The 57,671-nt window shown below is 45.8% G+C and carries 53 protein-coding genes and 1 tRNA gene (1 of these 54 running past the window's edge); 23 read left to right on the top strand and 31 right to left on the bottom strand.

The features are described 5' to 3' along the window. The 14 genes from ACO0KV_RS13985 to fliF form a co-directional block, all read right to left on the bottom strand. Positions 1–1,128 carry the 5' portion of an NAD(P)H-hydrate dehydratase gene (locus ACO0KV_RS13985; protein ID WP_423043150.1) on the bottom strand. 414 nt of this gene lie to the left of the window's left edge, so 1,128 of the gene's 1,542 nt are visible here — the first part of the coding sequence; it begins with the start codon at positions 1,126–1,128; the stop codon falls past the left edge of the window. Between the two features lie 10 nt (positions 1,129–1,138). Then, the gene (gene fliR, locus ACO0KV_RS13980) at positions 1,139–1,957 is read right to left on the bottom strand and encodes a flagellar biosynthetic protein FliR (protein ID WP_423043149.1); all 819 of its coding nucleotides are present in this window, start codon (positions 1,955–1,957) and stop codon (positions 1,139–1,141) included. Between the two features lie 18 nt (positions 1,958–1,975). After that, a complete protein-coding gene (gene fliQ / locus ACO0KV_RS13975; RefSeq protein WP_423043148.1) occupies positions 1,976–2,245 on the bottom strand; it encodes a flagellar biosynthesis protein FliQ in 270 nt (89 codons plus the stop codon). A 7-nt stretch (positions 2,246–2,252) separates the two neighbouring features. Then, entirely contained in the window at positions 2,253–3,020 is a 768-nt protein-coding gene (gene fliP, locus ACO0KV_RS13970) for a flagellar type III secretion system pore protein FliP (RefSeq protein ID WP_423043147.1), read from the bottom strand. Between the two features lie 7 nt (positions 3,021–3,027). Further along, positions 3,028–3,390, bottom strand: coding sequence for a flagellar biosynthetic protein FliO (gene fliO, locus ACO0KV_RS13965; protein ID WP_423043146.1), 363 nt, complete (start codon positions 3,388–3,390; stop codon positions 3,028–3,030). A gap of 71 nt (positions 3,391–3,461) precedes the next feature. Continuing rightward, complete coding sequence (gene fliN / locus ACO0KV_RS13960; RefSeq protein WP_423043145.1) at positions 3,462–3,884, bottom strand: flagellar motor switch protein FliN; 423 nt, start codon at positions 3,882–3,884, stop codon at positions 3,462–3,464. Then, positions 3,877–4,878, bottom strand: a complete 1,002-nt coding sequence (gene fliM / locus ACO0KV_RS13955) for a flagellar motor switch protein FliM (protein ID WP_423043144.1) — start codon at positions 4,876–4,878, stop codon at positions 3,877–3,879. The genes fliN and fliM overlap by 8 nt, the downstream gene beginning before the upstream one ends. 4 nt (positions 4,879–4,882) lie before the next feature. Beyond that, positions 4,883–5,392 (bottom strand): flagellar basal body-associated protein FliL, encoded by a 510-nt coding sequence (fliL, locus tag ACO0KV_RS13950; RefSeq protein WP_423043143.1) that lies wholly within the window; start codon positions 5,390–5,392, stop codon positions 4,883–4,885. Between the two features lie 221 nt (positions 5,393–5,613). Further along, entirely contained in the window at positions 5,614–6,912 is a 1,299-nt protein-coding gene (locus tag ACO0KV_RS13945) for a flagellar hook-length control protein FliK (RefSeq protein ID WP_423043142.1), read from the bottom strand. A gap of 29 nt (positions 6,913–6,941) precedes the next feature. Then, positions 6,942–7,382 carry a flagellar export protein FliJ gene (gene fliJ / locus ACO0KV_RS13940; RefSeq protein WP_423043141.1) on the bottom strand — a complete coding sequence of 147 codons (441 nt, stop codon included), beginning with the start codon at positions 7,380–7,382 and terminating at the stop codon, positions 6,942–6,944. 32 nt (positions 7,383–7,414) lie between these two features. Further along, on the bottom strand, positions 7,415–8,797 hold the full coding sequence (gene fliI, locus ACO0KV_RS13935) for a flagellar protein export ATPase FliI (protein WP_423043140.1): 1,383 nt from the start codon (positions 8,795–8,797) through the stop codon (positions 7,415–7,417). 5 nt (positions 8,798–8,802) lie between these two features. After that, entirely contained in the window at positions 8,803–9,492 is a 690-nt protein-coding gene (locus tag ACO0KV_RS13930) for a flagellar assembly protein FliH (protein ID WP_423043139.1), read from the bottom strand. Then, on the bottom strand, positions 9,485–10,480 hold the full coding sequence (fliG, locus tag ACO0KV_RS13925) for a flagellar motor switch protein FliG (RefSeq protein ID WP_423043138.1): 996 nt from the start codon (positions 10,478–10,480) through the stop codon (positions 9,485–9,487). Before fliG ends, ACO0KV_RS13930 begins: the two co-directional genes overlap by 8 nt. After that, positions 10,473–12,209 (bottom strand): flagellar basal-body MS-ring/collar protein FliF, encoded by a 1,737-nt coding sequence (gene fliF, locus ACO0KV_RS13920; protein WP_423043137.1) that lies wholly within the window; start codon positions 12,207–12,209, stop codon positions 10,473–10,475. Before fliF ends, fliG begins: the two co-directional genes overlap by 8 nt. Positions 12,210–12,416: 207 nt before the next feature. Between fliF and fliE the strand changes: the two genes are divergently transcribed. Beyond that, positions 12,417–12,773, top strand: coding sequence for a flagellar hook-basal body complex protein FliE (gene fliE, locus ACO0KV_RS13915; RefSeq protein WP_423043136.1), 357 nt, complete (start codon positions 12,417–12,419; stop codon positions 12,771–12,773). Positions 12,774–12,866: 93 nt separating this feature from the next. On the opposite strand, the gene ACO0KV_RS13910 is transcribed toward fliE, so the two are convergent. The 10 genes from ACO0KV_RS13910 to ACO0KV_RS13865 form a co-directional block, all read right to left on the bottom strand. Continuing rightward, a complete protein-coding gene (locus tag ACO0KV_RS13910; protein WP_423043135.1) occupies positions 12,867–13,625 on the bottom strand; it encodes a flagellar brake protein in 759 nt (252 codons plus the stop codon). An 8-nt stretch (positions 13,626–13,633) separates the two neighbouring features. Then, complete coding sequence (locus ACO0KV_RS13905; RefSeq protein WP_423043134.1) at positions 13,634–13,969, bottom strand: EscU/YscU/HrcU family type III secretion system export apparatus switch protein; 336 nt, start codon at positions 13,967–13,969, stop codon at positions 13,634–13,636. After that, on the bottom strand, positions 13,953–15,014 hold the full coding sequence (locus tag ACO0KV_RS13900; RefSeq protein ID WP_423043133.1) for a flagellar hook-length control protein FliK: 1,062 nt from the start codon (positions 15,012–15,014) through the stop codon (positions 13,953–13,955). The genes ACO0KV_RS13905 and ACO0KV_RS13900 overlap by 17 nt, the downstream gene beginning before the upstream one ends. Before the next feature lie 6 nt (positions 15,015–15,020). Continuing rightward, positions 15,021–15,353: a flagellar protein FliT gene (locus ACO0KV_RS13895; RefSeq protein ID WP_423043132.1), complete on the bottom strand. Its 333-nt coding sequence runs from the start codon at positions 15,351–15,353 to the stop codon at positions 15,021–15,023. 6 nt (positions 15,354–15,359) lie between these two features. Next, positions 15,360–15,845: a flagellar export chaperone FliS gene (gene fliS / locus ACO0KV_RS13890; protein ID WP_423043131.1), complete on the bottom strand. Its 486-nt coding sequence runs from the start codon at positions 15,843–15,845 to the stop codon at positions 15,360–15,362. A gap of 32 nt (positions 15,846–15,877) precedes the next feature. Then, a complete protein-coding gene (fliD, locus tag ACO0KV_RS13885) occupies positions 15,878–17,893 on the bottom strand; it encodes a flagellar filament capping protein FliD (protein ID WP_423043130.1) in 2,016 nt (671 codons plus the stop codon). Between the two features lie 150 nt (positions 17,894–18,043). Further along, positions 18,044–18,421 carry a flagellar protein FlaG gene (locus tag ACO0KV_RS13880; RefSeq protein WP_423043129.1) on the bottom strand — a complete coding sequence of 126 codons (378 nt, stop codon included), beginning with the start codon at positions 18,419–18,421 and terminating at the stop codon, positions 18,044–18,046. Between the two features lie 84 nt (positions 18,422–18,505). After that, on the bottom strand, positions 18,506–20,308 hold the full coding sequence (locus ACO0KV_RS13875; protein ID WP_423043128.1) for a flagellin: 1,803 nt from the start codon (positions 20,306–20,308) through the stop codon (positions 18,506–18,508). 648 nt (positions 20,309–20,956) lie between these two features. Then, positions 20,957–22,633 carry a GGDEF domain-containing protein gene (locus ACO0KV_RS13870; protein ID WP_423043127.1) on the bottom strand — a complete coding sequence of 559 codons (1,677 nt, stop codon included), beginning with the start codon at positions 22,631–22,633 and terminating at the stop codon, positions 20,957–20,959. A 28-nt stretch (positions 22,634–22,661) separates the two neighbouring features. Further along, the gene (locus ACO0KV_RS13865; RefSeq protein WP_423043126.1) at positions 22,662–23,309 is read right to left on the bottom strand and encodes a response regulator; all 648 of its coding nucleotides are present in this window, start codon (positions 23,307–23,309) and stop codon (positions 22,662–22,664) included. Positions 23,310–23,598: 289 nt separating this feature from the next. Here ACO0KV_RS13865 and greB point away from each other — a divergent pair, with 289 nt between their 5' ends. Continuing rightward, positions 23,599–24,147 (top strand): transcription elongation factor GreB, encoded by a 549-nt coding sequence (gene greB / locus ACO0KV_RS13860; protein ID WP_423043125.1) that lies wholly within the window; start codon positions 23,599–23,601, stop codon positions 24,145–24,147. Between the two features lie 129 nt (positions 24,148–24,276). Here the strand turns inward: greB and ACO0KV_RS13855 are convergent, their stop codons facing one another. After that, positions 24,277–24,912, bottom strand: coding sequence for a tetratricopeptide repeat protein (locus ACO0KV_RS13855; protein ID WP_423043124.1), 636 nt, complete (start codon positions 24,910–24,912; stop codon positions 24,277–24,279). A gap of 200 nt (positions 24,913–25,112) precedes the next feature. Further along, complete coding sequence (locus ACO0KV_RS13850) at positions 25,113–27,179, bottom strand: bifunctional 2',3'-cyclic-nucleotide 2'-phosphodiesterase/3'-nucleotidase (RefSeq protein WP_423043123.1); 2,067 nt, start codon at positions 27,177–27,179, stop codon at positions 25,113–25,115. 439 nt (positions 27,180–27,618) lie between these two features. Between ACO0KV_RS13850 and ACO0KV_RS13845 the strand changes: the two genes are divergently transcribed. Further along, positions 27,619–28,530 carry a patatin-like phospholipase family protein gene (locus ACO0KV_RS13845; RefSeq protein WP_423043122.1) on the top strand — a complete coding sequence of 304 codons (912 nt, stop codon included), beginning with the start codon at positions 27,619–27,621 and terminating at the stop codon, positions 28,528–28,530. A gap of 109 nt (positions 28,531–28,639) precedes the next feature. On the opposite strand, the gene ACO0KV_RS13840 is transcribed toward ACO0KV_RS13845, so the two are convergent. Beyond that, on the bottom strand, positions 28,640–29,182 hold the full coding sequence (locus ACO0KV_RS13840) for a C40 family peptidase (RefSeq protein WP_423043121.1): 543 nt from the start codon (positions 29,180–29,182) through the stop codon (positions 28,640–28,642). A 184-nt stretch (positions 29,183–29,366) separates the two neighbouring features. Between ACO0KV_RS13840 and ACO0KV_RS13835 the strand changes: the two genes are divergently transcribed. From ACO0KV_RS13835 to greA, 4 genes are all read left to right on the top strand, one after another. Beyond that, positions 29,367–29,774 carry a GlcG/HbpS family heme-binding protein gene (locus ACO0KV_RS13835; protein WP_423043120.1) on the top strand — a complete coding sequence of 136 codons (408 nt, stop codon included), beginning with the start codon at positions 29,367–29,369 and terminating at the stop codon, positions 29,772–29,774. 249 nt (positions 29,775–30,023) lie between these two features. Continuing rightward, complete coding sequence (gene carA / locus ACO0KV_RS13830; protein ID WP_423043152.1) at positions 30,024–31,190, top strand: glutamine-hydrolyzing carbamoyl-phosphate synthase small subunit; 1,167 nt, start codon at positions 30,024–30,026, stop codon at positions 31,188–31,190. Between the two features lie 5 nt (positions 31,191–31,195). Next, positions 31,196–34,414 carry a carbamoyl-phosphate synthase large subunit gene (carB, locus tag ACO0KV_RS13825; protein ID WP_423043119.1) on the top strand — a complete coding sequence of 1,073 codons (3,219 nt, stop codon included), beginning with the start codon at positions 31,196–31,198 and terminating at the stop codon, positions 34,412–34,414. Between the two features lie 328 nt (positions 34,415–34,742). Further along, entirely contained in the window at positions 34,743–35,219 is a 477-nt protein-coding gene (gene greA, locus ACO0KV_RS13820) for a transcription elongation factor GreA (RefSeq protein ID WP_423043118.1), read from the top strand. 142 nt (positions 35,220–35,361) lie between these two features. Here the strand turns inward: greA and ACO0KV_RS13815 are convergent, their stop codons facing one another. Continuing rightward, positions 35,362–35,838, bottom strand: a complete 477-nt coding sequence (locus tag ACO0KV_RS13815; RefSeq protein ID WP_423043117.1) for a YhbY family RNA-binding protein — start codon at positions 35,836–35,838, stop codon at positions 35,362–35,364. Positions 35,839–35,940: 102 nt separating this feature from the next. On the opposite strand from ACO0KV_RS13815, the gene ACO0KV_RS13810 reads away from it, so the two are divergent. The 12 genes from ACO0KV_RS13810 (at position 35,941) to ACO0KV_RS13755 (ending at position 50,239) form a co-directional block, all read left to right on the top strand. Continuing rightward, positions 35,941–36,585 (top strand): RlmE family RNA methyltransferase, encoded by a 645-nt coding sequence (locus tag ACO0KV_RS13810; protein ID WP_423043116.1) that lies wholly within the window; start codon positions 35,941–35,943, stop codon positions 36,583–36,585. Positions 36,586–36,800: 215 nt separating this feature from the next. Further along, positions 36,801–38,690: an ATP-dependent zinc metalloprotease FtsH gene (gene ftsH / locus ACO0KV_RS13805; RefSeq protein ID WP_423043115.1), complete on the top strand. Its 1,890-nt coding sequence runs from the start codon at positions 36,801–36,803 to the stop codon at positions 38,688–38,690. Positions 38,691–38,752: 62 nt separating this feature from the next. After that, positions 38,753–39,595: a dihydropteroate synthase gene (folP, locus tag ACO0KV_RS13800; protein ID WP_423043114.1), complete on the top strand. Its 843-nt coding sequence runs from the start codon at positions 38,753–38,755 to the stop codon at positions 39,593–39,595. A gap of 22 nt (positions 39,596–39,617) precedes the next feature. Continuing rightward, the gene (gene glmM / locus ACO0KV_RS13795) at positions 39,618–40,961 is read left to right on the top strand and encodes a phosphoglucosamine mutase (RefSeq protein ID WP_423043113.1); all 1,344 of its coding nucleotides are present in this window, start codon (positions 39,618–39,620) and stop codon (positions 40,959–40,961) included. 104 nt (positions 40,962–41,065) lie between these two features. Then, a tRNA-Arg gene (locus ACO0KV_RS13790) sits at positions 41,066–41,142 on the top strand. Positions 41,143–41,620: 478 nt separating this feature from the next. Then, a complete protein-coding gene (locus ACO0KV_RS13785; protein WP_423043112.1) occupies positions 41,621–41,824 on the top strand; it encodes a hypothetical protein in 204 nt (67 codons plus the stop codon). Positions 41,825–42,526: 702 nt separating this feature from the next. After that, entirely contained in the window at positions 42,527–44,188 is a 1,662-nt protein-coding gene (gene pgi / locus ACO0KV_RS13780; protein ID WP_423043111.1) for a glucose-6-phosphate isomerase, read from the top strand. A 1-nt stretch (position 44,189) separates the two neighbouring features. Next, positions 44,190–45,836: an alpha-D-glucose phosphate-specific phosphoglucomutase gene (locus ACO0KV_RS13775; protein ID WP_423043110.1), complete on the top strand. Its 1,647-nt coding sequence runs from the start codon at positions 44,190–44,192 to the stop codon at positions 45,834–45,836. 118 nt (positions 45,837–45,954) lie between these two features. Beyond that, positions 45,955–48,357: a phosphoketolase family protein gene (locus ACO0KV_RS13770; RefSeq protein ID WP_423043109.1), complete on the top strand. Its 2,403-nt coding sequence runs from the start codon at positions 45,955–45,957 to the stop codon at positions 48,355–48,357. Beyond that, the gene (locus ACO0KV_RS13765) at positions 48,350–48,547 is read left to right on the top strand and encodes a hypothetical protein (RefSeq protein WP_423043108.1); all 198 of its coding nucleotides are present in this window, start codon (positions 48,350–48,352) and stop codon (positions 48,545–48,547) included. Before ACO0KV_RS13770 ends, ACO0KV_RS13765 begins: the two co-directional genes overlap by 8 nt. Positions 48,548–48,563: 16 nt before the next feature. Continuing rightward, positions 48,564–49,625 (top strand): class I fructose-bisphosphate aldolase, encoded by a 1,062-nt coding sequence (locus ACO0KV_RS13760; protein WP_423043107.1) that lies wholly within the window; start codon positions 48,564–48,566, stop codon positions 49,623–49,625. Further along, positions 49,622–50,239 (top strand): histidine phosphatase family protein, encoded by a 618-nt coding sequence (locus ACO0KV_RS13755; RefSeq protein ID WP_423043106.1) that lies wholly within the window; start codon positions 49,622–49,624, stop codon positions 50,237–50,239. Before ACO0KV_RS13760 ends, ACO0KV_RS13755 begins: the two co-directional genes overlap by 4 nt. A gap of 61 nt (positions 50,240–50,300) precedes the next feature. On the opposite strand, the gene ACO0KV_RS13750 is transcribed toward ACO0KV_RS13755, so the two are convergent. Together ACO0KV_RS13750 and ACO0KV_RS13745 are read right to left on the bottom strand one after the other, a co-directional pair. Continuing rightward, a complete protein-coding gene (locus tag ACO0KV_RS13750; protein ID WP_423043105.1) occupies positions 50,301–50,570 on the bottom strand; it encodes a hypothetical protein in 270 nt (89 codons plus the stop codon). A 117-nt stretch (positions 50,571–50,687) separates the two neighbouring features. After that, entirely contained in the window at positions 50,688–51,341 is a 654-nt protein-coding gene (locus ACO0KV_RS13745) for a BON domain-containing protein (RefSeq protein WP_423043104.1), read from the bottom strand. 194 nt (positions 51,342–51,535) lie between these two features. On the opposite strand from ACO0KV_RS13745, the gene ACO0KV_RS13740 reads away from it, so the two are divergent. The 3 genes from ACO0KV_RS13740 (at position 51,536) to ACO0KV_RS13730 (ending at position 53,743) form a co-directional block, all read left to right on the top strand. After that, entirely contained in the window at positions 51,536–52,213 is a 678-nt protein-coding gene (locus ACO0KV_RS13740; RefSeq protein ID WP_423043103.1) for a PRC-barrel domain-containing protein, read from the top strand. 70 nt (positions 52,214–52,283) lie between these two features. Beyond that, on the top strand, positions 52,284–53,111 hold the full coding sequence (locus tag ACO0KV_RS13735; protein WP_423043102.1) for a universal stress protein: 828 nt from the start codon (positions 52,284–52,286) through the stop codon (positions 53,109–53,111). Positions 53,112–53,215: 104 nt separating this feature from the next. Further along, on the top strand, positions 53,216–53,743 hold the full coding sequence (locus ACO0KV_RS13730) for a ferritin-like domain-containing protein (protein WP_423043101.1): 528 nt from the start codon (positions 53,216–53,218) through the stop codon (positions 53,741–53,743). Positions 53,744–53,787: 44 nt separating this feature from the next. Here ACO0KV_RS13730 and ACO0KV_RS13725 read toward each other — a convergent pair whose 3' ends face one another. Next, entirely contained in the window at positions 53,788–55,017 is a 1,230-nt protein-coding gene (locus tag ACO0KV_RS13725) for an IS256 family transposase (RefSeq protein WP_423043100.1), read from the bottom strand. 493 nt (positions 55,018–55,510) lie between these two features. Here ACO0KV_RS13725 and ACO0KV_RS13720 point away from each other — a divergent pair. Continuing rightward, positions 55,511–57,671, top strand: a 2,161-nt coding sequence (locus ACO0KV_RS13720) for a type VI secretion system Vgr family protein (RefSeq protein WP_423043099.1), incomplete at its 3' end; no start/stop codon positions are given.

Below are 57,671 nucleotides of genomic sequence, written 5' to 3'. Positions count from 1 at the left end.
CGTCAAAATACTCTGCGCGTTTCTGATTTTGAGATACTCTTGTAATTCCTGATCTGCTGAAATCAAATTAAGTGCATCGGCATCAATAACCAAACGGGAGTCAGATTGCAACATTCTTGTCAGACTATGTCTTGCAGCATCTGTTTTTCCGAGTCCGGGGCCAATAACAATTACTTCACTTCCTAGCTTTATATCGGCAAGATCATGACACATGATTTCAGGATGAAGGGGGTCATAGCTCACAGTCGGTGACAGGAAGCCGAGCGTCGTCTTACCCGCACCTGCATAAAGCGCAGTACGTCCCGCGAGGATGCTCGCACCCACCATGCCCTTTGCGCCTCCAATCACTAGTACTTGACCAAAATCTCCCTTGTGGCTATTTTGCTTTCGTCGTGGAAGCTGAAACGTGAAAGCTGTGGGATCATTCAGTATGATATTGCTATCCGGTCGTTGAGTGGCATCGACGTCTAGATCCGATATGAGCACCTGGCCTGCATAGTCTTTTCCATCGGCTGTATATAAGCCTGGTTTGTTACCAAGAAATGTCAGCGTGCATGTCGCTTCTATGCATGCGCCTTCTTCGGCTTCTGTCGCGATGATAGTGCCAGTGTCAGGGTGCAATCCGCTGGGAATATCAATGGATAGAATCGGTACTTGCCTTATTTTTGCGTACTGATTAATGGTGATAATGACTTCTTTGTTTATGCCATTGATTGGACGTGTTAATCCAATGCCAAACATGCCATCGACAATCAGTGAGAACTCTTGTTTTAAAAGTGATTTTAAGGTGTCGCAGCTCTTAAAAATAACTTTCCGGGAAAGTGCTTTTTCAAAGAATTTTTTGCTATTTTCCGTATATTTATCGGTATCAGCGCAAAGAATTACAATGACCTGAAACCCTTCCTTAGCTAGGTCTGCCGCAGCTGCACATGCGTCGCCCCCATTATTGCCTGGCCCAGCGATCATTAAAATAGGATGACTATTTTTTTTAATAAGTTGTTTTGCCAGTATCGCCGTTGCTCTTCCTGCTTTTTTCATCAGATTTTTGCCTGGGTGTTCAACCGCAACCCTAGCTTCGATATCACGTATTGCTTGTGAATTAAACAGTGTTAAATCAGCCAGCTTCATATAAGTATCATCACGATGGAATAGGTTTAACAACAGGTGGAAGTGGATGTTGAATTACTTTTCCAAGAGATTGCATGGTTTCCACTCCATATTGAAACAAATTTTCTATTGGTAGTGTCAGATAAGGCAGGATCATTCCTAGTATTAAGAACCCAACGCTAATGGTAATCGTAAATCCAATACCAAATACATTTAATTGGGGCGCAGCCCTTGTGAGTATCCCGAGCGCCACGTTAGTAAGCAGTAGTGCCGCAATTAGAGGGAGAGAGAGCTTAAGACCGTAAATAAAAATCTGTTCGCCCCAAATCGCTAATCGGTGGAAATCAAAACCATTTTGTAACGTCATTGAAACAGGTATTGTTTTAAAGCTGTCCATCAGTGCAATCAGCATGGCGTGATGCACGTTGAGTGAAAAAAATAGTACCGTTGCTATCAGGACTAAAAGTTGTGCTAAGGCTGAGGTATTGCCTCTGGACTGAGGGTCGAAAAAAGACGCGAACCCTAAGCCCATTGTCATCCCTATCATGGAGCCTGCTAGTTCAATGGCGGCAAATACGAGACGCATTACAAAGCCCATTCCGAGGCCAATAATGAGCTGCTGCGTCAGTATCATGACGCCGGATAAGGAGACGGGATCTGCGTTGATAAAGGGGGGAATTCCAGGTGTGATGATCAGCGCTAGAACGATTCCAAACGCAATTTTGATGCGGCGAGGGATGCTGCTGTTGCCAAATGGTGGCGCGATTGCAATCAGCCCTAAAATTCTGGTCAGTGGCCAGATAAAGGCCATAATTAGCCCAACCAGTTCTTTGGATGACAATGAAATCATGGGCCGCTGAAATCTAGCTTAACTAGCCATTGTGGCGATGCTGGTAAACATCTGTCTCATATAATCGGTCAGTACACCAATCATCCACGGACCCGCAATAATCAGCGTCGTAAAAATACCGACTAGTTTAGGAATAAAAGAGAGCGTTGATTCGTTGATCTGGGTTGCAGCCTGAAAAATACTAACAAGCAAACCGATAACCAAAGAGACAAGCAATAACGGTGCAGCCAGCATCAAAGTTACTTCTACTGCTTGACGCCCAAGGGTCATTACATATTCTGGAGCCATTTTTACCTCAATAGAAACTTTGTGCCAAGGAGCCAATAATCAATTGCCAGCCATCGACTAATACAAATAACATCAACTTAAATGGTAATGACACAATGGATGGAGACACCATCATCATACCCATCGACATTAATACGCTGGCTACGACCATGTCGATAATCAAGAATGGAACAAAAATAGCAAAACTGATTTGAAACGCTGTCTTGAGTTCGCTTGTAATAAAAGCAGGAATCAAGATGCGGAAAGTAACGTCTTCAGGGCCTTGCAACTTCGGTGAGTTTGACATCTTTACATACAATGCAAGGTCAGACTGCCTGGTTTGCTTCATCATGAATTGCTTCAGCGGTGCGCCACCTTTTTCAAGTGCATCTACCATGCTGATCTTATTTTCCGAAAACGGTACATAAGCATCGGTATATATTTTATCGAATACTGGTCCCATAACGAATAAGGTCAGAAAGAGCGCCAGGCCAATCAATACCTGATTGGGAGGGGAGGATTGGGTTCCGAGTGCCTGTCTTAACATCGATAGAACAATGATGATGCGAGTAAAACTTGTCATCATTAGCAAAACGGATGGCAAGAAACTAATCGCTGACAGAAATAGCAGGGTCTGAATGCTCAGTGAATAATTCTGACCACCGCCGGCAGCCGGAGTCGAGGTAATTGCTTGTAATCCCCCTGTCGATTCGGCAAAGGCAAATACAGGTAAGCATAAGCACAAAAAGCTGAGCAGTCGGAGAAGCACAGAAGGTGAAAGGCGCAGTGTTTTCATGCAGAACTTATTTGATATCGTTGTGCGCATCACTGCGCTTTTCTATAGTGCGTTTTAGCCAATCCTGGAATATGCCATTTCCTGTTTGATTGATAGAAACAGGAACATCTTTCTTCGGCATACTGCCAAGGTTGCTGATATTGTTCGAGGTGACGCCGAGTATTAACCATTGGTCATCTACTTCGACAACTAAAACCCGTTCTCGATTGCCAACACTAACGCCACCGACGACTTTGACAAGTATTTTATTGCCCGAAGCAACTGGTCCGATACGCTTCAATAGCCAAGCTGCTGCAAACATCAGTAATAATACAAAAAGAAGTGCTCCAGCGATTTGTAAAAATCCAATACCTGGGCTGACTGCTTTCATGTCGTCGGCCAATACTTGTTGAGAGAAAAAACAGAGTAATAACCCTACGTAAAATCTACATGGCGCGATCATCATTTGTTGAGCTTACGAATGCGTTCTGCTGGCGTGATAATATCTGTTAAGCGGATACCAAATTTATCGTTGACCACCACCACCTCACCTTGCGCTATCAGGCAGCCGTTGACCAAGACGTCCATTGGCTCACCCGCCATCCCATCAAGCTCTACAACGGATCCTTGTGCCAGTTGTAGTAGATTTTTAATCGCAATTTTTGTGCGGCCTAACTCTACAGTGAGTTGTACGGGGATATCGAGAATGAAGTCGATGTCATTGTGTGTTTCACTCGGGGTACTTTTTGCACTGAAATCATTAAAAATCGCTGCGCTTATAGCTGGTTCAGTTTTCTGACTTGCAGCGGCTTCCGCTTTTTCTTGTTCAGCAATCGCCGCGCCCCAATCATCTTCACTAATCGGGGTATCTGCGTTTTCATCCATGATTTTCTCCTTGTACTACTTCTTGCACGCTGGAATTAAGTAGTTTTTCCACGCGTAATGCATATTGACCGTTAAATACGCCGTATTTACATTCCATAATGGGTGTGCCGTCAACCTTTGCTGATACGATCTCAGGGACGTGAAGCGGGATAATGTCTCCTGCTTTCATATTCAATATATCTTCAAGCGTTACTTTGGTTGTGCCCAGATCAGCCACAATTTCGACTTCAGCGATCTGAATTTGTTGCGTCATTAGTCGCACCCAGCGCTTATCAATCTCGAGGGTTTCACCTTGCAGGCTACTTGTCAGTACATCCCTGATTGGTTCGATCATGGAATAGGGCATACAGAAATGCATTTCACCACTAACAGGGCCAAGTTCGACCGTGAAGGTTGTTGAGACGACGACTTCATTTGGCGTTGCAATATTAGCGAACTGGGTGTTCATCTCTGAACGTATATACTCGAACTCGATGGGGTAAACGGGCTCCCAAGATTTCGCGTAGGTCTCAAAAATAATATCAAGGATACGATGAATGATACGTTGTTCGGTTTGCGTAAAATCCCGTCCTTCAACTCGAGTATGAAACCGCCCATCTCCTCCAAATAAGTTATCGACGAGTAAAAACACCAAGCCTGGATCTAGTACGATCAGTGAGGTGCCTCGTAGTGGCTTCATGTGAACGAGGTTAAGATTGGTTGGAACAACCAAATTACGAATAAATTCGCTATATTTTGATACCCTTACCGTCCCAACGGATACTTCAGCACTACGGCGTAAAAAGTTGAATAAGCCGATCCGTAAAAGACGGGCAAACCTCTCATTGATGATTTCCAGTGTAGGCATACGCCCACGTACAATCCGCTCCTGTGTCGCGAGATTGTAGGTGCGTACCCCAGAAGTATCCTCTTGAGACTGAGAATCATCCTGGTCTCCCGTAACGCCTTTGAGAAGGGCGTCGACTTCTTCTTGGGAGAGGAAGTTATCTGACATGGGTTTACTGAACGACGAAAGAAGTAAAATAAACGCCACTCACCTTTTGCGACTCACCTTTTGACGCAAATGGTTGGCTCACTTTTTCAATAATTTCTTGTACCAATTTTTCCTTGCCGTCGGCAGTAATGATTTCACTTGCATCTTTACTTGAAAGAAGTAAAAGAAGGCGACTACGAACTTGTGGCATGTTCGCTTTAATCAGGTTGGCCTGCTCTTCACCCTCAACCTCTAAGGTCATCGTTACCTGTAGATATTTGTCGCCGGCATCCGACTGAAGGTTGACCGTAAACGGCTCCATAGGAAGAAAAGCAGACACCTTTGGTGCTTCTACTTTCTCTTCTTTTTCTTTCGATCCAGAGTGCTTCTTAGACAGAAAAAATGCTGCACCACCGCCAACGCCAGCAAGCACGAGTACGGCTGCAGCGATAATGATGATGAGTTTTTTCTTCGATTTTCCAGCAGGGGCGGCTTCGCCGTGCGCTGGAGCTGCTTTCGCAGGTGCTTTCGCCATTTTAATCCTCTCGACGTGCTTTATTCGTCACGGTTTTCCATATTATCTACGAAGGAAGGTGGTTTATAAGCGAGGAAAAGAAGGGGTATTCTTCTTTAGTTCAAACTTCTATGCTTCAGTCATGTTAGACGTGTGCAGCCAACGATGCCCAGAATCTCCTCTGCTAACTACCTTCTTTTCTTATTCTACATGGTTGAGTGGAAGTTTTTCCAGTCTGGCATCTAAGCAAAGGTGTCAACTTCACCGATTCTTGATGTAAACACTCTTGATGACGCGTTTGAAACAGCCAATGTCGGATCAATTTGTTGTGTGTTTGAACTTATCGAGCTAGTTTGCCCCCACTCTTGCGAGTTTGGTCGGTACCCGCTCCCTTGTTGCCCCTGATTCGATGCTTGTGTATTAACGGAAAAACTTGATAGCTCAATTCCAGCGTCGCTCATCATTTGGCGTAATTTAGGCATAGAGGATTCCAACGCTTCTCTGACCTCGGGTTGGGAGCACATAAACGATGCGCTGGCGTGCTCGTTAGTTACTTTTAAAACGATTTGTAGCGGCCCTAAGTCAGGTGGGTTCAGGCTTAATTCTGCCGAATGAATACTTTCGCCAACCATCCATAATACTTTTTGACCAACCGCTTTGTCCCAACCAGTACTTCCAAATGGTTGGGTGATTTGTGTATTTGATGTACCTGCGGGTGCAACTGCTGCTGCAATATTAGCAATGACTGCCTGAGAATTGGGTGCCTGTGGTGTTATTGCTGCAGTTAGTTTTTCAAGCTTGTTCTGGAGCGATGCCGTGAGCACCTCTTCGTTATTCGTCGTAGTTAATCCAATTTTCTCGGATGCCGCGAGGTTTGCTGGTAATGCTTTACTTTCGTCTGTTGTTAACGTCTTACTCTCTTCCGCAATGACATCCTTGGCGTCAATTAGTTTTTGAGAGAACGCGCTATTAAACGTGCCGGTAGGTTCATTGAAAGGTGACGCATCGCTCTCAATGGTCGCGGTGAGTGGTAATGAATTCGTGGTCGAAGTTGCAGTCAAGTCGACCGTTGTTGCATTGATGGTTTTGCCACTGTCGTCTGTTGATTTTGCGGTAATGGGTAGATCAATTTTCGGCACGGTGGACATCGCACCAAATAAAAGCATTAGCGGGCTATTGTCATCAAGGTGACTATTATTCTTGTCTTTGTCGTCATTTGTCTCAGTTGATGGTGACGTCGCTGATGTGCCAGTCTCTGGGGCGCTAGTCTGGCTTGATGCACTCTTATTATTTTCTATTGTTGTGCTATCAGTCGCTTTGCTGTTCTGCTCAGCATTTTTTGCATTTTTTGCACTTTTGGCGCTGTTGATGTTGTTATTGCTGTTGCTATTGACCGAAATCTTGTTGTTACTGGTGGTGTTCAGTTCCCGATTAAAATGAGCGCTGAATGAGTTTTCCTCAAGCGACATTGGGTTATTTTTCGGAGCGCTACTTGCCCCATTCTGATTAAGCATCGTATTGACAACATTCGCCGTTTTCATGATATTTACCGCTCATTAGAATTAGAAGGTTATGACTTGTAAAAATATGCCCTGGCTGCAAAATCATCCGTCTGCTTTTGGTCGCGTTTTGTTTCTTTAAGTTGCTGCCCTATCTTCGTTCTTTGATCCAGCGTGTTGTAGGACAGTCGTTTTTTTTCGCACCCTTGCCAATTATTTTTTGCTATTTCTATTCGTCTTGCCGCTTCAGCTACGACCAACTTTTGACCTTCGACAGCGCTATCAAGTTTGTCAAGAAAACTCGTGAAATTTGCGTATTGGCTCGCACTGATCCCTCTTGCTGCGTTGTCACGAAATTTCATATCGTAATCGTCTCGATATTGAGCTAATAAATTTAATTTGGCGATGGTTTCCTCGTGGTACCGAATTGCCTTGCCTAATTTTTTCGCTGCTTCATCTGTATCTTTTTCGGCAATTTCGATGAGAGTAGCGATCGCGGACTGTGTTGCCATAGCTTCCTAAGTATAGGTTATTCTTGCCACGTCTATCCTTGGAATAGAGCACGAAGTTCATCCATGCTCTCGCTTATGCTTACCTTTTGCAAAATATCTTGTTGCAAATATGCGGCGATACGAGGTTGCAGGCGAATTGCCTCATCCAGAAGAGGGTCTGATCCTGGTGCATACGCGCCAACGCTAATGAGATCTCTACTTCGTTCGTAACGTGAATATAACTGTTTGAGTTTTCTGGATAGCTGTTGATGTTCAGGTGTCGTAATGCTATGCATTGCGCGACTGATCGATTGTTCTATATCAATAGCAGGGTAATGGCCGCTCTCAGCCAAAGTACGATTAAGAACAATATGTCCGTCAAGGATAGCCCGCGCAGAATCTGCGATCGGATCTTGCTGATCATCACCTTCTGTTAAGACTGTGTAAAAGGCGGTAATTGAGCCACCGCCTTCTTTGCCATTACCAGCGCGCTCAACCAAGATCGGTAATTTTGCGAAAACGGAAGGAGGGTAACCTTTTGTTGCTGGCGGTTCGCCGATTGCCAAAGCGATCTCGCGTTGCGCCATCGCATATCGTGTCAGTGAGTCCATAATGAGCAAGACACTATGTCCTTGATCGCGGAAATATTCTGCGATAGTTGTTGCGTAAGCTGCGCCCTGTAAGCGCATCAAAGGTGGTGCGTCGGCAGGTGCGGCCACCACTGCTGAACGTGCCAGTCCTTCTTTGCCTAGAATCTGTTCAATAAACTCTTTTACCTCGCGTCCCCGTTCGCCGATGAGGCCGACGACAATCACGTCAGCAGTGGTATATCTTGCCATCATACCTAGGAGTACACTTTTACCAACGCCTGAGCCTGCAAAGAGCCCCAGTCGTTGACCGCGACCAACGCTTAGCATGCTATTAATTGCTCTCACACCGACATCGAGTGTCTCGACAATCGGGGCGCGTTCAAGAGGGTTGTAGATGCGAGCACTGAGTGATGCAGAGGTTGTTGTGTCTAGTGGCCCAAGTGTGTCTAGCGGGCGTCCATTACCGTCGAGTACTCGACCAAGTAGTTGGTATCCGACGGGTAATTTTCGACTACGATCTACACTTCGCCTCGTCTGATTTCCTACTTGCGGGGCGGGTGTTGCTGGGAACACAGCCGCGCCAGGCGTAACGCCTTCTAAGTCACTGTGCGGCATTAAAAACAAACGATCACCGTCAAATCCAACGACTTCGGCATCCACCGTAGCGCCAGTCATTAAATGGATGGTACAGGCGCTTCCAACGGGGAGGCGCAGCCCAACTGCTTCCATCACTAAGCCCGTGACCTTGGTGACTCTGCCTGCGACCAGAGGCTCGCTTGCTCTACTAGCGAGAACTTGGCTCTCACTGAGTAAATTTTTCCATTGATCAGTGATCGTTGATTCCATAGCCGCTAGCTCGTACTTTTCACAGGGGGCTGAATCAATGCTTTGAGCGCGTTCCAACGCGTTTCTATGCTGGCATCAACAATGTTGTAGGCAGTTTCTATTTTGCAGTCGCCCCTCTCCAATTGCGCATCGCTGATAATTTTCCAGCCATCGGAGTTCAATGCTTCTCCCATTATATGTTTGACAGTAGCTGCATCCTCTGGATTGAGCAGAATATTTGCTGGCTGTTGGACGGTGGGAATATGTGCAATAGTTTCTTCTACGATGGGCAGAATAGCACTGACGTCTAACTCAAGTTTAGTTTTTAGAATGTTCTCTGCGAGACTTATTGCCAAGTCCAGTAATTCCTGGCCTGTATTTTTTCCTGCGCGGTCGATTTCGCCAATAAAATTTTTAGCAAGATTTTCCATTGCCTGAATATGTACCTTCATACTTTCTTCAGCGAGTTGCATGCCGGCGGTCTGTCCTTCATGCAATCCCTTTTCGTAAGCTTCCTGATAACCTGCGGAGTAACCTTCGTTGTGCGCGTTGGTTTTAATTTGATCAACTTCTTCAGCGCTGATTGACAGTATGGTTGGTACTTCAGGAATTTCAATGCTAGCAACAGCAATATGGCTAGGCCGAGTTTCGCCAAACGATGCCATTTCCCATCGCTGATACGCTGAAACATCCTTTTGGAGTGTAGCACTAGACATAAGAGTCGTCGCCTTTGGAGCCTAGCATGATCTGGCCTTCGTCAGCCAGACGTCGAACCACTAACAAAATTTGCTTTTGTTGCGCCTCAACTTCAGAAAGCCGAACAGGACCTTTTGATTCTAGATCTTCGCGCATCATCTCAGCTGCCCGTTGAGACATATTTTTGAAGATTTTCTCGCGCATATCTTGATTAGCACCTTTAAGCGCGACAATGAGGGAATCAGATTGCACTTCGCGAAGCAATAATTGAATACCTTTGTCATCAATTTCAAGAATGTTATCGAAGACAAACATTTCATCCATGATTTTTTCTGCCATATCACCATCGTATTTGCGCAGATTGTCCATCACGGATGCTTCATTTTCGCCGCTCATGAAGTTGAGAATTTCTGCCGCAGCACGCACGCCACCGATAGATTTTTTCTTCAGACTTTCATTGCCAGTCAGTAGTTTTGTCAGGACATCATTGAGTTCACGTAACGCTGTTGGCTGAATACCATCCAGAGTCGCGATACGCAGAACTACGTCATTCCGAAGGCGCTCCGTGAAGTTATTTAAAATCTCACAGGCCTGATCACTTTCAAGGTGAACTAGGATGGTTGCGACAATTTGTGGATGCTCATTTTTAATCAGGTCAGCAACGGAGGGGGAATCCATCCACTTGAGACTTTCAATACCGCTGGCGTCCTTGCCACCAAGAATGCGGTTGAGTAAGGATGATGCTTTGTCGTCGCCCAATGCTTTCGTCAATACATTGCGGATGTATTCGTCAGAATCAAGGCCAACCGATGAGTTGACGTCGGCCGCGGCCTTAAAATCTTCCATGACTTTGGCTATGCGTTCATGTGGAATAGCACCGATCGTTGCCATGGCAGCGCCGATTTTTTGTACTTCACGTGGCCCGAGAAACTTCATTACTTCAGCTGCGCCATCTTCGCCCAGAGCTAGTAAAAAAGTCGCTGCCTTTTGTACGCCTTCATCACTCATTATTCACCCATGTTTTAATCACGTTCGCCACGATGCGAGGATCATCTTTTGCCAATGCTCTCGCCATTTCTAAGTTTTGTTCGTAGCTTTGTGTTTGTTTTGCTGCTTGTATTTCTTCTTCACTGGAGAGTTTGACGACTGCGCCATCTTCGTCACCTTCTGCTGCAGCGGCTGCTTCGGCCTCTTGCTCTTCTGCCTCGAGCCTTTCTTTTTCTTCCTGTTCTTTCTTAGCTTTCTCTGCCTTAACATCTTTACCCATGATTTTATACAAGATAGGTTTGAGGTAGCCAAAGAACAGATAGGCTAACACACCGCCGACTAACAGGTACTTACCAATTTCCTTTGCCAGTGCGATCGTTTCAGGCTGTTTCCAAAGCGGGAACTCTTCGATCACTTGTTTCTCTGGGCCGGCGAATGCACTGTTGACAACGTTCAATGTGTCGCCGCGTTCCTTATTGAAACCCATTGCTTCTTTTGCTAGATCGGTAATTTCAGTTTTCTCGACGTCCGTTAATGGCCGAGTAATTACCTTGCCAGATTTATCGGTTTCCGACTTGTAGTTGAGAACAATCGCCACAGAAATACGTTTAACGCCGCCCATATTTTGCTGGGTGTAACGGATGGTTTTATCAACTTCATAGTTAGTTGTTGAATCTTTTTGGAGTATTGCTGCGCTCGATGCTGCCGATTGGGAAGCATTAGCGGCATTAGTGCCATTAGCAACAATAGGTGCTGTTGCTGGTGCAGGCGGTTGGTTGGTTAAAGCACCGGGAATGCCTGAGGCATTGTTGTTTTTGTTGTAGCTTTCGCTGGTCTGTTGACTACGTATGGTCGACGCTTCTGGTGGTGAATTTGGACGGTAGCTCTCTGCTGCTTGCTCACTTCTGGAAAAATCGATATCTGCAGTTGCTTCCGCATGCACGTTATTTTTGCCGACGATCGGACTAATAATCGATTCAACGCGTTTGACGATGTTTTCTTGGAAATCTTGCACGTATTTGATTTGTGCAGGGTCTAAATTATTGCTTCCTGCTTGTTTATTGGGGTCAGACAGCAAATTGCCGTTTTGATCCACAATAGAGACGTTTTTTGTTGATAATTCAGGGACGCTACTGGCCACAAGGTGGAGGATCGCGTTAACTTGAGATTGATCCAGCACACGACCAGGGTAGACGCTGACAAGCACGGATGCGGTCGGACTTTGTTGCTCTCTGACGAAAACAGAGGCCTTGGGCATTGCTAAATGGACGCGTGCTGTCTGAATAGAAGCGACAGACTGAATCGTCCGTGCTAACTCACCTTCGAGAGCGCGTTGGAAATTGACTTGTTCCAAAAATTGTGAAATACCTAATTTTTGATTTTCCATTAATTCAAAACCAACGTTACCTCCCTTGGGTAATCCTTGGGTGGCCAATTTCAGGCGTGCGTCGTGAACTTGGCTTGCAGGTACTAAAATTGCTGTTCCTGAGTCTGAATATTTATAGGGAATATTCATTTGTTGCAGGGATGCAACGATGGCGCCGCCATCTTTGTCATTGAAGTTGGAGAACAAGACGCGATATTCTGGTTGCTGACTCCACAGCCAGACGCCAACCATGATCGCCAGTATCAGCGCAGCACCTGCAGAGAGTAGGGCAGTGCGCACACCGGGAGTCTGAGGTAATCCTAAAAATCTAGGGGCTTCCTCAGTTGGCATGTTTTCGAGAACAGTGTTTTCAGCAGTTGCCATACATCACCTTGTCTGTTGCTGATCTGTGGAATTGTTGTTGCATATATCTAAGCCATCGTGGTTTTTTCCTTGTCCCAATTTTGGGCCTTTTTTGTAAATTCAATCTGTCGATAAAGGCCAGTTTAGTTGTTCTTATCAAGCGAATGCAAAAAATTATCAATGCTAATGTGATGCTTGTGAAAAACTTACACTTGTGCGGAGGATTTTATGGGTATTGCTGGTATAGACCGCAGCCAGATTGATGCGATGGTTGCTCAGTTGCGTGCTGCTGCTGCAAAAATGGAACATTCCTCACCTGTTATAACGAAACCTGGCGCAGCGGCAGAACCAGCGGCCTCTAAGGTCAATTTTGCTGACGCATTCAAAGCTTCGTTAGATCATGTGAACCAGGTTCAGACGGACTCCCAGAAATTGGGCGAGCAATTCGCGATGGGGGACGATAAGGTGAGTTTGGCGGATGTGATGATATCAATGCAGAAGGCGAGTATTTCGTTTCAAACGACAGTGCAGGTCAGAAACAAACTAGTCGCCTCATATAACGACATTATGAATATGCAAGTATAACTTGGGACTAACGCTATCTGGTTATAAAGGCCATCCTTTTGAGATGGCTTGATGTACCAGCGTTAGTCCATTTGGCTGACGAAATTAGCTGAATTAGCCTATGCCCGTCATCTTGGCGTTCCGTTCTCGTTCTAATTTCATGATGTAGCGTTGAATATGAGAGAGAACGGCATTGGACAGATTGATAAATTGGCAGCCGATGCGGCGGTTCGACTTGCCGTTAAGTAAAACCAACTCTTGATGATTTCTGACTTGAAGCACAATTTCAACCAAGCCAACGCCTGGTAAGTCGAGTTTGCAATGCTCGTAGGATTTGCCAATCGTGCAGTCCAAAATCTTTTTCTCATCCAGTATTGCGATACCACCACAACTGATGTCAACGAGGCTTAATTTGAGGACATCAACCTTGCCATCAATTTCAGCTGGGATGCTCGCTTTAATCGGTGTAGATAGCGGTGTATTGATGCGGTAATACTCTCTGCGTTGCAATCGGATCATGTTGATTGGGATGCCAAATTGCAAGGCAGGCCGATCTTCAAAGGTGATCTGCACTACTTCTGAGCTTGAGAATTGGATGCCGATTTTATCGAGCAAACCTTCAAACGAAACGCGCGGGGCTTCAACAATGCGTTGATTAGCCAAGTTTCCTGGCGCGGCATCAACGATGATGTGGTTGTTGGCGTCATCGATATCGAGAATCGAGGTGATAAATACTTCACTACCATTATGTATCACCATGCTGATCAGCTGATTACTGTCGCGCAAGCCTTTAAGCAAGGAAACGATTTCTCTGCGAGAGTCAATCTGATAGGGACTCTGGTTTTCAGTCCCAAGTGTTGGAGATATTTGCATATGTTGTGTTAATTATTTTTGTCAAAATTGTCTGGGGGAATGGTATTTATTGAAGATGTCCCCGCTCCATTCCGTGATTCATCAGCGTCAATATGGTAAAGCCATGCAAGGAGTTCTGCAACTACACGGTAGAGTGTAGGCGGAATTTCTTTGTCTAATTCGACTTTCATTAGTAATGATACCAACTCTTTGGATTCATGCACATGAATACCGTGTTCTTTTGCCCGTGCAATGATGGTTTCTGCAATGAGCCCCTTGCCTTTAGCCACTACTTTTGGGGCGCTTGACCCGCTTTCGTAAGCAATGGCGACTGCATTTTTAGTTATATCATTCTTTGTCGCCATCGTATTTTATGCTGAATTGGTCAAGATCTGTGCCTAAAGAGCTCAGTGTTGTAGTGAATTGATGGGCGTAAGCCCGAAGAACCTGAGCACTCAATTCGTCAGTGGTATGAACGGATACACTTAAATGTGAAGAATGCAAGTTGATTGTAGCTGATACGGTCCCTAGCGTGGGGAGTGTAAAACGCACAATGCTATTCCAATAGTCTCCTGCTTCTTCGGGGTAAGCATTTTTCTTTTTTTCAGATTGCTGCCTGCGGATTTCAAATTCGAGTGGTTGTCCTGGAAGCAGGTTTCCTTGCCATTTCAGGTTGTCATTTTCCAATGTATGTAGCTGCTGTTGAATCAGATGAGTAAGTTCTTTATATCCCGCAACGTCATTGACGTTGGTTGGTATTCCTTTTTCGTCTAAAGAGGGGAGTCTTGCTTGAGGTTCTGATTGAATTGCCTTTAGATCCCTCTTTCCACTTACCCAATCTGCCAGATGTGATTCGTAAAATACGCCACTCTTTGAGAGTTGTTTTTGTAATTCGGTCGCGAGCGTGTGCGTATCACTCATTGCGGAGGTCTCTGTCAAGATCGTAGATGGTGCGACAATAGGCGACTCAGGGCTAGTATCGGCGCGCAGAATAGTATCAATTAATCGACTAAAATCGCTCAACTGTATAACGCTGCTCTGTTGGCCTGATGAATTGAATGAGTCCGCGTCTTGAAGCGGACGCTGCTGTATTTCAGTGGCCTTAAGTAAGTTCGTCGATGACTTTAATTGTGCAGGTACGTTTGTTTCTAGATCGAGACGTTGCTGACTAGAGCCAAGAGCTTTGATGTCAACCGAGATCATGTCCCCGATTTTTGTATCTTGGGGCAAAGAAACGATTATCGTTTTGTTGTTGACGTTGACTGAATAGGTCGTGTCATCTATTTTTGCCAACACTTTAGCTTCAAATACACCGGTATTCTTCGAGCTACTCGATGTAGTTGATGTTGTATTTGAGCTCGCCCCAATAGCGGCAGGTTGTGTTGTTGCACTATCGAGGCGATTGGACATGAATGTTTACACTCGTGCGGCTCCGTAAGCCTGGTTCAACTTGCGAGAAGTGTGGTTGCTATGCATAAGATTGGCCAGTTCGGCCATCCAAGGCTCCGTGATATCACGGATTTCCTTATCATCCGCAAGGATCTTTTTGATCATTTTGATTTTACGCTCCTTTAACTCGGGTGTGAGTGGAACTGGCACTTCATTTTTTTGAATGATGGCAACGGTCGAGCTACAGTTAGATTCTAGTTGACATAGCAACTCCCAATCGCGTTTCCGTGCGGCATCAAGCATTTGGTCTGTAATTACAGCCACGTTTTCATATAATGAGATAAGTTCTATGCTTTCCATGCTTAATCAGGCCTCAAATGCGTGAATTTGTTTTGGTTGTAATGGGTCGTAGCTTGCTGTAGAAGGGACTTTATTCGCAGCGGCTGCCGCAATTCCTGGCGCTGGATTAATTGCCTCCCAAGTTTCTTTTAAGTCACGTAATAATGTTTGCACTTCAATTAGTTTTTCTTCTTTGTTGCCAGCATTGGCGAGTAACAACTCGCGACTCATGTATTCATACAGTGCGTCAAGATTTTTTGCGATATCACCGCCAGCTTCTTTGTCTAAACTGGCACGCAGGCCATTATCAATGATCGAAATTGCATGAGAAATAGATTTCCCTTTGCTGGCAATTTCTTTGTTTTTCATTTGCTGTATGGCATTTCCAATCGCAATTATTGCGCCATCAAACAGCATGACGATCAGTTTGTGCGGATCGGCCGCCATGACACCGGTCTCTTGACCTATTTTGGTGTAGGCATTGGCGCCGTATAGTTTTGATGATCCAAACATATGTAGTCCTTCACGAGTGACTGGTAAATTACTTATTTATTGGTAGTGCCGTTAAGGATGCCAAGTTGTGATGTCAAAAAGCTTGACTGCGATTGCATGCTGGCAACTAGCGTATCAAGCGCACTGTATTGCGCCTGTAAGGCGGCTTGTTTAGCGGTAAGTTGAACATTCAGTGCATCGGTCTGTTTTTGTAGATCTTTTAGCGTGCTGTTAAATCCGGTAATTGCATTGGGGATTAAGCCACCGGTACCGATGATATTGTTAAGAACGCTATTGAGCTTGTAAGCAAAACCTTGAGAGAAATAAACAGTCCCACGGTCGCCAACTGCGCCGCCGTTAACAATCACTTGTAAGCCATCGGAGGGAGATCCACTTGCGCCGGTAAGAATTTGCCCATTGCCGGTTGCTACTACGCCATTAAGTGTTCCTGCAACGTCTTTGCCAACGAAACCCGCAGATGAAGTACCTGTTAATGCTGAAATGCTGGTTCCCGTTCCATTTGTCAGACTAACGATAGATTTGCTACCGTAGTTACCGGAGCTTAAATTGAGAAAGCCGTTAGTGTCGATCGATGCTGCTACGGATAAACCACCCGTCGAAAAAATAGAAGTTCCATTGATCGACGACTGTACTAGAGACGCTAATTGTGTTGCATTATAAGTACCTGCTGGTAAATTCACAGATCCAGTAATGCCATCCAGTGTGACGTTGATCGCTGTATTGGCAGCAATCGTGGTTGAGGCACTGTTGAGGTTAGTATTGCCAACTAACGAACCTTGGGTCGCGACTTGGGTCACATTTAACGCATAATTACCTGCTTGGGTATTTGCTGTGGAGCCCACTTGCCTTGTCAAGCTATCTGTCGATTGACCAACCGCTGCAAACAGGCCACCAACATCTGTAAAGTTATTTGTTAGTGCAGTCTGTAGTTTGGTTGAGTCCGACGCGAGAGAGCCATCTTTTTGAAATGTAATGCCAATTTGCGCCAAGTAGGTGAATTTGCCGCCAAGACCATTGACGGCGTTGCTCAAGGAGCTACGCAATTGATCTTGTACTGTGGTAACAGTTGGGTCTCCCAGCAAGGCGCCCGCAGCTTTGGTGGTTGAGTTATACGAGGTAAGTTGCGAAATGGTGCTGTTAATATTGTTATAGGCGGTCACAAAAGAACTCACCGCAGTGGTGACCGCAGTTGTATTGGCAGCAATACTGACAGACGTGGTACCAACTTTACCTAGTTGTAACGTCACCCCTTGAATGGAGGAACTGAGGTTGTTCGTGTTACTTGTGACGGCGATACCGTTAATAGTCAGATTTGCGCTTTGACCGGTATTGACCTCTTTGAAATTTTGCGTTCCAGACGGGTCGTTCGAGAGCAAATTTTGCAAAGCAGAATCACCGCTAACACTGATTTTCATACTTGATGTTGCACCAGTGCTGGTTGATGCAAGAACCAGATGGTAAGGCGTTGCACTACCATCGCCAATAATGGATGCTTTGACGCCAATACTCGCATTATTAATGGCGTCTCTAATACCTTGCAGAGAATTATTGCTGCTGTCTATCGTAATCGAGCCAGTCGCTTGCGTTGCATCCTGGGTAAAACTGGAGCCCGTATACACCCCATTGCTGGATGTTCCACCGCTGATGGTGCCAAACTGAAAGGTGACTGTGCTGCTTTGGCCGGAGCCGATAGTATTAGTTGCCGACGTCTGACCTGCACTGGAGATGGATTGCCCTTGTGCTAACTGCGTTACGTTGACGCTATATGTGCCCGCTGTGGCGACGCTCGTCGTGGTTGCACTGGCAATGGTGCTATCGCCAGAAGTTGCCGTCAAGTTGTTAAAAGTCGCAGGGTTACTTAAGGTCGTCAGTGAACTTTGAAAAGCACTCATGACACTACTCAATGCGCCATAGGCTGTCACATCAGCATTGTAACTGGTTTGCTTTTGTTTGATCGCGGTAAGAGGTTGACTCTCAATAGCCATTAATTTACTGATAATGCTATCGAGGGGTAACCCTGAGGCGACGCCGATTGATGATACGGACACAATAGTTCTCCTTTGCTAGCCCTAACTGTATCAAATCTGGCGGGGTTCCAATTTGCATGACAGAGGGGTATTTCCCCGCTATTTTAAAAATAAGATTCAAAACACCAGCGCTTATGACGCAACAATGACTTTATCTTACTTTAAACCTTTTCAGGCTTCCTGTTTAATCAATAATCCCTGTAATTTATCCAAAGATTGAGAGATTTCAAGTGCTTGTTCCGTTGGTATCTGGCGTAGCACCTTATCGGTGTTCTGATCGATAATTTTAACAACAACGCGCTTACTACTTTCATCGATGCTAAAACGGACATCTTGTCCGCGGTCTTGCAGCGTTTTATTGATGTCATCAACGGCTTTTTTTAACTGGCTTGGATCAGTGCTTTTTTTTGTCTCAGCGGAGGTTGTGTCTGCTGGAGCGGGACTCTGGACAGCATTGCTGATACTCGTCGTCGTACCTGATGGCATTACATTTTTATCTGGAGGGGGCGACCCAAGAGGCAGTGTGCTTCCGACAGAAGGGATGTCCATGATCTTGTCCTTCAATGTGATATTCCCCCGACCAATTGCTGGTCAGGGGAATGTTCTACGTCAATGGCCTACTTAACCTATTGATTAACGTAACAGAGCGAGAACGCCGTTAGGTTGTTGGTTAGCCTGCGCCAGAATTGCTGTACCAGCTTGTTGCAATACTTGAGCACGTGTCATGTTCGCAGTTTCTGAAGCAAAGTCAGCATCTTGAATACGGCTACGAGAAGAGGCTAAGTTTGTTTGTGAAGTCTGCAAGCTTGTCACAGCGGAAGTAAAGCGGTTTTGGAATGCACCCAACGAAGCGCGTGAGCTATTGACTGAAGCCAGAGCAGCATCAATCGTCGCCAATGCGGAAGTTGCACCTGATGCACTTGTTAAGTCGAGAGATGACAAGCCAGCACCAACTGTTGCTGTTGCATTAACAACAGTTGTACTTAAGCCAACTTGTGTTGCTGCAGTACTAACAGCCGATGTTCCTGTCAATGTGCCAGCTGCGGCTTTAAGGCCAGAGCCTGCTGCGCCGTTAGTATTAACAACGGCATTGATGGTTGCGCCTGTCAAGGAAGTAAGCTTGATTGTTCCAGCTGTCTGTGTTGCTGTTACACCGCTTTTAGATGAGATTTTATTGATTGCGTCAACAACGTTCTGTGCCTGGGCATCTGCTGTCGCTGCACCTTTCACGGCACCAATATCGTAACCGTTGATTGTAACGTCACCTGCAACAAGTGAAGTTGAAACGGTAGCTGCTGCTGCACCAGTCGCTTGTGTCTCCGCGCCGTTCGCAACTTGAATACCATTAGCGTTTGTTGAAGTAAGAGTCAACTTCGCGGCTGTTGTAACAACACCAGCTGCGCCAGCAGTAATGCCGGTGGTGAGGCCTGTATTGGTATCATCTGACGTTGCAGTAGCCGCTTTTTCGACAGTAATATTTCTGCCATCTGCTGCTGCCAAACTGACAGCACCGGTCGTACTGTCGTAGGATGCTGTTACACCTGTTTGTGTGGACTTCGCGTTAATTGCCGCTGCTACGGATGAGCCATGCTCGCCCGCAGTTGTGCCGCCTGCTACTGCACCAATATCAACACCATTAATTTTGATATCGCCAGCAGCAATCGCATTTTGCGTCGTAGCTGTTGTGCCGCCAACAACGTTAGCCTGAGCTGTCGCAGTGACACCAGTGCTGCCACTCGACAAATTGATAGCGGCAGCTTTAGCGATTGCACTACCGGCGCCGTTTTTGTATGAAACACCATCATTGGCAGTAGCACCAATACTGACGCCGTTGAGTACCAACGCGCCTGCACCAACTGCATCTGTTCCAGTTGCTGTGCTAGCCAGGGAGGATGAATAGCTGGAGCCTGATCCAACGCCTAACGCGCTAGATTTTGCACTTGTGATGGCACCAATCGTGATTTGATCGTTGCTAGTACCGTTTGCGCCAACTTGGAATGTTTGGTTTGCGAATGAACCGTCGAGCAAATTAACGCCGTTAAAGTTTGATGTGCTGGCTACGCGGTTAATTTCAGAAATCAATTGGCTAGCTTCATTATTCAACGCCGCACGATCAGATGCGCTGTTGGTGCCGTTGGCTGCTTGTACTGATAAGTCACGGATACGTTGCAAGTTGGAGCCGATTTGAGATAAATCGCCCTCAGCTGTTTGCGCTAACGAGATACCGTCGTTCGCATTACGTGCAGCTTGGTTTTGACCGTCGAGCTGTGCAGTCATACGTTGGGAAATCGCCAAGCCAGCAGCGTCGTCTTTTGCGGAGTTAATACGCAAACCGGAAGACAGACGTTGCATCGAAGTTTGTAACGACGATTGAGACGTTGTCAGGTTGTTTTGCGCAATCATCGACGCGATATTGGTATTGATGAATGAAGACATTTTGATTCTCCTTGCCTAAGTTATTTAAATCGGGGTTTAGCCTCAAACTTTGGTCTGTCCTGATGACTGTTGCACCGCCGTTGTTAAGGGTTACGGTCAACTCTGGAAAAATTTTAGGATATTTCTCTAAATAAATATTAATTTTTTTGCTTAAGTTTTTAAGATTCCTCCGCTTGACGGCAGGTTTCAAAAAATCTTTAACACTAAAAAGAGCAAAGTTTTATTTTTTAAAGTTACTTTTATAGCAATAAAATGTTCAATAGGATGTTTCTTTGTGCCGTTTTAAATGTTTATCAGTTAATTAATTTGTAAATCAAGCACGTTGTCTAAGTGGTCGTTTCTGCTTTCTTATGAGGGACAGCTTAGTTCTTGCTTCAGCTCTTGGGTTGGAGTGGTTTCAGAAACCATGATGGACAGGCCATAAGTACAGGATCAACTGCTTGAATTACGTTTGAAGTAGATTGAATCGATACGACGAGAAGCGTTGATCTGTTGCAGAGCGTGCTCACAAGGTGTGGGAGCTATTCCTCATGATGCCTAATCGGACTCGTCGGCGTAGTTGATGTAGTAAGGGGAGGGCGGATAGCGAGTAATAAAAAAGATCAATAGACCCATCAGATTTTTTGGGCTACATGGTTGATTGATAAGCTAGTCCGCCTTGACTACCCGATTTTTCCCTGCTTTCTTCGCTGTGTACATGGCGTGGTCTGCACGTTTGATCAGTGCCTCTTGTGTTTCCCGGGGTGCGCGCAGAGCGACGCCGGCGCTAAAGGTAATGAATAAACGTTTGTCGTCAGAGGTAAAGAAGTGCTTCGTTAGTTCGCGTTGCACGCGTGTCATTGCCTGGGCGGCCTCTTCGATTTCGGTTTCTGGCATGATGATGACAAATTCTTCACCGCCAAAACGAGCAATGACGTCGATAGAGCGTAACGTCTGCTTGACGATCCGTACCAGATGCACTAATGCTTCGTCGCCAGCTGCATGGCCATGGGTGTCGTTGAGTCTTTTAAAGTTATCCAGATCCAGCATAGCGACGCACAGCGGACTATTACGACGATCGGCACGGTCCGCCTCTCGTTCAAAGATGTCATCCATGCCACGCCGATTTAGACTGCCAGTCAATTGATCTTCGCGAACCAATTCACTCATGTGTGCTAGTTTTGTTTCTAATTCTTTAATTTTGTTTTCTGCCTCGATTACTTCTTTTTGTGCGGCAACAATGATGTCTCTGGATTTGACTGCCTCAAATTGAACGGTGCGCGTTTCGTTGATGATGCCGCTGATAAGTTTTCCTACCTGTGCTACATCATTGGCTTTGCTGATCTCGGTGGCGTAGCTATCCATCTTGTGCTGATACGTGTCTGTGGTATCGACCATCGTGTTGAGACGGTCGACAAATGCAGTCATCATTTTTTTTACTGAGTTTTTGGACTCAGCGATACTGTTTTTCAGTGTTCCTTGTTTATAGATCACTTCCTTGAGGCTGCGCGTCGCTTCCTGTAAAGAGCGATGATCTATCGGCCCAGAGATCAGAGTCTGTACAACTTCAATCTGACCACGTAACCAATTGTCGTTATCGAGAAGATCATGAATATTACTCAACAGTAGATCAAAAAGACGTAGTAATAACTCTTGTTGCTCAGCGCTGTCGCCACTCTGCAATTCAATTTGGAAGCATAGTTGTTTTAAGCGCGTTGCTACTTGGTTCAGTGCGGTTTCTGACTCTGCTTCTTTGACAGCAATGCCGATGGCTTCAGATTCGATTGCCAGAGACGGTAAGCTTGGCTTTAAAATAGAACTGAGGGCCAATGATAGTGTTCGGTGCAGTAAATCTCTGAGTAGGCGTGGCCGAGGATCTTCGGCAGTGGGAATATCAACCAGAGGTAGGGCAGTACTCGGTATTGTTACAGATGGAAGGGGATCAACCAGGCTGATTCCTTTTGGTGTGGCAGGTATTGCCGCGGAGGGCGCTGTCATATGCTCAGTGAGCTCATCGAGCGCCTTACTGTACTCTTCCCAGTTGCTGTTTCTAATAGCCCGATTAAATCGGTGGCCAAAATTAGCAAGGTCACCTTTTGAATTTATTAAGCTCGTGGCAAAGCTAGCGAGTAGATTTTCAGCAATCGACGGCGCTGTTGGTGTTTCAGAAACCTCTTTTGAGGACACAGCTTCCTCTTGCTGAACAAAGATTCCCGCAATTTCATTGTACAGTTTCTGATAGGCTTCAGGTGTCGGCGCAATTCTTTGTATAGCAAGTTGTCGAAACGCTTCGCGAGCAATGTCAGTTGGACTTTTGAATTGTGAGTTATTTGAGTTATTTGACATAATTCTTTGCCAGCTTAAGGATTCCTATTTAGTCTACCAGTTGATTCTTGATTGCGTAATGGGTTAATTCTGCGTTGTGTCGCAATTTCATTTTTAACAGGATGCGAGAACGGTATTCGCTGATCGTTTTTACTGATAGTGATAAGTCTTTGGCAATGTCGCTCACTGATTTTCCAGAGGCGATCATTGTCAGTGTCTGGAACTCGCGGTCAGATAACGTTTTATGTAGTTCGTCCTCATGTTCTTGATTGAGGTTGTTCGCCAATTCTTGCGCCAACTGTGGGCTGATGTATTTTAAGCCACCTGCTACCTGGCGGATTGCTGCGATGATCTCTTCTTTACTGCATTGCTTGCTAAGATACCCAGAGGCGCCAGCTTTGAGTGAGCGTATTGCATATTGGTCCTCACGATACATCGAGAACATTAATATTTGTACGTCCGGCTTTTCGGCTTTAATTTGTTTTAATACTTCAATACCATTTTTGTCAGACAGCGCGATGTCAAGCAACATCACCTTATAATCATGTTGACGGGACTGGCGGATGGCTTCAATGCCGGAGGTGGCTTCAGCGACAACGGCGATATCTGTTGTGGCGCCAACGATACTTCTAATACCTTCTCTCACTACGGTATGATCGTCCACCACCATGAGCTTAATCGACGCAAATTCAGTCATGCAAAATTCCATTTCTATGTCATATCAATACTGTCGCATACAATGTGCGTTCAATACTAGTATTCTTGAGATCCCTTTTTACGCCACTTTTTAAGGGCTTGGCATTGACCTTTGTTTAATGGTTATGTTCCTCTGTTGCCAAGCTCGCCTGATGTGTCCGTTATTGAATTGGTTGAATTATTTTATGGATACAAAAGATGTTAGCTAAATTGCTTGTTATTTTATAAGGGTTAGCTGATCTGCGGTGAGAAGATAGAAATTAATTTGATGTAGTTCTTCAGAAAATAAAATGAATAAAGCGTTTGTAAAAGAAACTGACTCAGATGACGACGACGAAGTCGCCGCCCCGGCAATACCCGCTGGCGCAAAAAACTATATGACCCCAGAAGGGCATCAAAGTATGAAGGACGAATTTCTTCGTTTAATCGATGTCGATCGCCCCGAAGTGGTAAATATTGTCCATTGGGCCGCCTCAAACGGCGATCGTTCTGAAAATGGTGATTATATATATGGTAAGCGCCGTTTGCGTGAGATTGATCGGCGGATTCGTTTTTTGAGTAAACGTCTGGATGTTGCGGAGATCGTTGACCCAAGGGTGCATCATGGCTCTGATCAGATATTTTTTGGCGCCACTATCGTCTATGAGAACTTGCAAGGTGAAGAGGTAACAATCACCATCGTTGGCGTTGATGAGTTTGACCCGTTAAAAGGCAAAATTAGCTGGGTATCACCAGTTGCACGTGCATTAACTAAAAACCGTATTGGTGACACGATCATCTTAAAGACGCCGTCTGGCATTGATGAACTGACAATTTTAGACGTTACCTATCCTGTATAGTGAATAGTGAATAAATGTCGCTAGCGATAACCTCGACATTGCCCCAGGATAGGAGTCTTATTTGACGACTTCATCGATCGTCAACGAGGTCTTTAGTTTAATGACAGAAATTGAAACCGGGTCGCATGCTTATTGGTATTGGTTCCAACGCATTCTTCTCTCGTCATTTGCCTCTTTGAGTAAGTGGTGCGCCCGTTGTTTATCTTTCTCTTGAGCGTCAATGTTACCCTCTAGTTCCATTGCGAGGGCCTGAATTGCAACAGGAAAGTCGCCTTCGGCGGAATTTTCAAGCCATTGGCGAGCGAGAACGGGGTTTTTTGCGAGGCCGTCTCCGTCTGCATAGGCATTCGAGAGCAAGAACATTGCTTGCGCATTACCTTGTTCGCTGGCTATCTGTAGCCAATAAACTGATTGCTTGAGGTCTTGAGGTACGCCTTCGCCGTATTTACACATGCGTGACAACATAAATGTTGCCTTGTCGTTTTTTTGTTGTGATGCAGCCATGTACCATGTCCACGCCTCGACATAATTTTGCTTCAATCCCAGTCGTGCTTTGTAATTTGCTTCTGCGAAGTTAAATTCTGCTTCTGCGTCTCCGCCTTGTGCTGCTTTTTTGAGCCAATTTGCTGCATCAACATATTGGTCGTTATGAACGGCTAGAGCAAAGGCTAATTCTCTTTGGGCCACTGTATTACCCCGTTTTGCCCACGCTCTTAATGTGTGGAGGGCTTCTTTGTTTTGCCCATGCAGGGCTTGCAGTCCCATCGACTCAATTTCTGCCGTACTTGGATGTTCAGATACTTCCTGGCTACAGGCACAAAAAGCTAGCAATATTAAGTTGTATGTAAAAAATCGGAAAATTGAAGGCATTATCATCTTTGTCAGAATAGGCGTGCTCTCGCAACAATAACGAGAACACGCTGTAAGAGTGAATCAAGTGAACTTACTTCATCGTCTATGGGAAGTTATTTGCTCAGATCAATTTGATACTTTGCGTAGCCGTTAGGATCAATTGCGCCTTCAGCGATAACGCGATTGAGCCCTGCTGCTTTTGCGACCGGCAGTTTGCCAGTGACTGAGCGCAAAATCACCGGCCCTTGCGTTACTGTTTTGACGAAACTCCAGCTTTGGCCTGTGCCATTGAGTGCTGCAGTGACTTTACTCAAGCTGCTGAGATATTTGCTCACTACTGCTTGATTGGCATCCGGCGATTTAATAATCGTCTTGCTGCCGTCAATGCCAGGGAAGTTGCCGCCGCCACTTGCGCGATAATCATTCGTCGCCACGATAAAATTATCTGTTGGCGCTACTGGGTTGCCAGCATAGGTTAGATTAACAATGCGACTACCAACTGGTTGCGTCACGTCGATTTGATATTTGAGGGCATTATTGGCAGCATAGAAGACATCGTAGTTGTAGATTGTTGAATAAGACGGCACTAAGTCTTGCTCTGTCGTTAAAGCAGGGTTGATCTGTGCAAATTGGCTTGCGGATTTCTCCAGCCAGTTTTTCAGGTCTGATCCCTGAATCTTTACGGCTTGTAAATTGTTATTGCCGTACAAGTACAAGTCGCCTGGATTTCGAACCTGTAGCGTGAATGGATTGGCTGGGGTGGCGTTTGGCGCTACATCGGTAAAGTCAGTTGCACCGTTGCGTCCTGCCTTGAACGGGGCGCTGCATGAGATCACAGGGATGGATTTGTAGCTAGCAATCGTTGCGTTAGTGGAATTGGCAATAAAATTTTGTACGTAGTTAATTTGTGCCTGATTGACTATCTGAATGGCACTGACATCACCAACTAACGCAAAGTAGGCAGACATTTCAAAATCAGTAGTCGTGCCTAAGGGTTGTGATGCATAGGCCAACGTGGCTTTATGTTCCGTGTCTACCAGCGGCGCAACACTTGGATCCGCAGCGATTGCTGTTTTACCATCGGTATAGGTGAAGCCACGTGCTTCAACGTTAGTCAGAGCTGGTTGCACGACCCATTTGCCGCTTTGGTATTTTAAGGTCATCTGGATGATGCCGAGACGACGTCCCCAACTTTGCGCCATGACTGCTGGGATGCCGTTGATGGTGCCTTTAATATTGTCTACGCCCGGTAAGTTTTTCAATGACGCATCGATGGCTGCGGCGCCAGGTTCCTTTGCTTGCGGGAAGATCAGGTGTGAGTGACCCAACATCAATGCATCGATCCCTGTCGTGCTTAGATATAAACTTCCATTTTCCATTTTTGGGCTATAGGTAGAAGCATCTAGTCCGCCATGTGATAGCGCAACAATAAGGTCTGCACCTTTGGAGCGCATCTCTGGAACATATTTATTGGCTGTTTCTACGACGCCGTTGACGACCACTTTACCGGCCAAATTCTTCTGATCCCAGTCCATAATCTGCGGTGGAACAAAGCCCATAATGCCAACATTTAATGTGACATTGATTGCTGAGCCGTCAGGCGCTGTTCCTGTAAATTTCTTCGGAATGATGGAATAAGGATTGAAGATTGGAGATTGTGTCGTTGCGTTAACGACGTTCGCCAGAACGATAGGGAAGGTTGGTGCGCCGCAATTGCTAGGGGCTGTGACGCCAGTGATGCCAAAATTTGTATTGGTGATCTGGCCGAGAAAGTTTAAGCCATAATTAAACTCATGGTTTCCGACGCTACCTCCATCATACTTTAATGCGTTCATCACTTTGTGTATCGCCATTGTTCCGCTGCAGGGAACAGGTGATGCAACTGCTTGGTAGTCGCCTAGTAGCGTTCCCTGAATGACGTCGCCATCGTCAAGCAACACGTTGTTTGGATTTTCTGTACGTGCGCCGCTGATGAGGGTGGAAGTCCTTTCCAGTCCAAGCGTGGTATCTGGTTTCAATCCGTAATAATCGTAACTAAGTACATTTTGGTGCAAGTCAGTTGTTTCAAGTAAGGCTACTTTCAGTGTCGTTCCTTCTGGAATTGATGGCGCGGTGGTGCTACTTCCGCACGCGGTTAGCGCTACCACTGTTAGCGATGGGATCCATGTTGAGTTCTTCATATGTTCTCTTAAAGTTGGTGCGCAATCGTTTGCGGATTTAAAAAAATAATTTATTTGAAAATTAATTGTCTTTGACATGCAGGAATAGACTGCGCAATTATCTGGACGAAATATGTCAAGTTGATGACAATTTGACTATTTAAGATAATAAAATGAAATGCTAAAAAAATAATTAATGATTTATATTATTTCTAAATAAATAAAAAATGATTAAAAAATTTACATGTAAAAGTTTTTGTTTTGTTGCCCTATCGTCTGACGCCGTGATTTATTCTATTTATAATCCGGTGTCGCTTCTTTGGCGCTAGTGGCGGCTTTAATTTTTTCTTTTTACGGATTTCTCATGCTTAATACCCAGTGTTATACCCGGGCGATAACTTGTTCACTTAAACAAAATCGCCTGCGATTAGCAACATGTCTTTCAATAGTTTCAACAAGTATGCTCAATAATCGCGTAGTTACAGCAGTTTTAACGGCCACTCTTGCTGCCTGTGCAAGCATACCGGAGCAGTCGTCTGCGCCTGTTGTGCCAGTGGGTGTTGCTGCACAAAAAACACCAAAGCAAATAAAGATTGGATTAGCGCTCGGTGGCGGTGCTGCGCGTGGGTTTGCGCATATTGGCGTCATCAAAGCACTGGAGTCTCAGGGGGTATTTCCAGATATTGTAGTAGGTACCAGTGCCGGTAGTGTCGTCGGTGCGATGTACGCTGCAGGGAATAACGGTTATGCATTGCAAAAAATGGCGCTGGATATGGATGAGGCGACGATCTCAGACTGGTCGCTGCCGTTATTTGCTAAGTCCAGTGGCGTATTAAAGGGAGATGCATTGCAGGCTTATGTCAATCGTATGGTTGGTCAGGTATCTATTGAGAAATTAAAGAAACCTTTTGGTGCGGTGGCAACTGATTTGTCTTCTGGTAAAGCTGTTCTATTTCAGCGTGGGAATACAGGGGCAGCGGTCAGGGCGTCATCTGCGGTTCCGGCTATTTTTCAGCCTGTGACCATTAGTGGCAGGCAATATGTTGATGGTGGCCTTGTGGCGCCGGTTCCTGTGCAATTTGCGCGCGACATGGGTGCTGATTTGGTGATCGCTGTCAATATCTCGCAGCAACCTGAAGGGCAGAATGGCGGAAGTACGATTGATATTCTTCTGCAAACTGTCACGATCATGGGGCAAAGCATAAACCAATACGAATTAAAACGGGCCGATGTCGTGATTCGGCCTGAACTAGCCGGTATGAAGGGAAGTGATTTTGCGGGTAGAAATCTTGCAATACTGGCAGGTGAGCGTGCTGCAATGGCTGCGATACCGGAGTTAAAGCAAAAAATCAAGGCATTGCAGGAACGGTAGTCGATTCATTCGGTGGATGCAATCCTGTTGCCGGGTGGGTTTTGAGGCAGAGATAAAAAAGCGCTCCAATCGAAGGGAGCGCTTTTTTATTACTATGTGGCCATCGACATTACTGTTTGCCATTTTCTTCGTTAATGCGACGTGCACCGTTAAATCGTTTTTTCCAGTAAGCCAGATCCATACTCTCAACCCTGACTTGACCACCTGCAGATGGGGAGTGAATGAACTTGTTGTCGCCAAGGTATATTCCGACGTGGGAGAATCCGCGTTTAAGTGTATTGTAAAAAACAAGATCGCCAGGTTGTAAATCTTTCTGATCGACATTTTCACCAACGCGGCTGATTTCTGCTGCGGTGCGCGGTAAATTTTCACCGACCGCATCCTTGAAGACTAAGCGAACAAAGCCGCTGCAGTCGAGTCCATTTTCTGGAGTGTTACCGCCACGCTTGTAGCGAATACCCATGAAGTCCATGGCTTTTAATGTTAGATCTGAAGCGCGCTGCCTGATCTCTTGAATTTTTGTAAATGCGGTGGAAGACTCTGGGAATGGATTGTCGGCGGCCGAGGCTGGGGTGCAGATAGCTGTCTGTAATGCGACTGCGATAAGCACTAATGCGGCACTTCTGTATATTCTTAAAACATTCGTTAGCATCTTTGCACTCAGGAAATAAAACCGCCTTACTTTAAGCGAACTTTTAAATAATGTAAACCTTTGGGGGTAAATCAAGCAAGGGCCAGTGTTAATTTAAAGGCATTCACTTTAATCAAAACAGTTTTTACACGCAAGCTTTTTAGCATCGCGTACAATCGCCCCACTGTTAAAAAGGGAGATTATTATGCAAACCAAACCGATGTTGACCTTGGAAGATGTGAAAAAAATGGCAGCAGCTGCCGAGGCAGAGGCGCTGGCAAATAACTGGGCGGTTGTTATTGCTATTGTGGATGATGGTGGACATCTGATGTGGTTGCAGCGCCTTGATGGTGTTGCGCCGATTTCAGCGCATATTGCCCCAGCAAAGGCGACCACTGCCGCTTTGGGCAAGCGTGAGTCGAAGATTTACGAGGACATCATTAATAATGGCCGTTATTCTTTTTTAAGCGCCCCATTGATAGAGGGGATGCTCGAAGGTGGTGTGCCGGTAATAGTAGATGGGCATTGTGTTGGTGCCATTGGCGTCTCTGGCGTTAAGTCGTCTGAAGATGCACAGATTGCCAAAGCAGGTGTTGCAGCGTTGGGCTTGTAAGTCGGCTTGCAATCAGGTGGGGATTTGGTTCTGGCGGGATTTCATCGTCTTTTCGATTGCCCGAGAGGTGTTTTTAGGCTATAATTCGAGGGTTTAACTAATTCGAAATCTCGCCGTAGCGCCTACCCAAATCCACATCGCTCCATCATCTTTTTCAGGTCGCTCGGCGTTAGCCCGCGGCCTGTTTAAAAATAGACAGCTTGGGGCGTCGCAGCGGCGGTAACAATACAGGAGTTGCCCTTGCTGCCCATTCCGCAGTCCCTTCTTCGTTCCGGCCAAGACATCGCTATTTTAGCTCTCGCCGATGGAACAATTTTTACTGGCTATTCTATCGGAGCTTCCGGTCATACAGTCGGTGAAGTTGTTTTTAATACTTCCATGACTGGTTATCAGGAAATTCTCACTGACCCAAGTTATAGCTCCCAAATCGTTACACTGACTTATCCGCATATTGGTAATACTGGTGTTAACGCTGAAGATGTTGAATCCGAAAAAATCCATGCAGCTGGCCTGATCATCAAAGATTTGCCGATGTTGGTATCTAATTTTCGCTCTGAGCAAACCCTCTCTGAATACCTGATTTCCCAAAACATCGTTGCTATTGCTGGTATTGATACTCGCAAGCTGACACGTATCTTGCGTGAAAAAGGTGCGCAAGGCGGTGCGATTCTGGTTGGTAAGAATGCAGAAGAAGCGATCGCGTTGGCGAAATCCTTCCCTGGTTTGTCTGGCATGGATCTGGCAAAAGTCGTTTCGTCCAAACAAGCGTATGAATGGACTGAGACCGAGTGGGTATTGGGTCAGGGTTATGGTCAACTCTCCAATCCACAATTCCACGTCGTTGCATTCGATTTTGGTGTGAAACGCAATATTTTGCGTATGTTGGCACAACGTGGTTGCAAAGTGACTGTGTTGCCAGCGCAATCCAGTGCAGCAGATGTTCTGGCATTGAATCCCGATGGCGTATTTTTGTCGAATGGTCCTGGCGATCCAGAACCATGTGATTACGCGATTGCAGCAGCTAAAGAATTGATTGAAAAAGGCATCCCGACATTCGGTATCTGCCTGGGTCATCAGATCATGGCGCTGGCATCTGGTGCGAAAACACTGAAAATGAAATTCGGCCACCATGGTGCAAACCATCCCGTGCAGGATTTGGATAGTAAGCAAGTGTTGATCACATCGCAGAACCACGGTTTTGCTGTTGATGCAGCTTCATTGCCAGCCAATTGCCGTGTTACCCACGTCTCTCTGTTTGACGGCTCTTTGCAAGGCTTTGCTCGCACTGATAAGCCAGCATTCTGTTTCCAGGGGCATCCTGAAGCGTCACCAGGTCCGCACGATATTGCGTACCTCTTTGACCGCTTTACGGCACTGATGAGTGCAGCAAAATCACAGGCTAAAACAGGAGAATAATAAAAATGCCAAAACGTACCGACATAAAAAGTATCCTAATTATCGGCGCTGGTCCTATCATCATTGGACAAGCGTGTGAATTTGACTACTCTGGTGCGCAAGCCTGTAAGGCATTGCGCGAAGAGGGTTATCGCGTCATTCTGGTCAATAGCAATCCAGCGACCATCATGACAGATCCGGAAATGGCGGATGTCACTTACATCGAGCCGATCACTTGGCAAGTTGTTGAGCGTATCATCGATAAAGAGCGTCCAGATGCGATTCTGCCGACGATGGGTGGTCAGACTGCTCTCAATTGTGCGCTTGATTTGCATCGCAATGGCGTACTGACGAAGTACGATTGCGAACTGATCGGCGCCTCACCAGAAGCGATCGATAAGGCAGAAGATCGCTTGAAGTTCAAAAACGCGATGACCAAGATTGGTCTCGGCTCTGCGCGTTCTGGTGTTGCTCATTCGATGGATGAAGCGTGGGTGGTTCAGAAAGATGTGGGCTTCCCAGTCATTATTCGCCCTTCATTCACAATGGGTGGTACTGGTGGCGGTATCGCTTACAACCCTGAAGAATTCGAAACGATTTGCAAACGTGGTCTGGAAGCGTCGCCAACCAACGAATTGCTGATCGAAGAATCCCTGATCGGCTGGAAAGAATACGAGATGGAAGTGGTTCGCGATAAGGCGGATAACTGCATTATCGTTTGCTCCATCGAAAACTTGGATCCGATGGGCGTGCACACGGGTGACTCAATTACTGTTGCACCTGCGCAGACATTGACTGACAAAGAATACCAGATCATGCGTAACGCCTCGTTGGCTGTGTTACGTGAAATTGGTGTGGATACGGGCGGCTCTAACGTGCAGTTCTCGGTCAATCCTGCTGATGGTCGTATGATCGTCATTGAGATGAATCCACGTGTGTCCCGTTCTTCTGCGCTGGCGTCCAAAGCGACAGGCTTCCCGATTGCGAAGATCGCTGCCAAGTTGGCAGTTGGCTTCACGCTCGATGAGTTGCGTAACGAAATTACTGGCGGTGCGACACCAGCATCGTTCGAGCCTTCGATCGACTACGTCGTCACCAAGATTCCTCGCTTTGCGTTTGAAAAATTCCCACAAGCAGATAACCGTCTGACGACGCAGATGAAATCCGTTGGTGAAGTGATGGCGATTGGCCGTACTTTCCAGGAATCCTTCCAAAAGGCCTTGCGTGGTCTGGAAGTCGGCGTCGATGGCATGAATGAAAAAACGCAGGATCGCGAAACACTGGAAAAAGAACTGGGTGAGCCAGGTCCGGACCGTATCTGGTACGTTGGCGATGCGTTTGCTCAAGGCTTTAGCCTCGAAGAAGTGCATCAATTGACCCACATTGACCCATGGTTCTTGGTGCAGATCAAAGATATCGTTGATATCGAACTGTGGCTTGATGAGCAAGAATTGTCTAGTATCGACAAAGACATGATGCTGAAACTGAAGCAAAAAGGTTTCTCTGATCGTCGTCTGGCGAAATTGCTGCGTACGACTGATACTGTTATCCGCGATCTGCGTCGCAGCCTGAATGTGCGTCCAGTCTACAAGCGCGTTGATACTTGTGCCGGTGAGTTCGCAACCAACACTGCGTACATGTACTCTACGTATGAAGATGAGTGCGAATCAAACCCAACTGACAAGAAAAAAATCATGGTATTGGGCGGTGGTCCAAACCGTATCGGTCAGGGTATTGAATTTGACTATTGCTGCGTTCACGCTGCATTTGCGATGCGCGAAGATGGCTATGAAACCATCATGGTCAACTGTAATCCAGAAACAGTGTCTACCGACTACGATACGTCAGATCGCCTGTACTTTGAGCCACTGACACTCGAAGACGTACTGGAAATCGTTGATAAAGAAAAGCCGGTCGGCGTGATCGTGCAGTACGGTGGTCAGACACCTCTGAAACTGGCGTTAGATCTGGAAGCAAACGGCGTACCGATCGTTGGTACGTCGCCAGACATGATCGATGCTGCAGAAGATCGCGAACGTTTCCAAAAAATGTTGCAAGACTTAGGTTTGCGTCAACCGCCTAACCGTACAGCACGTACGGAAGCAGATGCGCTGCGATTGGCGCAAGAAATCGGTTACCCATTGGTAGTGCGTCCATCCTATGTGTTAGGTGGCCGTGCAATGGAAATCGTTCATGAACAACGTGATCTTGAGCGTTACATGCGTGAAGCGGTTAAAGTATCCCATGACTCGCCAGTATTGTTGGATCGTTTCTTGAATGATGCGATTGAAGTGGACGTGGATTGCTTGTCTGACGGTCAGCGTACATTTATCGGTGGCGTTATGGAGCATATTGAGCAAGCTGGTGTTCACTCTGGTGACTCCGCATGTTCATTGCCACCGTATTCTCTGTCACAAGAAACCATTGCTGAACTCAAGCGTCAAACTGCATTGATGGCAAAAGGCCTGAATGTGGTTGGCCTGATGAACGTGCAGTTTGCTATCCAGCAGCAAGACGGTAAAGATGTCGTGTTTGTATTGGAAGTGAATCCACGTGCGTCGCGTACTGTTCCTTATGTTTCTAAGGCAACTGGTTTGCAACTGGCGAAGATCGCTGCTCGTTGTATGGTCGGTCAGTCTCTTGATTCTCAAGGTATCGGTGCTGAAGTTGTTCCGCCTTATTTTAGTGTGAAAGAAGCGGTATTCCCGTTCGTTAAATTCCCAGGCGTTGATACTATCCTTGGCCCAGAGATGAAGTCGACCGGTGAAGTCATGGGAGTTGGTAAAACCTTTGGTGAAGCGTTCGTTAAATCTCAGTTAGGTGCTGGCGTAAAGTTGCCGACATCTGGCAAGGTGTTCTTGAGCATCAAGAATAGCGATAAGCCAAGAGGCGTCAAGGTTGCAAAAGACCTCGTTGAATTGGGCTTCTCCATTGTTGCGACACGAGGTACTGCTTCCGCGATTGCTGCGGCCGGTATTCCAGTTGCAACTGTGAATAAAGTGGTTGAAGGTCGTCCGCATGTGGTCGATATGATTAAAAACAATGAAATCGCTTTGGTGATTAATACAGTCGAAGAAAAGCGCAATGCGATTGTTGATTCTCGTGCGATCCGTACTTCGGCATTGAACGCGCGTGCAACTACATTCACCACCATTGCTGGTGCTGAAGCAGCTGTGGAAGGTATGCGTCATTTAAGCGAATTGAACGTTTATGATTTACAAGGGCTGCATAAGACTTTAAACTGATAAAAAACACAGTAGTGGATAATGTGAATTGTCTTCTACTGCATCTTTGATACAGAGGTCACAAAAGGCATCGGTTAGGCTGGTGTTTAATGTGACCTCTGTATTTTACTTTTAGGACTTACGCAACATCGCCCCAGTGGAAGTTGGTATTCGCATATAGGGATGCTGACAGCTGGCTCGTCCATTGTGCATAAGTGGTGGAGTACGTTGTTTCCATCGCAGTAAAAATGCGTAATAGTGTCTTGCTGCTGTTGACTGTGGAAGTGAGATCGTTCCCCCTTACTGGGACAGTTTTGCGTAAGTCCTAACTTTTATGAGTGTGAATGAAATGAGTACAGTACCTATCACCAAATTTGGTGCAGAGTTGTTAAAACAAGAATTGCACAATTTGAAAACTAAAGAACGTCCTGAAGTGATTAATGCAATCGCTGAGGCACGTGCTCAGGGTGATTTATCTGAAAATGCCGAGTACGATGCAGCTAAGGAGCGTCAGGCATTTATTGAAGGACGTATTGCTGAACTCGAAGGTAAACTCGGATCTGCGCAAGTAATAGATCCTACCACCCTTGATGCAGAGGGGCGCGTGGTGTTTGGCTCTACGGTTCATTTGGAAGACTTGGAAACAGAGCAAAAAGTCAGCTATCAGATCGTTGGCGAAGATGAAGCTGATATAAAAAAGAGTAAAGTATCAATCACCTCCCCAATTTCCCGCGCATTAATTGGCAAGTATGCTGGAGATGTTGTTGGTGTTCAGGCACCCGCTGGCGTGCGTGAATATGAAATTCTGGACGTGCTTTATATCTAATACGGCATTAGTCGTAAAAGTAGTCTTGCAGTTCTGATGTATATATTGCACTTGCTCTGAAAGTAAATGCTAATCCCGGCCGTTTTGCAGGCCGGGAAGTGTTACAGTGCAGCTCACTTATGGGTGAGTTGCGACCTGAGTCTTATGCGTTGCTTAAGGCCGATTTTTTTGCACTACTCTGACGTGGTTTAGCACGTTTAATATTGCCGCCTTGTGTTACACGTTCATTGCCCTTGACCATCACCTTAGAAACGGTTGGCTTTTTTGTGCCACTTGGACTAGGCTTGACGATAGTGACCTCGCGCATACCGCGACCTTTTTTGACTAGCTTCGTTTCTTTCGTGCCTTCTACTTTTGGACGGTAAACGACCAAAAGTTTTCCGATATGCTGTACTGGTGCGGCGTTTAACTCTGCGCAGATAGTGTCGTACATCGCGATACGTGCTTCGCGGTCATCGCCGAAAACGCGTACTTTGATTAAGCCGTGGGCATTTAAGCCAGCGTCGATTTCTTTGATAACGGATGGAGAAAGTCCTGCTTCACCGATCAAGACGATAGGTTTCAGGGCGTGGGCTTCAGATCTGAGTTCGCTTCTTTCGGCGGGAGTAAGTTTTAACATAATTTTTCCTTGTGCATCCAACGGTTGCACGATAAACACACCCCCTGACGTCAATTAGTCAGGAAATGCATAGTTTTACTTTAAAAGCAGTATTTTACGCGAATGGCAAAGAATAAATTCAATCAAAATTGGGTTCACGATCATATAAATGATCCTTATGTGAAACTTGCACAAAAAGAAGGCTACCGTGCGCGCGCCGTTTACAAGCTAAAAGAGATTGATGAGGCTGAAAAGCTCATTAAACCTGGACAAGTCATTGTTGACTTGGGAGCAACGCCCGGAAGTTGGTCTCAGTACGTCAGAAATAAATTGGCTGGAAAAGAGGGTGGGGGGATTGTTGGTGAAATCTTTGCACTTGATCTTTTGCCAATGGATCCTATCGCTGACGTCCAGTTCATTCAAGGCGATTTTCGCGAAAATGAAGTTCTCGATGAACTTGAGTCGCGACTGGTTGGTCGTAAGCTCGATCTGGTTTTGTCCGATATGGCGCCTAATCTATCGGGTAATTCGACAGTCGATTCTGCTAGGGTGGAATATATTATCGAATTGGCGGTCAGCTTTGCGAAGGCGCATTTGAAGCCAACGGGTTCGCTGCTGGTAAAATGTTTTCACGGGCCTAGTTATAATAATATTGTTGATATTTTTAAGGAAGAATTTAAAGTTGTCTTGAATAAAAAACCCAAAGCCAGTAAGGACAAATCGTCAGAGATTTTTTTGCTCGGCAAAGGCCTGAAGCATCCAGAGTAGACGTCCTTCTCGACATTTTTGTTGGTCAAAAACAAAAAAATACAGAAAAGCTGCTCCTTAGACTAGTTTAGATGGATAGTTTTCAGACGTTGGCGTTTTTTACTCTTGATAATCCTCAATGTTGCCAGCATATGCTGGCTAGCAAGCTCTGCCTATTGGGGGTAGAATGACTTATTACAGTATCAAATGGCGTAACTTGCGCCCAAGGAGTTCTCGTGAATAACATGTTTTCAAAAGCGGCTATATGGGTGGTTGTTGCCATGGTGCTTTTTATGCTTTTCAAGCAGTTTGAAGGAAAAGCAGGTACTTCTGGAATGGCTTCCGTGCCTTATTCTGAATTCCTGGAAGAGGTAAAAGCAAAGCATCTTAAAGAAGTAACGATTGACGATTCCACTCGGACGGTCACGGCGGTGACGACTGAAGGTAAAAAAATTAAGTCTCAAGGGACTATTTTTGATCGTGGACTTGTTGGTGATCTGGTCAGCAACGGAGTTAAGTTTGATAGCAAACCGGCGGAAGAGCAATCCTTCTTGTCGCAGGTATTTATCTCTTGGTTCCCAATGCTGTTGTTGATTGGCGTGTGGATTTTCTTTATGCGTCAGATGCAAGGCGGCGGCAAAGGCGGTGCGTTCTCATTTGGCAAATCCAAAGCACGCATGCTTGACGACGCGAATAACAACGTCACATTCGCTGACGTGGCTGGCTGCGACGAGGCAAAAGAAGAAGTGACTGAAGTTGTTGATTTCCTGCGCGATCCGACTAAATTTCAGAAACTCGGCGGTCGCATTCCTCGCGGCGTATTGATGGTCGGTCCTCCAGGTACTGGTAAAACATTGCTTGCACGCGCAATTGCAGGCGAGGCCAAAGTGCCATTCTTTACCATTTCTGGTTCTGATTTCGTTGAAATGTTCGTGGGCGTCGGTGCTTCCCGTGTGCGTGATATGTTCGAAAATGCTAAAAAGCATGCGCCGTGCATTATCTTTATTGATGAAATCGACGCTGTTGGTCGCCATCGTGGTGCTGGTATGGGCGGCGGTAACGATGAACGTGAGCAGACGTTGAACCAGATGCTGGTTGAGATGGACGGTTTTGAAGCAAATTCTGGTGTGATCGTGATTGCTGCAACCAACCGCGCTGATGTTCTTGATAAGGCGTTGTTGCGTCCGGGTCGTTTTGATCGTCAGGTTTCCGTTGGCTTGCCAGATATTCGTGGTCGTGAACAGATTCTGAACGTGCACATGCGTAAAGTGCCTATTTCATCAGATGTCAAAGCAGACATTCTGGCGCGTGGTACGCCAGGTTTCTCTGGCGCAGACTTAGCTAATCTGGTCAATGAAGCCGCCTTGTTCGCTGCTCGCCGCAACAAGCGCTTGGTTGAGATGATGGACTTCGAGGATGCGAAAGATAAGATCTTCATGGGTCCTGAGCGTAAATCCATGGTCATGCGTGAAGAAGAACGTCGTAATACTGCGTATCACGAATCTGGCCATGCTGTTATCGCTAAGTTGATGCCAAAAGCCGATCCAGTGCATAAAGTAACAATTATGCCGCGTGGTTTTGCGTTGGGTTTAACTTGGCAGTTGCCTGAGCACGATCAGATCAGCGGTTACAAAGACAAAATGTTGGAAGAAATTTCAATCTTGTTTGGCGGTCGCATTGCCGAAGAGATTTTCGTTGGTCAGATGTCGACTGGTGCTTCTAACGATTTTTCGCGTGCCACTAAGCTTGCTCGCTCTATGGTTACACGCTTTGGTATGTCGGATAGTATGGGTGTAATGGTCTACGAAGATAACCAGCAAGAAGGTTACTTTGGTATGGCCTCCAAAACGATTTCTGAGGCAACACAACAAAAGGTTGACGCTGAAATTCGTTCGATTCTCGATACCCAATATGCACTCTCGCGCAGACTGTTGGAAGAGAATCGTGACAAGGTAGAAGTGATGACCAAGGCATTGTTGGATTGGGAAACGATTGATGCAGATCAAGTGAACGACATTATGAATGGTATTTCACCTCGTCCGCCTAAAGTTGGACAGTCAACTGGTCGTTCTTCATCAGACAACAGTTCCGGTGGCGTCTCTCCAAATGCAACTGCACCAGCCTGATTTATTTTGTAGTTGATTTAATTTTTTAAAAAGGTGAGGATTGTTCCTCGCCTTTATTTTTTATGACTGAATATTTTCAATGTGGACGCTATCGTTTCTCTTTTGGAGGCGAAAGCACCAAGCCCTTAGTAATGGGGATTTTGAATGTCACACCTGATTCATTTTCTGATGGTGGACATTTTCTTGATCTCGACAGTGCACTTTCCCGTGCAGAACAAATGATTGAAGACGGCGTCGATATAATTGATATCGGCGGTGAATCAAGTCGCCCCGGTTCTGCTGTTTTGCCACTGGAGGAAGAATTACGTCGGGTGATGCCAGTTATTTTTGCGTTGAGAGATTGCGGCAAACCTTTATCCATCGATACCTACAAGCCAGAAGTCATGGTGGAGGCAATGATGGCGGGTGTCGATATGATCAATGACATTCAGGGATTTCGCTCCCCCGCAGCCGTAAAAGCGGTTGCGGATGCCGATGTCGGTCTCTGTGTCATGCACATGCAAGATAAGCCTGCTACTATGCAACAACGTCCTAGTTATGAAAATGTTAATGATGAGGTCACTACATTTTTGCGCGAACGCGTCGAACGCTTGATCGCTGCCGGTGTTCCTCGCCAAAACATAACAATTGATCAAGGATTTGGTTTTGGCAAATCGTTGGCGCATAATATTAGTTTATATAAAGACATTACTCGTTTGGGAAATGAATTACAACTGCCCGTATTGGTTGGCGTATCCCGGAAAACGATGATTGGTGAAATAACAGGTAAGCCGACAGAAAAACGCCTCGCTGGAAGTATTGCTGCTGCAGTTGCAGCGGCGCAACTTAGAGCAAAAATTGTACGGGTTCATGATGTCGCTGAAACCGTCGATGCATTAAAAGTATGGCAAGCATTGTTAGTTTGATGATTGAAAATTGGAAATAAAAATGACAAGAAAATATTTTGGGACAGATGGTATCCGTGGCAAAGTGGGTGTTGCGCCAATCACGCCGGATTTTGTAATGCGTTTGGGTTACGCTGCTGGTAAAGTACTTACACAAGCAGGCACCCCAGATGTAAAACGTCCCACAGTGTTGATTGGTAAAGATACGCGCATTTCTGGTTATATGCTGGAAGCAGCACTGGAAGCCGGGTTTGCAGCCGCTGGTGTCGATGTGATGTTGTCTGGGCCAATGCCAACGCCTGCCGTTGCGTATCTGACCCGTGCTTTACGTTTGTCCGCTGGCGTCGTGATTTCGGCGTCGCATAATCCGTATTACGACAACGGCATTAAATTCTTTTCAGCGCAAGGCAATAAACTACCAGACGAGGTGGAATTGGCGATTGAAGCTCAGCTAGAGTTGCCGATGGAGTGCGTTAGTTCGGACCACTTAGGAAAAGCGCACCGTTTGCGCGATGCAAATGGCCGTTATATCGAATTTTGTAAAAGTACATTTCCTACTGAATTAGACTTACGTGGTCTGAAAATCGTTGTGGATTGCGCTCATGGGGCGGCCTATGATATTGCCCCGCATGTGTTTCATGAATTAGGTGCTGAGGTTATCGCGATTGGCAATACGCCAACTGGCACCAATATTAATGACAAAGTGGGTGCAACTGAGCCGGACGGGTTGGCGATCGCAGTTCGTGCTAATCATGCTGATTTGGGCATTGCACTCGATGGCGATGCAGATCGGCTCATCATGGTCGATAAGCATGGGAAAATTTACAACGGTGATCAGTTGTTGTATCTGATGGTCAAGGACAGACTTGCTATCGGGCCAGTACCAGGTGTTGTCGGTACGTTGATGACAAATATGGCGGTGGAGATCGCGTTCAAAAATCTGGGCGTAGGTTTTGCCCGCGCCAAGGTTGGTGATCGTTATGTCTTAGAACAGTTGCGTGAACGAGATTGGATGTTGGGCGGCGAGGGCTCTGGACATTTGCTCTGCCTTGACAAACACTCGACCGGTGATGGTATCGTATCTGCTTTGCAAGTACTCTCAGCGTTGCGCCGTAGTGGGAAATCGTTGGATGAGTGTTTTGATCAGCTCAATTTATTTCCACAAGTATTGCTTAACGTCCGGGTGACTCCAGGTTTTGACTGGCAAAAAAATGTTCAGCTAGCACAAGAAAGAGATAAGGTAGAAGCTGAGCTCGCAGGTCGTGGACGTGTATTGATCCGTGCTTCTGGTACCGAGCCTTTGTTGCGCGTCATGGTCGAAGCTGATGACAGTGAGCTTGCAAGTGCTTGTGCAAGGCGTTTGGTCGCATGTATCGAAAAAAATTAACACTTATCGTCCCCAGAAGCTAAGACTATTCTTGAAACTGGGGCTAGAAACATGTAGTATTCAGCCTTCAGTTTTCTTGCTTTATATCAGCGCAGGAATAAATGCTGCCCTTAGCTCAACTGGATAGAGCAATGCCCTTCTAAGGCATAGGTTAGTGGTTCGATTCCACTAGGGCAGGCCAAAAAATCATACGAAAAGCCTAGACAACGTTCTGGGCTTTTTGTTGTGCTGATTTTTCCAATTTAATGGTTTTGTTGGTCTCGCGTTAGTATTCACAGTCAGTACGCATCATCATCATGGGCGATGCAAATGATCCTATCGAAGGATCGATCTCCTGATTTACATTCCGATGTCGAATACATCATCCCATCACGCAGAAGTGTCTTAATGCGCGCCTCTATGTACCGATCATCTCCTTTTGTAGCAATCCCGAGTCATCGAATGCGCAGAAGAGCTTACTTCTATTTTTCTGTGAAGAATAGGCGTTCACCTAGCCGTTTTTCTCTCCATAAGTCGATGATTGATGACGAAAAAAAAGAGGATTGTTGACTCCCTATTCATAGCGATATGCAAAAATTAAAACAAAATTAGAATGAATATAAGCAAAGTTGTTTTGATGGCGATTGAAACTTGACTTCATACAAACGAAGGTGATTTTCATGACACAAGAAATTGTTTCATCTAAAGAATTAATTGAAAATTGGCAACAGATAAAGAAAGATTTAGATCAGGTGACGGACCAACTGATTCAACTTTCTGCATTTTTGACTATGAAAAAAAATGAATTGTCTTCTCATGAACAGCAATTGGCTCAAGAACTTGCAGAAAGAATCCTGAAGAATGTGAGTAAGTTGGCTCAGTGACTGCCGGATCAGAACTGGTACTTTACTCTGGTGATGTTAAATAGATGTCGGTCTCAATCTATTAACTAGAGGTAACAGCCGCTCTATTAATAAAAATGGGGCGGTGATTGGGGGGCATTCATTTGTGTCAAGCCTTCACGTGCCAACGGTGATACGGTATCGGCAACATATCGTGCAGTCGAAAACGGCGATACACCAAATGTTGGTCACGAGGCTAAAGTAAAAAACTTCGTTTTCCCACAAACTTATTCCATTTTTAAGAATGAGATTTGGAACGAAAATCATTCTATTTGTTCGCCAACTGATCAGGTTATTGATTTCGTTCGCATATTAGTGCTGGTTGAGGATATAAATAAACTTCTTGTTACGACCACCACGTTTGCGAACACTGGATTTTAACTTTTTCTCTGAACGGTTATACCTGCTTAGACCTCTCCATTAGCGTGTTCTGCGAATACCTCTGTCATCGAGCTTCTATCTTTTTATTATCCCAATAGTAATCTACCCATTAAATTACGTGTGGCATCGAACAGATGTACCTTGCCTGAAACGAGATCATCATTATTTGGCGAGCGTTTATCGTGATTGTTCATGATGTATCTGCGCCGAACATATCAAGATTCGTTGCCGTACTTTCTTTAAAACTCGTGTCATATATTACGGCTTACAGGAGTTAAAGAATAGATCCTTTTGGGAGATAAGATGGAAACGTGGGATACAGATATTGTCCTTCAAGAAAAAAGCACTTGGGTTGCTTTGCTTGAGCATTCGACGCAAATTAATAAACAGAGTTTGTCTCAGTTGTTTTTAACTGATAATCAACGCGGACAAAATATGGCGATTCAATCTGGACAGCTGTATCTCGATTATTCTAAAAATCGCCTCACGAGCCAGACCGTCAATTTATTAATGAATCTAGCGAAGGAATGTAAGCTGAAAGAAAAAATTGAAGCGATGTTTCTTGGTAAAAAAGTTAATCAGAGTGAGCATAGGGCTGCCTTACATATAGCTTTACGAGCTCCGCTTGGTGATCATGTGTATCTCGATCAAGAAAATTTGGTACCTCAGGTTCAGCAAAGTTTAATGCGGATGCGGATTATTTCTGATCGAATTCGAGAAGGAAAAATGAAAGGTGCTACCGGAAGAGTCATAAAAAATATTATTCATATTGGTATCGGTGGCTCAGATTTGGGGCCATTTATGCTGTACGAGGCGTTAAAGTTTTATAGTGATCGTGGACTTTGCTTACGTTTTGTATCGAATGTGGACAGCAGTGATTTTTATGAGGCGACGCGCGATCTTCATCCAGAAGAATGCTTGTTCATCGTTTGTTCTAAGAGTTTTACTACCACTGAGACATTGTCAAATACGCGACTGGCTAGGGCGTGGTGCCTTGCGCATATCGATAGTGAAGAGGTCGTCGCCAAACATTTTATTGCTGTTTCCGCTAATGAACATGCTGTCGCAGAGTTTGGGATTGATATTTCAACGATGTTTGTGTTGTGGGACTGGACGGGCGGTCGTTACTCCATAGATTCGGCGGTTGGGTTATCGGTGATGATTGCTATTGGCGCTAGTAATTTTTATGAATTTTTATGTGGAATGCACGAGATGGATCAGCATTTTTTACATACGCCTTTCCATGAAAATATGCCGGTATTATTGGGAATGATCGCTATATGGAACAACAATTTCCAAAAAACATCAAGTCTCGCAATTTTGCCTTATTCTCACTATCTGCGACGGTTTCCTGCTTATCTTCAACAGCTTGCCATGGAAAGTAACGGTAAGCATGTTGATGTGAACGGACATCAACTCTCGTTTTCGACCTGTCCAATTTATTGGGGAGAGCCAGGCACCAATGCTCAGCATTCGTTTTACCAATTACTACATCAAGGAACGTCAGTATTTTCGGCTGACTTTATTGGCTTTTGTCAGCCATTGCCGAATGAGTTGACTTCGCAAGATCAGTTAGTCGCCAATCTTATTGCACAAACTGCGGTACTCGCTTTTGGTAACCAGTCGTTACCGTTAAGTAATGGTGTGAATGGTATAGCTACTACAACGTTAGAACCCTATCAGATTTGTGTTGGAAATCATTCTAGTAATACCATTCTTGCCGATACCCTGACGCCAACCAGTATAGGGCAATTGATTGCACTATACGAACATAGTGTTTTTACACAGGGTGCTATATGGAATATTAATTCTTTTGATCAATGGGGTGTTGAGTCAGGCAAAAAAATGGCTGACTCTATTGCGCCCTATTTGCGGTCGGCTGGATTAAGTTCTGACCATCAACACGACATTGATACTTCAACCCAGCAGTTGATACAGCATTATCTTAGTAAGCGAGGTGGTTGAGATGTGGATACACCCTCTCGCTGGCAAGCCAGTACCGGAAGATATGTTGGTGAATATCCCTCGTTTGGTTGCTGCTTATTATACCGAACGACCTGATATGTCAGACCCAGCACAACGCGTGATCTTTGGTACTTCTGGTCATCGTGGCACGTCGCTCAAAGTGAGTTTTAATGAATGGCATTTGATGGCAATTGCTCAGGCAATTTGTGAATATAGGGCAGAGCATGGCATTCATGGGCCGTTGTTTCTGGGGATAGACACGCATGCCTTATCCATTCCTGCACAAGACACGGTATTGCAAGTGATGACGGCGAATGGGGTAACCGTATTGCAAGCACCATTTCGGGAGTACACACCTACCCCAGCTATTTCCTTGGCGATACTGGCTTTCAATCATGGACGCCAATCAGGCTTTGCGGATGGCATCGTTCTTAGTCCATCACACAATCCTCCTGACTTTGGTGGGCTTAAATATAATACATGTCAGGGCGATGGCGCTGATACCCGTATCACTGACTGGATAGAAAAAAAAGCGAATGAATACCTCGCAATTGGGTTGCACGGAATAAAAAAAATACGACTGAGTGAAGTAAGGAAAACGTCATTTGTACAAGAGTATGATTTTCTGGGTAAGTATGTCAGCGCACTAGCTTGCGTCGTTGATATGGAGTCGATACATCATAGTGCCTTGCATATCGGCGTCGACCCAATGGGGGGAGCAGGGGTTCATTACTGGGATAGAATCGCTTCTCTCTATAACATTGATCTTGATATGATTAATACCAAAGTCGATGAGCGCTTTGCTTTTATGCCACTAGACTGGGATGGCAAAATCAGACTTGATCCTTCTTCTGTCTATGCAATGCAGGGATTGATTGAGCGGAAAGAGGATTTTGATGTCGCATTCGCCTGTGATACAGATCATGACAGACATGGCATTGTCACTCATGACGATGGCCTCATGCCGCCAGATCATTTTTTAGTGACTGCGATTGATTACGTATTTCAACACCGGCCAGCATGGAACAAACATGCGGCAATCGGAAAAAATATCGTTTGTACGGGGCTCGTTGATCGCATTGCACATACCTTGGATCGGGAGGTTTATGAAACACCCGTCGGATTCAAGTGGTTCGGTGGCGTTTTATATCAAGGTAGTTTGGGTTTCGCAGGTGAAGAAAGTGCTGGAGCGACTATTCTACGGCGCGATAATACTGTCTGGACCACAGATAAAGATGGCATTGTCATGGGCCTGCTTGCAGCGGAGATGATGGCTGTAACTGGTATAAGTCCTGGACAGCGATACCGCGAATTGAGTGATATTTACGGGCATCCTGCGACGGGTCGTCTCGAAGGCGTGGCAAATATAGAACAACGTACGATGCTAGCTAAGCTGACCTTTGCCCAGTTGACTTGTCACTATTTCGCCGGTGAGGCAGTCCTCCGTTTTTTGACACAAGCACCTGGCAACCATGAGCCAATCAACGGTATTAAAGTAGTCATGGAGAATGCTTGGTTTGTCATTAGACCTTCAGGAACAGAGGATTTATATAAAATTTATGCTGAGAGCTTTTTGGGCGATGTGCATCTTCAAACGCTCTTGGAGCAGGTGCAGAGTATCGTCACTCGTTTGCTCTTAGCTGTGTGATCTTTTCTAGGGGCAAATTGATTTAGCCGCTAACTATGGACGTTAGCGCACAGAATAGTGGATGGCAGACAGGTATATCTGAAGCATAAGGATAGACAAACCCTGATTGGATAATGCCATGAACAAACCCAGCCTGTCACCGCAGGAACTTTATCAAACCGACGCATATTGGCGTGCCGCGAATTACCTTGCTGTTGGACAGATTTATCTCTACGCAAATCCCTTACTCAAACGTCCGTTGGTGCTGGCCGACATTAAAAGGATGTTGTTAGGTCATTGGGGTACAACGCCAGGTCAGAATTTTATTTATGTTCATCTGAATCGAATTATCAAAAAATATGACGTAGATATGATCTATATCTGCGGTCCTGGGCATGGTGGTCCGGCCGTCGTCGCTAATACTTATCTTGAGGGCACGTATTCTGAGGTCTATCCGCATATCACGCAGGATGAAGCTGGGTTGCAAAAGTTGTTCTTACAGTTTTCATTTCCAGGTGGTATTCCTAGTCATGCATCTCCAGAATGTCCTGGCTCAATACACGAGGGTGGCGAACTGGGCTACTCACTGAGTCATGCATTTGGCGCCGCGTTCGATCATCCAGATTTGGTTGTTGCCTGTGTGATTGGCGATGGGGAGGCAGAAACAGCCGCCTTAGCTACCGCGTGGCATTCCAATAAATTTCTTAATCTGGTACATGATGGCGTCGTTTTACCTATCCTTCATTTGAATGGCTACAAAATTTCAAACCCCAGTATCCTTGCCCGTATTCCTCGGGAAGAACTGGAGCAACTGTTACATGGCTATGGATGGCATCCTTATTTTGTTGAGGGCGATGAACCGGCGCTGATGCATGAAGCGATGGCGACGACACTCGATAAAGTGATGGAGGAGATTGAGGCAATCCAGTATGAGGCGCGAACGATGGGAGAACTACAGCGCCCTCGCTGGCCAATGGTTGTCCTATGCTCACCCAAAGGCTGGACTGGTCCTAAGATGGTTGACGGTCTACCGATCGAAGGTAACTTCCGTGCCCATCAGGTTCCTTTGCTTGTATCTGCCAATACACCACCACAGCATCTCAGTATGCTCGAAGACTGGCTACGCAGTTATCGTCCTCAGGAGTTATTTGATGCCACCGGTAAGTTACTACCAGAACTCGCAGCATTGGCACCTGTTGGTCCTCGACGCATGGGGGCAAATCCACATGCCAACGGTGGCTTACTTCTCAAGGAACTGATTATTCCTGATTTCAGAAAATATGCCGAGACGTTGCAGAAATATGGTATGCATGGAGTTGGCGATATGCACATTTTGGGGCGGTTTTTGAGGGATATTATCCAACTCAATACGCCGCAGAGAAATTTCAGATTATTTGGCCCGGATGAAACGCTTTCGAATGGTTTGGAATCTGTCTTTGAAATCACGAATCGCCAGTGGGACGCGCAGATACAGGAGAATGATCAGTTCCTTGGCGCTGACGGAATGGTTCTCGATAGCATGCTGAGTGAACATCAGTGTGAGGGATGGCTGGAAGGCTATCTGCTTACGGGGCGGCATGGTCTTTTGACCTGTTACGAGGCATTTATTCATATCATCGATAGTATGTTCAATCAACACGCGAAATGGCTCAAGGTCTCTGCTGAATTGCCATGGCGCGCAAAGATTGCCTCGCTCAATATCATTCTTACTTCGCATGTCTGGCGTCAGGATCACAATGGATTTACGCATCAGGATCCGGGTTTTATCGATTATGTTATGAACAAAAAGGCGTCGATTGTCCGTGTCTATCTTCCGCCAGATGCGAATTGTTTATTGTCTGTGATTGATCATTGTCTGCGCAGTCGTCATTACGTCAATGTTGTGATTGCAGGTAAACATCCTTCACCACAATGGCTGAGCATTGAAGCGGCAATTACACATTGCACACAAGGTATAGGTGTGTGGGATTGGGCGAGTAATGATCAAGGCGACGTGCCTGATGTGGTCATGGCGTGCTGTGGTGATGTGCCAACGTTAGAAACCATTGCAGCGATCTCGATTTTACGAGAGTATTTACCAGATCTGAAAGTACGTTGTGTCAATATCGTTGATTTAGCGCGACTTCAGCCAACCAGCGAGCATCCACATGGTTTGTCAGACGCCGACTTTGATACTTTATTTACGACCCATCAGCCGGTAATTTTTGCTTTCCATTCTTATCCATGGCTTATACGTCGGTTAACTTATGACAGGATTAATCAGCGAAACATCCATGTTCACGGTTATCAGGAAGAGGGCACAATCACTACGCAATTTGATATGACGGTATTGAATAAGCTTGACCGTTTTCATCTCGCGATCGATGTGATTGATCATCTCCCTCAGAAGACAAGTCACCATCGCCATGTAAGAGGGTTACTTGAGCAAAAGCTGATCAATCATGCGCACTATATTCGCGAATATGGCGAGGATATGCAGGAAATTCGCGATTGGAAATGGGGCGACATTATCGGTTGTCATTCTGGAGACGGTAATGAGTAAGATGGAACAGTTAGAAATGCAGGCTTACAAGGATAAGATCGCTGTCGATCTGACGGCGTTGGTGGAAAAATATAGAGCGATCTTTACGTGGGATATTCCTGAGGTCAATATTCATTTTGTCGATGATTTAATTTTCGCTGAGATGAAAAAAGTCATTCAAGATCTTTCTGAATCTATCCAGCCAACATAATCGCAGAAAGTATCAAATGCAAATAAATTCTATGCGTGAGACTGTGCAAACCTTGTTTGCCAATAATAAAGGCATCTTGGCAATGGATGAGAGCAATGCCACTTGCAATCAGCGTTTTATACAACTCGATATTCCTCCAATCGAAGAGTCTCGGCGTTTATGGCGGGAGCTTATTCTGACAACGCCAGAGTTGCATAAAGCGATAGGCGGCGTGATTCTTTTTGATGAGACGACACATCAGCACCAATTGGGTGGGACGTCATTTTTAGAAATATTGCGAAAATCAGGTATTCGTTTTGGTATCAAAGTAGATCACGGTATTCACCCACTTGCATTACACCCTTTAGAGCAAATGACCTACGGGCTCGACGGTTTAAGGGAGCGGCTCGTTACCTACGCAAGTGTTGGTGCATCCTTTGCGAAATGGCGTGCAACGCTGACAATTAGTGATCAATTGCCGTCTGATGCTGCGATTAATAACAATGCTCATGCGCTTGCCGCATTTGCTGCACTATGTCAGGAGAATGCAATCGTGCCTATTGTGGAGCCAGAAGTGTTGATGGCGGGGAGCCATACCATAGAGCGATGTCAGAGGGTGACAGAGGATGTATTAAGAGCAGTATTTAGAGAATTAGACCGGCAAGGGGTGAGTCTTGACTCTGTCATTTTGAAATCCAACATGGTGTTATCTGGAAACCTGTGTCCGGTACAGGCGACTATAGAAGACGTTGCCCAACGGACGATTGATTGCTTGTTGAATACGGTTCCGGCAGCGGTGCCGGTGGTGGCGTTTCTTTCAGGCGGGCAGACGGCAGAACAGGCATCCACACGTTTAAATGCGATGTCTCTGTTAGCGTTGCGTCGGGAACGATCGGACCTAAGCAAGAAGAAACTTCCTTGGGAAATCGCATTCTCGTTTGCGAGAGCGATACAGTGTCCTGCGCTCGAATTATGGCATGGCTTACCTGAGCAACGCGTCGCTGCTCAGCATCTGATATTTCAACAGGCTTGCGATAATCAATTAGCCAGACAGGGCCTGTATCATGGACCATCTCCATCACTTGCAGCCAGATCATGATGGCCACACTGGCAGTACATACGCCATTGCCATTAAGGTTGTTTGTTATCCGGCACGGCCAGACTGCGTGGACTGTGTCAGGCCAATACACTGGGGCTACTGATATCCAGTTGTCACCTGAGGGAAGGTCCGAAGCAGGACTGTTACGTCAACTTTTGCGGAAATATACTTTCTCTTCGGTATTCTGCAGCCCGTTACGTCGCGCCAGAGAGACTTGTACCTTAGCTGGTTTAGCCACACACGCCGTTGTTCGCGATGATTTATCAGAATGGAATAATGGCGAAGACGAGGGGCTGACACCTCCTGAAATTAAAATTTTGCGCCCTGGTTGGCGATTCTTTCAGGATGGTCCAAAAGGTGGTGAAACGTTAGAGCAGATTAAACTGCGGGCTGACACGTGTCTGACGGAATTGAAGCATCTCGAAGGCAATGTTGCTATTTTTTCTCATGCACATTTTTGTCGCGTTCTGGCGGCTCGTTGGATACATTCCCCAGTCTCAGATGCGCAACATTTTTTATTGGATACTGCGTCGTTCGGCATATTAAGTTATGAACATAATAGGCCAACACAGCCAGCCATTGCGATGTGGAATTCAGCCGCGCTCGCCAAATAAATGTAGTGGCTATATTGTCTGATGCCCAGACAATATAGCCAGCCTGATGTTGCTGAAGTTTTTAACGAGCTCCTTTAAAATGTTTTTGACCGTCATTTTTATGTCGACCAATCACTTCTTCTCGCTCGCTCGTTTCTTGTAAATTTTTCGTTTCGGACTTTCGCTGTGCGGCGACTGCTTTTTTATCGTCCTTTTTTTTACTAATAGTTAATATTTCTCGTTTAAGGGCATCGACATCTTCTTCCGAAGAATACGATCGCTCTGACCGCTTTAAGAGGCGTGGAATTGGTTTGTTGTATTCCACTGCTTTATTGGTGTTTGATATACTCACGACATTCTCCATATCTTATGCTGAATGATTATTTGCCAATGACTAGGTCCAAATCAGCGTGGGAAAGTTAACCCGCAGTTCCGTTTTTTCTTTCGCTAGTCATCAGAAAATGTTGCCTTACATTGAGATTCTGATTTTGTCTTGGACGTGTTTTACGCCAGGTGCATTCCATGCTGCTTGTGTCGCCAAGTCGCGCTCCACCCAGCTATGTGTTGTGCCAGAAAGCGTGACGGTATTGCCATCCACATGAACGATAATCTTCTGACTTTCTGTTTTTGCCAGCCGTTTTAGTGCGGTTTCTATGTCGGATTGAACGACCTGCGACGCAATTGATGGTGCCAGCGAAACATCATTGCTCACTCCCGTGACACCCATTAGACGACGAATTGCTTCTGCGGCTGCATTTCGTTGGTATTCCCACTCAACATTCCCGGTAAGTGTAATCCAGCCGCCTTCAACCATCACCTTGATACTGTCTGGCGGCAGGTAAGAGGCCCATGCTAAGACATTCGTTGCTGTTCGCGCGATATCTGCATCTTCTCTTTTACTCGATCCTGGTAGGTCGACTGAGATTTCTACTGCTATTGCATCCACACCAACGACACGTCGTGCTGCCCGTTCAGCATTCCATTTTTCTACAAAACTACTAACATGCCCGGATAACGTGACAACGCCATCACTGACTTCGACACCAATGTTGTTTGAGGGAAGGGAAGGGTCCCAATTCAATTCGGCGATCACGTCCCTTTTTAATTCTGTCGATGTTTTCACTTCATTTCTCCTGGATGTATTGAACTGTCATTCTCAAATTCTCCTGGTCGCTTGTATGTTCGTTGCCACGCTTTAATTTGTAAATTTATTTGTGTGTGATGCCGTACAGATCACAATTTTTAACTCTTTTATAACGTATCGGAGGTCATTTATTTAATGATGTATTCGTTCCATCCATAAGAAGGATTTGCAAAATGAAAAAAATAATCATCACGATGGGGTTTGTGGTGCTCGGTAACATTCTTCTTGCACCAACCTGCATGGCCCAAGTGGCTGGGTCGACCACGGTGATCGGCGTTACTGTGCTGGAAGCGAGACAAATGGCGATGGGCTGGAGTGTGAAGAAGAGTGTGTTAGGGAAGGACGTGTTCAATGATGCAGGTGTCGGTATAGGAAAGATAGAGGACGTAATTATTTCTCCTGAAAAGAATGTGACCTATTTTATTTTGAACGTTGGTGGATTTATTGGTATCGGTGGTCATAACGTTGCAATACCTGTTGCTCAGATTGTTGAACAGAATGGAAAAATTGTATTGCCAGGTGCAACAAAAGAATCTATCACCAACTTACCCCAGTTTGATTACGCAAGCGATACGGCAAAGCGAGATGCATTCGTTGCCAGTGCCGAGCAGGATCTCGCGCGAGCCAAAGAACAAGCGATAGACCTACAAAAAAGAGCTGCTCTGCTAAACGGGGATGCGAAATCAAAGTTGGACCAACAATATGCTCTATTGCAGGAAAAAATCCAGATAACAGAGAAAAAGTTAAATGAAATGAAGCGGGCAGGTGCATCAAGATGGCAGGAGTTTGAGCATGATCTTAGTGTCGATTTAGCACATCTGAAATTAAGCTTATCTAATCTGGGTAAATAATTTTCCTTGCAATAAAGATGTATATCCGCCGGCTCTGCAACTGGAGCAAAGGCATTTAGGAAAGCAAATTATGAGTCTCGCAAATCTGATGTTAAATCTCGAACTTGGTCTCGATAATCGCCATTTAATCCGGGTGGGAGGTCAACTCGCGGATAGATTTGATGCCAATTTGACTGGTATCGTCGCTTGTACGCCTATTACCATGTCTTATGGCGATGGCTATATTAATGGTGATCTGCTCAAAGAAGAAATGGATCGCGCGAAGACAGAGATTTCTGCCTTGGAAGTTGAATTTCGTTCTCTCCTGAGTGAACGTGCTAATCGGCTGGTGTGGCGTTCCTCGAGCTTATGTTCTTCGATCGCGGATTTCGTTGCAAATGAGGCTGTTAGTGCTGATGTGTTACTTGTCGCTTCATCTGAGCATATCGAGTCTGCCTCAACTCGTCATATGAATAATGCCGATGTATTGTTGCAGCTGGGTAGACCAATGCTACTTATACCCAGAGAACTGACCGATATTCGTCTACAGGTGATCATGATCGCCTGGAAAGACACGATGGAATCGCGACGTGCAATATATGATGCCTTACCATTTCTTAAATACGCTCATCAAGTCATTCTGATGGAAATTGTCGATAAAGATGAGTTGGAATTGATCCGCACAAAACACCAGCTTGTCATTGAATGGCTGGCACTACATCAGATAAAGGCAGATTCTCTCATCATCAATGCAACAGGTGACGATACAGAGTCGCTGCGAAAAACAACCTCAGAAATGAAAATTGATCTATTAATCGCCGGTGCGTATGGTCATAGTCGGTTGCGTGAATGGGTCATCGGTGGCATGACACGCGAGATTATGCGTTCACAAAGTTACTGCTCTTTTATTTCCCATTAGTTCTGTTTAGGCGGCTTCTTGCGCTTCAAGAGGAATCAGACTTGCCTTGATCTGATTTTAGCTGAACAGAAAAATTGTTAACCTAGTTACTCAGAAAGTATGTCATGCATATCGCAAAAAAAACTGAAATAGATAAACAATCCATTCGTCTTGCTGCAAAAAACATAGACGATGGCGCTGTCACTGCTGGTTATAAAGCAGACCGTGACGAAGTGATTAAGATGCTCAATGAGGCTCTTGCCACAGAATTAGTCTGCATGTTGCGTTATATGCGTCATTACTATACGGCTTCAGGTTTGCACAACAGACCTGTCAAAGCAGAATTCTTGCAACATGCCTTGGACGAACAGGATCATGCCTATGAACTTGCAGAACGTATTGTTCAATTAAATGGGAAGCCTGATTTTAATCCGGAAACTTTGTTGTTACGCAGTCATGCTGAATATAATGAGTCAAGTAACATCCACGATATGATCAAATCTAATCTGGTCGCTGAACGGATTGCTATCGAGACATACCGTCAGATGATAGAAAACTTAGCTGATACCGATCCAACAACAAAAAGCATGTTAGTCGGTATTATGACGACAGAAGAAGAACATGCAGATGATATGCGAGATTTGCTCGCATAATTAAAAGAGAGGGTGTCCTGAATTTTGTGTAAACGGCGTTTCAGTTAAACGTTCGGCATACGATCGCCGAACTGGATTGTAAATCGGTTTAGTGCTGCTTTCCAATCTCTGATTGGCATCGTCCATTTTTGGCTGATGTTATTTAACGCCAGATAAAATAATTTCAGTACCGCTTCATCAGTTGGAAACGACCCTCTGTTTTTTATCACCTTACGCAGACTCATGTTGGCCGATTCAATCGCGTTTGTCGTATAGATTACTTTTCTGATGTCCGGCGGGTAATCAAAGAACGTCGTTAAGCGAGGCCAATTCTTCCGCCAGGCGTCGCCAATAGGTGCAAATCGGTCACCCCATTTTTCTTCAAACTGGCACAGTTCCATTTCAGCTTTCTCAATCGTGGTGGCGGAATAAATCCGTCGTAAATCGTCTGCGACCTGCTTGCGTTCTTTCCAACCAACGAAATTCAAACTGTGGCGCACCATATGAACGATACAGAGCTGAACTGAAGCCTTGGGGAAGACCGCTTCAATTGCCTCTGGAAAGCCCTTTAAGCCATCTACACAGGCAATGTAAATATCAGCAACGCCACGGTTCTTGATTTCAGTGATGACCTGAAGCCAGAACTTTGCACCTTCCGTTTGTGCAATCCACATGCCAAGCACTTCTTTTATCCCGTCTAAGTTAATGCCTATAGCAAGATACAAAGCCTTTACTCTGACTGCGCCGCTATCACGCACCTTAACGTGTATGCAGTCCATATAAACAATCGGATAAATACTATCTAATGGTCGGGATTGCCATATTTTGACTTCGTCCATGACTGCATCGGTCACTGATGAAATCAACGTTGGCGATACTTCAGCGCCGTACATTTCTTGCAGGTGATGCTGAATTTCACGAACGGTTAGTCCACGGGAATAAAGAGAGATAATTTTGTCATCAAAGCCGGTCCAGCGTGTCTGGTGCTTGGTAATGATTTGCGGCTCGAATGTGCCTTCTCGGTCTCGAGGAACAGAGATCGGTAAAGCCCCAAAGTCACCTTTGAGTGTTTTTTTACTTTTACCGTTTCTGGTGTTGCCAGTATCATTGGCGACAAGCTGGTTTTTACTATGCCCTAAATGTTCAGTCATTTCCGCCTGTAGGGCACGTTCAACCAGTGCTTTGGTTAATTGTTTTAATAAGCCGTTTTCACCGATGAGGTCTTCTGGCTTTTTGTAGTCACCCAGCAGGGCATCGATCAGATCGTTGGATAATGGTTTTTGAGTGTCGGACATCATTGCTCCTAGCAAAGTAGCAGTTTCCTGCAAAATGTCCGTTTACACAAAAATTTTACACCCTCTTAAAAGACGAATGATCCTATCCTTTGTCCTCGTGGGTAATAATAAGGTGGGTGAGAGGGTGTCCTGAAGAGGGTATCCTGAATTTTATATATTTCCGTTTGTCGTTGTCGAATCTCACTTCGTCGCATCTGCGAAGGCAGAAGTCAATCCCCCCTGTTCTCACTTTTCTCAGCGCCCAAAACGTGTTTCACCGACACGTTCATTTCCTCATCATCCACATCTTCACCGTCATACCAGCAATGTTGTAACAATATTAAGGCGATGAGCTACAGCTTGTAATAAATGCATCTTAAGGTAAAAAACCTTCCTTCAACAGACATCGCTCGTTACGATTCTCCCGCAATTCAGTACCTTTCATTTCAGCATCAGCATCAGCATCAGCAATCGCCCATTCTCATTCAATCAAGATAGATCAAGGAATCACATCGTGAACGGCCTATTCACCCACCCGCGTGCCTTAAGTGTCAGCGGTCCTGCCTTGTCTGATATCAGCAAGCCTTTGACACCTTTGCGCTTAGTCGGCACCGATGGTATCAACCAGCTATTCGACTATCGTCTGACGCTGCAAACATCGGATCGTGCTGGTACTGGCGTTGGTGTTGGTGCTGATCTTGACCTCGATAGCGTCATCGGCAAAGAAATCACCTGCACCATCGAGCTTGAAGGTATGGGGGCATTTACCCCTGGTCTCCCCGGTGGTAGTGCTGGTCACATCGGTGCGGGTACACGAGAAGTCTCCGCCCTCGTCACCGCGGCTCGCTTCATCGGCGTCGATAGCCGTCATGCACTCTATGAATTCACCTTGCGTCCTTGGTTGCATCTCGCCACACTGACCAGCGATTGCAAAGTCTTCCAGAATCAAACACCCATTGAGACCATCCTTGCTGTCTTCAATGACTATGCATTTGTCGTCGACAAGCGCTTGATTGACACTTACCCCCTACGTGATTATTGCGTTCAGTACAACGAAACCGATTTTGCGTTTGTCTCTCGTTTAATGCAAGAGTGGGGCATCAACTACCACTTCGAGCACAGCAACGGTGTGCATCGGTTAATCCTCTCCGATTTCAATGGCGCATTCCGTACCGCCAGTGACGCCTACGCGACGATTCCGTATTATCCGCTCGGCCATAAAATCGACCGCGATTACATTCACGCTTTTAGCCCAGAGAACAGCCTCACCTCGGGCAGTGTTGCCAGCCGTGACTATGACTACACCCGATGCCGCTCAAGCCTCGAAGCTAACAGTAGTGATCCCCGCAAGACAGGACAAAACAACCAAGAACTCTACAGCTGGCATGATGCCCAGAGCGGTAATCGGTATAGCCAACCGAATGCAGGATCGAATCCGCAGGCCAACAAAACCGACGAGCAAGGCCGCTTCTTAACCCGACTGCGCATCGAAGAACGACGTCAGCATGGACAACGTGCCAATGCCAGTGCGTATCTGCGCGGTGTCGTGTCTGGCGTATCCTTCACCTTGACCGACTATCCTCAAGGTGTGGCCAACAGAGAATATGTCGTCATCCGTACCCATTTCTTCATAGAGAACGTCAGCGAAGATACTCAGCGCACTCCGTCCGCAAAACTTAATCTCGCGGCACTGCCTAGTTTAGTGAATGCCTTATCTCCCAGCCAGATAGAACGTGGCTTATGGCAAGTCCAAACCGATTTCACCGTACAACCTAGCAACGAAATCGTACGCCCAGAACACACACAAATCAAACCCCGCTGCTACGGCCCCGAAGTCGCTACCGTGACTGGCCCCCATCGTGATACCGCCGCCAGCAATATCTATACAGATCAATACGGTCGCATCAAAGTCCAGTTCCCATGGGATCGCTATGGCGAAGTCAATCAAAACAGCAGTTGCTGGGTCCGCGTCGCTTTACCGTGGGCGGGTAATCAACTGGGGCAACAAGCTATTCCCCGCATCGGACAAGAAGTGTTGGTCGACTTCATCGGCGGTGACCCTGACAGACCGATTTGCAGCGGCAGCGTCCACAACCAATTCAACATGCCACCATGGCAGTTGCCGAGCCAGCAAGCCTTAATGGGCATACGCAGCAGAGAACTCACTGACCAAGGCGGCGGCAACAGCGCTACAGGGCGCAGCAACCATCTCATTCTCGACGATACCCATGACCAAATCCAGGTGCAGTTAAAAAGCGACCATGACCACAGCCAACTCAGCTTGGGCTTCATCACCCGTATTGAAAGCAAGCAAGGTCGTCAAGAACCACGCGGTCAAGGGTTTGAGCTCAGAACGGATGGGCGTGGTGCCATTCGTACCAAAGAAGGGCTGTTGGTATCCACCTATGGCCGCCAGAAAGCCGCACATCACCTGACAGATATGGGGGAAACGGTAGCTCGACTCATCCAAGGCCAAAGTCTGCAAAATATGCTTGGCGCTTTAGCGATCAAAAGCAAAGCGAATGACAATGAACTGGATCAATCTGAAGTTGCACTTTCGTTACAGCTCCAAAATGCGCAAATAGCAGGCATCAAAAATACTGCCACCTTTGCCGCCGCTAGCATTGGCTTAAGCGATATCAGTAGCGATGCACAGAGTGAGATGAATATGCTTT

The sequence above is a fragment of the Undibacterium sp. RuRC25W genome (genome assembly GCF_049339825.1).
Lineage (GTDB): Bacteria > Pseudomonadota > Gammaproteobacteria > Burkholderiales > Burkholderiaceae_D > Undibacterium.
The sequence above is the reverse complement of the archived record's forward strand: the minus strand, read 5'-3'. Positions and strand labels throughout refer to the sequence as shown.

Coding starts and splice junctions, on each gene's coding strand:
- glmM (WP_423043113.1), top strand. CDS start 39,618: ATGACAAGAAAATATTTTGGGACAGATGGTATCCGTGGCAAAGTGGGT.
- ACO0KV_RS13755 (WP_423043106.1), top strand. CDS start 49,622: ATGATGGCCACACTGGCAGTACATACGCCATTGCCATTAAGGTTGTTT.
- ACO0KV_RS13900 (WP_423043133.1), bottom strand. CDS start 15,014: ATGTCCAATCGCCTCGATAGTGCAACAACACAACCTGCCGCTATTGGG.
- fliI (WP_423043140.1), bottom strand. CDS start 8,797: ATGGAATCAACGATCACTGATCAATGGAAAAATTTACTCAGTGAGAGC.
- fliJ (WP_423043141.1), bottom strand. CDS start 7,382: ATGGCAACACAGTCCGCGATCGCTACTCTCATCGAAATTGCCGAAAAA.
- fliQ (WP_423043148.1), bottom strand. CDS start 2,245: ATGGCTCCAGAATATGTAATGACCCTTGGGCGTCAAGCAGTAGAAGTA.
- ACO0KV_RS13760 (WP_423043107.1), top strand. CDS start 48,564: ATGCAAATAAATTCTATGCGTGAGACTGTGCAAACCTTGTTTGCCAAT.
- ACO0KV_RS13840 (WP_423043121.1), bottom strand. CDS start 29,182: ATGCTAACGAATGTTTTAAGAATATACAGAAGTGCCGCATTAGTGCTT.
- ACO0KV_RS13895 (WP_423043132.1), bottom strand. CDS start 15,353: ATGGAAAGCATAGAACTTATCTCATTATATGAAAACGTGGCTGTAATT.
- ACO0KV_RS13905 (WP_423043134.1), bottom strand. CDS start 13,969: ATGGCGACAAAGAATGATATAACTAAAAATGCAGTCGCCATTGCTTAC.
- ACO0KV_RS13735 (WP_423043102.1), top strand. CDS start 52,284: ATGAGTCTCGCAAATCTGATGTTAAATCTCGAACTTGGTCTCGATAAT.
- fliG (WP_423043138.1), bottom strand. CDS start 10,480: ATGAGTGATGAAGGCGTACAAAAGGCAGCGACTTTTTTACTAGCTCTG.
- greA (WP_423043118.1), top strand. CDS start 34,743: ATGAGTACAGTACCTATCACCAAATTTGGTGCAGAGTTGTTAAAACAA.
- fliO (WP_423043146.1), bottom strand. CDS start 3,390: ATGAAAGCAGTCAGCCCAGGTATTGGATTTTTACAAATCGCTGGAGCA.
- fliL (WP_423043143.1), bottom strand. CDS start 5,392: ATGGCGAAAGCACCTGCGAAAGCAGCTCCAGCGCACGGCGAAGCCGCC.
- ACO0KV_RS13930 (WP_423043139.1), bottom strand. CDS start 9,492: ATGTCTAGTGCTACACTCCAAAAGGATGTTTCAGCGTATCAGCGATGG.
- ACO0KV_RS13815 (WP_423043117.1), bottom strand. CDS start 35,838: ATGTTAAAACTTACTCCCGCCGAAAGAAGCGAACTCAGATCTGAAGCC.
- ACO0KV_RS13945 (WP_423043142.1), bottom strand. CDS start 6,912: ATGAAAACGGCGAATGTTGTCAATACGATGCTTAATCAGAATGGGGCA.
- ACO0KV_RS13850 (WP_423043123.1), bottom strand. CDS start 27,179: ATGAAGAACTCAACATGGATCCCATCGCTAACAGTGGTAGCGCTAACC.
- ACO0KV_RS13875 (WP_423043128.1), bottom strand. CDS start 20,308: ATGTCTTCATTCATCAATACCAATATCGCGTCGATGATTGCGCAAAAC.
- ACO0KV_RS13870 (WP_423043127.1), bottom strand. CDS start 22,633: ATGTCAAATAACTCAAATAACTCACAATTCAAAAGTCCAACTGACATT.
- folP (WP_423043114.1), top strand. CDS start 38,753: ATGACTGAATATTTTCAATGTGGACGCTATCGTTTCTCTTTTGGAGGC.
- ACO0KV_RS13865 (WP_423043126.1), bottom strand. CDS start 23,309: ATGACTGAATTTGCGTCGATTAAGCTCATGGTGGTGGACGATCATACC.
- fliS (WP_423043131.1), bottom strand. CDS start 15,845: ATGTTTGGATCATCAAAACTATACGGCGCCAATGCCTACACCAAAATA.
- ACO0KV_RS13775 (WP_423043110.1), top strand. CDS start 44,190: ATGTGGATACACCCTCTCGCTGGCAAGCCAGTACCGGAAGATATGTTG.
- ACO0KV_RS13810 (WP_423043116.1), top strand. CDS start 35,941: ATGGCAAAGAATAAATTCAATCAAAATTGGGTTCACGATCATATAAAT.
- greB (WP_423043125.1), top strand. CDS start 23,599: ATGAATAAAGCGTTTGTAAAAGAAACTGACTCAGATGACGACGACGAA.
- fliM (WP_423043144.1), bottom strand. CDS start 4,878: ATGTCAGATAACTTCCTCTCCCAAGAAGAAGTCGACGCCCTTCTCAAA.
- ACO0KV_RS13730 (WP_423043101.1), top strand. CDS start 53,216: ATGCATATCGCAAAAAAAACTGAAATAGATAAACAATCCATTCGTCTT.
- ACO0KV_RS13770 (WP_423043109.1), top strand. CDS start 45,955: ATGAACAAACCCAGCCTGTCACCGCAGGAACTTTATCAAACCGACGCA.
- ACO0KV_RS13835 (WP_423043120.1), top strand. CDS start 29,367: ATGCAAACCAAACCGATGTTGACCTTGGAAGATGTGAAAAAAATGGCA.
- ACO0KV_RS13785 (WP_423043112.1), top strand. CDS start 41,621: ATGACACAAGAAATTGTTTCATCTAAAGAATTAATTGAAAATTGGCAA.
- fliR (WP_423043149.1), bottom strand. CDS start 1,957: ATGATTTCATTGTCATCCAAAGAACTGGTTGGGCTAATTATGGCCTTT.
- fliF (WP_423043137.1), bottom strand. CDS start 12,209: ATGGCAACTGCTGAAAACACTGTTCTCGAAAACATGCCAACTGAGGAA.
- carB (WP_423043119.1), top strand. CDS start 31,196: ATGCCAAAACGTACCGACATAAAAAGTATCCTAATTATCGGCGCTGGT.
- ACO0KV_RS13725 (WP_423043100.1), bottom strand. CDS start 55,017: ATGTCCGACACTCAAAAACCATTATCCAACGATCTGATCGATGCCCTG.
- ACO0KV_RS13880 (WP_423043129.1), bottom strand. CDS start 18,421: ATGGACATCCCTTCTGTCGGAAGCACACTGCCTCTTGGGTCGCCCCCT.
- fliN (WP_423043145.1), bottom strand. CDS start 3,884: ATGGATGAAAACGCAGATACCCCGATTAGTGAAGATGATTGGGGCGCG.
- fliP (WP_423043147.1), bottom strand. CDS start 3,020: ATGAAAACACTGCGCCTTTCACCTTCTGTGCTTCTCCGACTGCTCAGC.
- ACO0KV_RS13910 (WP_423043135.1), bottom strand. CDS start 13,625: ATGCAAATATCTCCAACACTTGGGACTGAAAACCAGAGTCCCTATCAG.
- ACO0KV_RS13855 (WP_423043124.1), bottom strand. CDS start 24,912: ATGGGACTGCAAGCCCTGCATGGGCAAAACAAAGAAGCCCTCCACACA.
- ACO0KV_RS13765 (WP_423043108.1), top strand. CDS start 48,350: ATGAGTAAGATGGAACAGTTAGAAATGCAGGCTTACAAGGATAAGATC.
- ACO0KV_RS13845 (WP_423043122.1), top strand. CDS start 27,619: ATGCTCAATAATCGCGTAGTTACAGCAGTTTTAACGGCCACTCTTGCT.
- pgi (WP_423043111.1), top strand. CDS start 42,527: ATGGAAACGTGGGATACAGATATTGTCCTTCAAGAAAAAAGCACTTGG.
- ACO0KV_RS13740 (WP_423043103.1), top strand. CDS start 51,536: ATGAAAAAAATAATCATCACGATGGGGTTTGTGGTGCTCGGTAACATT.
- fliE (WP_423043136.1), top strand. CDS start 12,417: ATGGGTATTGCTGGTATAGACCGCAGCCAGATTGATGCGATGGTTGCT.